Genomic DNA, 56,827 nt, shown 5'->3' with positions numbered 1-56,827 from the left:
AACCTCTTCGGCCACGCCAATCCTTCGATCAATGCCGCGCTCAAGGCGCAACTCGATACGCTCGAGCACGTGATGCTTGCGGGCTGCACGCACGAGCCGGCCGTTGAGTTGGCCGAGCGTCTTTCGGCGCTGACCGGCGGCGTGCTCGGCCATGCGTTCTTCGCTTCCGATGGCGCGTCGGCAGTCGAAATCGCGCTCAAGATGAGCTTTCATTCGTGGCGCAACCGTGGTGAGAGCGAGAAACGCGAGTTCGTCTGCCTGGCCAACAGCTATCACGGCGAGACCATCGGCGCGCTCGGCGTGACCGATGTCAAGCTATTCAGGGATGCTTACGATCCATTGCTGCATCACGCGCATGTGGTCGCTTCGCCCGACGCGCGCGCGGTGCTGCCCGGCGAAACCGCAGCCGACGTGGCGGCCCGCGCGCTCGCCGATGTCGAGCGTCTTTTTGTCGAACGCGAAGGGCGTATCGCCGCGCTGATCGTGGAGCCGCTCGTGCAGTGCGCGGCGGGCATGGCCATGCACGATCCCTCGTACCTCAAGGGGTTGCGCGCCCTATGCGATCGTCACCGCGTCCACCTGATCGCCGATGAAATCGCCGTGGGATGCGGGCGCACCGGCACGTTTTTCGCGTGCGAGCAGGCGGGCGTGTGGCCCGACCTCCTCACGCTTTCAAAGGGTATCAGCGGCGGCTATCTGCCGCTTTCGATCGTGCTGTCGCGCGACGCCATCTACGAATCTTTCTACGACGACGACACCACGCGCGGCTTCCTGCATTCGCATTCGTACACGGGCAATCCGCTCGCGTGCCGCGCGGCGCTCGCCACGCTCGACCTCTTCGAGCGTGACGACGTGCTCGCTTCGAACGCGCGCAAATCGGCGCAACTGCGCGCGCTGTTCGAGCCGTTCGCCGCGCATCCGCTCGTGCGCAACCTGCGCCAGAGCGGCACGATACTCGCGTTCGACGTGGCGCTTGCCGACCCGCAGCGCGCGGCCACGTTCTCGCGCCGCTTCTTCGAGCACGCGTTGCAGCGCGAACTGCTGCTGCGCCCGATCGGCACGACGGTCTATGTCATGCCGCCCTATGTTCTGGACAACGAAATGCAGGCGTTGCTCGCAGCCCGCACGCGCGAGACCTTCGACGCCACCGTCGCGGAGGACCTCTGACATGGCGCATCAACACACGCTGCTCGATACCCTCGAACAGGGCTTGCGCGACATCGACGCGCGCGGCTTGCGCCGCCGCCGCCGCACTGCCGACACGCCTTGCAGCGCGCATATGCAGGTGGATGGCCGCGCAACCGTTGGCTTTGCGAGCAACGACTACCTCGGCCTTGCCGCGCATCCCAAGCTGATCGCGGCAGTGGCCGAAGGCGCGCAGCGCTACGGCGCGGGCAGCGGCGGCTCGCATCTGCTGGGCGGCCATTCGCGCGCGCATGCGCAACTCGAAGACGATCTCGCGGCGTTCGCAGGCGGTTTCGTCGATGCGCCGCGCGCGCTGTACTTCAGCACCGGCTACATGGCGAATCTCGCCGTGCTCACGGCGCTTGCGGGCCGCGGCACGACGATTTTCTCCGATGCGCTCAACCACGCGTCGCTGATCGACGGCGCGCGGCTATCGCGCGCCGAAATCCAGGTCTATCCGCATGCCGACATGACGGCGCTCGCCGCGATGCTCGAAGCCTCCGACGCGAGCGCAAAGGTGATCGTGAGCGACACCGTGTTCAGCATGGACGGCGATGTCGCACCGCTCGCGCGTCTCGTCGAACTCGCGCAAATGCACGGCGCGTGGCTCGTGGTCGACGATGCGCACGGCTTGGGCGTGCTCGGTCCGCAAGGGCGCGGCGCGCTGGCGGATGCCGCGCTGCGCTCTGAGCATCTCGTGATGGTCGGCACGCTCGGCAAGGCGGCGGGCGTGGCGGGCGCGTTCGTCTGCGCGCACGGCACCGTGATCGAATGGCTCGTGCAGCGAGCGCGTCCGTACATCTTCACGACGGCTTCGTCGCCGGCGGTCGCGCATGCGGTGTCCGCGAGCCTGCGTCTGATCGAGGGTGAGGAGGGCGATGCCCGGCGCGCGCATCTCAAGCATCTGATCGCTCGCACGCGTTCGCTGCTTGCGCAAACCTGCTGGCAGCCCGTCGATTCGCACACCGCCGTGCAGCCGCTCGTCATCGGCGGGAACGAGGCTACGCTGGCGCTCCAGGCCGCACTGGAACGCGACGGCCTGTGGGTGCCGGCCATCCGCCCGCCCACCGTGCCCGAGGGCACCTCGCGGCTGCGTATTTCCCTCTCTGCCGCGCATTCCGATGCGGACCTCGACCGCCTGAACGCGTCGCTGCAGCGCGCGAGCCTCGAGGCGCGCACAAACGCGCAGGAGTTCGCGCAATGACGGTTTCGCTTTTCGTCACCGGCACCGATACCGAGATCGGCAAGACCTTCGTGAGCGCCGCGCTACTGCGCGGGTTCGCGCGCGCGGGGCTGCGTGCCACGGCGCTCAAGCCGATCGCCGCGGGCGCCTCGGCGCGCGACGGCGTCTGGCACAACGAGGACGCCGATCAGCTCGACGCCGCCGCGAGCGTGCTGCTGCCGCCTGAAATCCGCACGCCGTTCCTGCTCAAGGAGCCCGCCGCGCCGCACATTGCCGCCGCCCTGGAAGGCGTGACGCTCGATATGGCGCGCATCATCGAGTGCTACAAGGCGGCGTGCGAGCGTGCCGATGCCGTCGTCGTGGAAGGGGTGGGCGGGTTTCGCGTGCCGCTCACGGCGACCGAGGACACCGCGGATCTGGCCGTCGCGCTCGGCCTGCCGGTCGTGCTCGTGGTGGGGATGCGTCTCGGCTGCATCAGCCATGCGCTGCTCAGCGCCGAAGCCATTGCCGCGCGCGGCCTGACGCTCGCGGGCTGGGTCGCGAACCGCATCGACCCGGCCATGGCGTTTCCCGAAGAGAACATCGCCGCCCTGCGCGAACGGCTCGCCGCACAGTACCGCGCGCCGCTCATCGGCGTCGTGCCGCACATGCGCGGCGCGAGCGCCGACCAGGCTGCAGAACACCTGAATATCGACGCCCTGCTCGCGCACCTCGTCGCGCCGCGCTGAGTTGGCGTCTCCTCATATACCGTCACCGTCACGAAGGACCACGACACCATGACTCAAACCCAAACCGTCAGCGTTCCCGTCACGAAGGCCGCAGCCGCCGCTCAGGCGCAAAGCGATGCCGCTTCGCGCTGGCGCGTCGCCGACGTCGCCGCGCTCTACGAGCTGCCGTTCAACGATCTGATCTTCCGCGCGCAGCAGGTGCATCGCGAGCATTTCGACGCGAACGCCGTGCAGCTTTCGACGCTCCTCTCGATCAAGACCGGCGGCTGCGAGGAGGACTGCGCCTATTGCCCCCAGTCGTCGCATCACGATACTGGCCTCGACGCGAGCAAGCTGATGGAAGTCGACGCCGTGCTGGCCGCCGCGCGCAACGCGAAGGCGAACGGCGCGACGCGCTTTTGCATGGGCGCGGCATGGCGCAATCCGAAGGACCGCCATCTCGAGCCGATCAAGGACATGATCCGCGGCGTGAAGGCCATGGGCCTCGAAACCTGCGTGACGCTCGGCATGCTCGAAGATCATCAGGCGAAGGCGCTCGCCGAAGCAGGCCTCGACTACTACAACCACAACCTCGACACCTCGCCCGAGTTCTACGGCCAGATCATCTCGACGCGCACCTACGAGGACCGCCTCGAGACGCTCGAACGCGTGCGCGATGCGGGCATCAACGTGTGCTGCGGCGGCATCGTCGGCATGGGTGAGTCGCGCCGCGAGCGCGCCGGCCTGATCGCCCAGCTCGCGAACATGGAGCCGTACCCGGAGTCGGTGCCCATCAACAATCTCGTGCAGGTGAGCGGCACGCCGCTCGAAGGCACCGATCCGCTCGATCCGTTCGAGTTCGTGCGCACGATCGCGGTGGCGCGCATCACGATGCCGAAGGCCATGGTGCGTCTCTCGGCGGGCCGCGAGCAGATGGACGACGCGCTCCAGGCGCTGTGCTTCATGGCGGGCGCCAACTCGATCTTCTATGGCGACCAGCTGCTGACCACGGGCAACCCGCAGGCGGAAGCCGACCGCAAGCTGCTGCAGCGTCTGGGCATCACGGCTCAGGCCGCGCAGCAGCTGAGCGCCGATGACCAGGCGCAGCATGCGCATCACGGACACCGAGGCGGCTGCGGCCACTGCGAATAACGCCTGGCACTCCGCCAATAAAAACGCCACGATCGCTCGTGGCGTTTTTTTATCGCTCGATCGAACGTCGAAGCGTTAGGCGTAAGCCGCGCGCCGGCGCCCAGCGAGCACGAGATAGCACAGCGCGCCGATGGCGAGCGCGGGCAGCGTCGCACCGAGATTCGGCAGCCACTGGTTGAGCGCGTGATACGCGCCGATGCCGAGCGCCCACGCGACGAACGCACCCACGTGCCAGCCGCCCGAATAGCCATACGCACCGTTGAGATCGGCGAGCGCCTCGGCGTCGATACGGCGGCGGCGCACGATGAAGTGATCGGCGAGCACCACGCCAAAGAGCGGCGCGAACACCGAGCCGATCAAGAGCAGGAAGTTCTCGTATTTCGCCATCGGCACGACGAGGCCGATCAGGGTGCACAGCGCGCCGAACGCCGCCGAGAGCCAGGGCACGCTGGCGCGCGTCCAGAACGTGCCGGTCGAGACCGCGGCCGAGTGGATATCGGCGAAGGCGTTGTCGATTTCGTCAATGAGCACGAGCAGCAGCGCGAAGCCGCCACCCGCCTGGGCGAGCGCCGTGGTGAGGAGCGCGTCGCCGCCGCCCGCCGCGAGGCCATAGATCGCGCCCAGCGCGTAGAACCAGAGGTTCGCGATGCCATAGCCCACCAGCGTGCCGCGGAAGGTCTCGCCCGCCTTGCGCCCGAAGCGCGTGTAGTCGGCGATGAGCGGCAGCCACGAAAGCGGCATCGCCACCACGAGGTCAATGGCGCTGCCAAACGGCATGTCGCCCGTGCCGGGGCGGCGCATCAGCGCGCCGAGGTCGTGCCTCACGAGCAGGCTCCACGTGAGCCAGCCCGCGCCCGCGAGCAGGAGCCAGATGCCCCACGTACGCAGGAAGCGGCGCACGAACGAGAGCGGGCCGCTCACGGCGAGCAGCGTCGCCAGCGTGCCGAAGATCACGGTCCAGATGAGCGGCATCGAAAGGCCGAAGGCTTGCTTCGCGAGCGCATCGGCGGAATCGCGCATCACGATGATCTCGAAAGCGCCCCAGCCGACGAGCTGCACCATGTTGATCACGGCCGGAATCGAGACGCCACGGATGCCGAGCGTCGGGCGCAGCGACGACATCGCGGCGAGGCCCGTGTCCGTGCCGATCACGCCCGCGAGCGCGAGCAGCACGACGCCGATCACGCTGCCGATGACGATGGCCGTGAGCGCATGCGGCAGCGAGAGGCCGGGCACGAGCAGCGCGCCCGCCTGCGCCACCAGCAGGCCGATGCCGAGCGAAAACCACAACGCGAAGGCGTCGCCGGTGCGGAACTGGCGGCGCGTGTCGGGCACGGGCACGTTCGGTGCGTAAGTGGAGCCGGCCTCGCCGGCGTGCGAATCTTGAGTCATGGGGAACGCTTTCCTCTATATCGTGTGTTTTGCCGGTTTTGTCTGTTTTGTCCGGTTCCGTCAGCCCGAGCGCGGGAGCCCGCGTCTCGCGCTGCGGCTCCCGCTGTCATAATGCACGACTGCATCCGGGGCGGCGGGGAGCTCCGTCCCCGAATCCGGCGCCACGCGCGCCGCCCGCCGGCAAGCCGTCATTATCGCGAAAACGTCATGTTTGAAGAAACCCGTGCCAACGTCCCGCTCGCCGAGCGGCTGCGCCCGCGCTCCATCGACGAGGTCATTGGCCAAAAGCATCTGCTCGGGCCCAACAAGCCGCTGCGCGTCGCTTTCGAGTCCGGCGAAGCGCATTCGATGATTCTCTGGGGGCCGCCGGGCGTCGGCAAGACCACGCTCGCGCGCCTCATGGCCGATGCGTTCCACGCCGAATTCATCGCACTTTCCGCGGTGCTCTCGGGCGTGAAGGACATCCGCGAGGCGGTGGAGCAGGCGCAACTGCATCGCGCGCACGGGCACCAGACGCTCGTGTTCGTCGACGAAGTCCACCGCTTCAACAAGAGCCAGCAGGACGCCTTCCTGCCGCACGTAGAGTCGGGACTCTTCGTGTTCATCGGCGCGACGACGGAGAATCCGTCGTTCGAGGTGAACAGCGCGTTGCTCTCTCGCGCGGCCGTCTACGTGCTCAAGAGCCTCGACGAGGAAGAGCAGGGCGAATTGCTCGCCCGCGCGAGCGAGGAGCTGGGCGGCCTCACGTTCACGGACGAAGCGAAAAAGGCGCTGATCGGCTCCGCCGACGGCGACGGCCGCAAGCTTCTGAACAACCTCGAAATCGTCGCACGCGCGGCCGCGCAGCAGAAGAAGACCGAGATCGACGGCGAACTGCTCGGCAGCGCGCTCGCCGAGAACCTGCGCCGCTTCGACAAGGGCGGCGACGCCTTCTACGACCAGATCAGCGCGCTGCACAAGTCGGTGCGCGGCAGCAACCCGGACGGCGCGCTCTACTGGTTCTGCCGCATGCTCGACGGCGGTGCCGATCCGCGTTATCTCGCGCGCCGTATCGTGCGCATGGCGTGGGAGGACATCGGCCTCGCCGATCCGCGCGCCGGGCGTATCACGCTCGACGCCGCCGAGACCTACGAGCGCCTTGGCTCCCCCGAAGGGGAACTCGCGCTGGCGCAGGCCGTGATCTATCTCGCCGTCGCCCCGAAGTCGAACGCGGGCTACAACGCCTACAACGAGGCGCGGCGCTTCGTGAGCAAGGACCAGTCGCGCGCGGTGCCGATCCACCTGCGCAACGCGCCCACGAGGCTCATGAAAGAGCTGGGCTACGGCCACGAATACCGCTACGCGCACGACGAACCCGAAGCCTACGCGGCCGGCGAGACCTATCTGCCCGACGGCATGCGCGAGCCGCACTGGTACCAGCCCACGCCGCGCGGGCTCGAAGGCAAGATCGGCGAAAAGCTCGCGCGCCTCGCCGACCTCGACGCGCAATGGCGCGAAGCCCATCGTGGCAAACCCGGTGGCAAACCCGGCGACGAAACCCGCGAGAGGAAGCGCAAGGGCTGAGTCGCCATTCCCTGGTAACGGTGATGCCCGTCCCGCCGGGATGCGCCGGCCGGTGCGCTAAAATCGTCCCTTCATACAACGAAACTGCGTCTCACAATCCCATGCTCGACATCCAGCTGCTGCGCAAAGACCTCGACGGCGTCGCGAAGCGCCTCGCCGACCGCGGCTACACCCTCGACGTCGCGGCCTTTTCCGCGCTCGAAGCGGAACGCCGCGCCATCCAGACCCGCACCGAAGAACTGCAGGCGCGCCGCAACAGCCTCTCGAAGCAGATCGGCGCGATGAAAGGCCGCGGCGAGGACACTTCGGCGGTCATGGCCGAAGTAGGCGGCATCGGCGACGAGATGAAGGCTTCGGCCGCGAAGCTCGAAGAGATCCAGTCGAAGCTCTCGGACCTGTTGCTCGGCGTGCCGAACCTGCCGCACGAGAGCGTGCCCGTGGGCAAGGACGAGGCCGACAACGTGGAAGTGCGCCGCTGGGGCACGCCGCGCGCGTTCGACTTCGTGGTGAAGGATCACGTGGATGTGGGCACGCCGCTCGGCCTCGACTTCGAAACGGGCGCGAAGCTCTCGGGGGCGCGTTTCACGATGCTGCGCGGCCAGATCGCACGCCTGCACCGCGCGCTCGCGCAGTTCATGATCGACACGCATACGCTGCAGCACGGCTACACCGAAACGTACACGCCCTACATCGTCAATCCGGAAATCCTTTACGGCACGGGCCAGCTGCCCAAGTTCGCCGAGGACATGTTCCGCGTGGAGAAGGGCGGCGGCGAAAACACGGTCACGCAGTACCTCATCTCGACTTCGGAAATCTCGCTCACGAATACCGTGCGCGAGAGCATCGTGGAAGGCAGCGCGCTGCCGATCAAGCTCACGGCGCATTCGCCGTGCTTCCGCTCGGAGGCGGGTTCGTACGGCCGCGACACGCGCGGCATGATCCGTCAGCACCAGTTCGACAAGGTCGAGATGGTGCAGATCGTTGCGCCCGAAACGTCGTATGACGCGCTCGAACAGATGGTCGTGCACGCGGAAACCATTCTCCAGAAGCTCTGCCTGCCGTACCGCGTCATCACGCTGTGCACGGGCGATATGGGCTTCTCGGCCGCGAAGACCTACGACCTCGAAGTGTGGCTACCCGCGCAGAACACCTATCGCGAAATCTCGAGCTGCTCGAACACGGAAGCGTTCCAGGCTCGGCGGATGCAGGCGCGCTACCGCAATGCGCAGGGCAAGCCTGAGCTCGTGCATACGCTCAACGGCTCGGGCCTCGCTGTCGGCCGTACGCTCGTTGCCGTGCTGGAGAACTACCAGGAAGCGGATGGCTCGGTCACGGTGCCCGAGGTGCTGCGCCAGTACATGGGCGGCGTGGCGCGTCTGGAAGCGGTCGCCTGACACGCGCTGCGCGGCGCCGTTTGTGATTGGCTTGCCCCTCGGAAATTTTTCAAAAGAGGGCTTGCCAAAGGCAAAAAATGTTCTATAATCCTCGCTTCTCTGGTCGCCGACCAAGGCCGGAGAAGCGGTAAAACAGCAGTACACCGGAGAGGTGGCAGAGTGGTCGAATGTACCTGACTCGAAATCAGGCGTACGGTTTCCCCGTACCGTGGGTTCGAATCCCACCCTCTCCGCCAGATTCAGAAAACCCCTGCATGCTCAACAGCTGCAGGGGTTTTTGTTTTTCTGGGCCGCCAATCAGCCCATCAATCGAGCAGAAACCCGCGCTCTTCTCGGGGCCACCAGCGGGCGCGTTCTGGCCGTGATGTCCAACATTTCGGCGATGACTTGACAGGCCTGTATGCCGAACTGCCGGGGTTGACCCGCACCTTCTCTGCGCTCAAACAATCGCTCCGCGAAAACTTCGACGACGTGCGCATGCGATCCCGGGCACAAATCCGCCAGCTGTGGCGGGACGAGACGGCAATGAGGCAGGAGTTCGCCTCCACTCCGCCTAAAAACTGATTAGCTTTGAAATTGCACAATGCGAAAGATTGAGCGATGGCTGGTGCGTTAATCGGGGCGGCCGCTTCCGTCGGGGGAGTAGTTCCGCAACCTGCCAGGCGATCGCGCGGCCTTAAAAGGGAAGAGTACAGAGTCCACCGAATAGCGCTGTATCCGAGGGAGACGACCAGAAGCCCTCTCAAACCTGGCCGATCCAAGCTCGTGTTCAATTGAACAGCATTCAACATTGCGGCTTGACAGCTATTGAACCATTTTCAGACTTTTCCATATTTAGGCGCCCCGTATTGCAGGTTATAAGCGGTGAAGGGCTGAAATAGCTCCGTATTGTGTGGCCAGCCTTGCCTTTGCAGTCTTGGTGCATCTGGCCGCGGCTCCGATAACCCAGCAAAGAGGCCAGCCTATGGTGGACCTGCAAGTCGCGCATCGCGCGATATCCAGGTGTCAGCAGTATTTCTCCGGCAAAACGCCATACCAACACTCAATGGCGATGTCCTGTCGTACTGCTGCACTCGCCGCTGGCGCAATGATCGCGCTCTCGGCCTGCGGCCATGCCTTGCCCGACGATCCCTTTGATGGCGAGGGCGCGGCGCTGTCAATGGTGCCGATCAATCACACGGATCGTTACGCCGTCAATATCTTCGTCGACAAGTATTGGGCAGGGGATGTAAGCAGTCATGGGGGCGGGGGCAAGATTACCTGTTGCTATCCAGGCATCAAGGACTGGGGCGAGCCCGTTACGGTCAGGTGGACGTGGGGCTGGGAGGAAGACCCCAAGACAAAGGCAATGACGAAGCCGGATGAATCCCACACCGTTGTCCTTCATTTCCCATCCAAGGGGCCACATAACGACCCCGACCCGTACAAGGCTGACGCCTACGCCTGCGTAATTTTCCGCGATCTAAGTACCGTCGAACTGGCGTTTTCGCCTTCGGCTTCCGGTTGCGCCGACAAATGACAACAAGGGAACCGCTACATCATGACTGTACGCCAGGCTGGCGCGCCCATCACGGACGACGGGCTTCAGAGCACTGCAATGTTTGGTGACATGAAAAACATGCGGGAGTTATCGTCGCCCGCCAACAAGGCGGGACCAATTTCGCTTCGCGATACCAAGTGCCGCCTCTATCCAAAACTCTCGTTTTTTTTCGACGGTACAGGCAACAACCTCGACATCGACGCCCCGTTAGGGCGACTGTCAAACGTTGCCAAGCTCTATCGGGCGGCTTTCGATGATCGTGTCGGTAAAGGGGCTTCCTCGATTTACATTCCGGGTGTCGGCACCCCGTTCATGGTCCCCAAGCTTGTCGGTTATACCGACAAGCTTTCCGACGACCGGGGCGGCGCTCTGGGGCTGGGCCTTGGCAAGGGCGGCGACATGCGCATCCAGTATGCGCTGGCCGAATTCTCGCGAATCCTCGAAATTGAATGGAGTTCCGCCGCCTGGAAATGCATGCAGTTCATCAGTGTCGCCGTCTTCGGCTTCTCGCGCGGCGCGACGGAAGCTAGGGCTTTCGTGCGCCAGTTGATAGAAAAGAAATGCGAGCGGACGGAAAACGGACTGATCTGGCGAGCGCGCAACGGCGAATGTACGCCTGTAAGGATCAAGTTCATGGGCTTGTTCGATACCGTGGCGTCGGTTGGCGGGCCGACTCTGCACCTCGACTGGGCCAGTGAACTGGCGATTCCGCCCGAGGTCGAGCGATGCGTACATTACGTGTCGGCGCATGAGGTCCGTGGGGCTTTCCCGCTTGATTCGGTCCGGGTGGGACGGGCCTATCCGGCGAACTGCGAGGAAGTGGTGTATCCGGGCGTACATTCGGACGTGGGCGGCGGATACGGGCCGCACGAACAGGGGCGCAGCAACCTGCTGTCGCGTATTCCCTTGCGTCATATGCTGGCGGACGCGATACGCGCGGGGGTTCTGCTGAAGCTGCCAGAGAATCTCGATCCGAAATTGCGCGAGGATTACATCCTGGCCGACAACGACCCGGTGGCGAACCTGTACCAGGGCTACATGTCGGTACTTCCTGCCGCCGATGGCGACGACGTTGAATTACTCATGCAAGCCCACCGCCGCCTGAATTTTCAGTGGCGCGGCGGGATCGACCGCCAGCCCAGCGACGCCCGCGTGCTTGGGCGCCTGCATGGAAAAGTCAGTGCCTCTGTCTGCGCGAGCGTGCCGGCCGCCTCCGATGCCAGCCATCCCGCTTGCGCCCCGACTGCCTGGACCTATGACATTCCGCCTCGCCCGCTTGAACAGGCAAAGCAGTTGATTGCGGAACAGCGCCGGCTGGCGAACCGGGTTGCATTTCTGCGCAACCCGATCGAGCGCCTTGCGGGTGATCGCGACTGGCCGCCGCCGCAGCCCCGCCAGCGAACGGCATACGAGGACCTGATTCTCGGCGCATGGGACAACCGCGCGCCTGTCCCGGCTCCCGTGGATAGTCTTCTGGCAGAGTATGTCCACGATTCCGTGGCGCACTTCACTTCGTGGCCGTGCGCGCTGTATGACCCGCGAGGGTTGTACTGCGACGGGGAAAAGTATTACGCCGATGCCGCCAAGGACCGCCCCACCGAAACGGCGTGATGCCGGTCCAATGGGCGATGGATACCATTCAGGCAGTACAAACGCCGCTCATTTTTTCATCCTCGGGCGGCATTTTCGAGCAAATCCGTGTGGTCTCAGGCAGCTTCGACCTTGTTCGAGACTGTATGCCCCCGCTCGGCTAAGTCGCCCCTATCCGCCAAATTCAGAAAACCCGTGCTTGCCCGCTGCAGGGTTTTTGCTTTTCAGATGCAGCGGCGCGTCGCACTGGTTGCGTGCCGTTTGTCTATGCGTCCTGCCATTCGCACGGGGCGAGCCCAACGTCGCGATCGCGATCTACTTTTCCCGGAGGCGTGCGATCGCACCGCCGATTCGCGATGTAAGATGTTTTACATCCGTGACAGTGGCTTGCGCTCGAACAGCTGGAGATAGCAGAATCCGGTGCCCGGCCCGCCACGGGTTGCGGCGCCGTCAGCGCTGCAGCGCCGGTACAATCGTTCCTTTGAATTTGCGGCGAAGCGTCTTCTTGCGCTGCCGCGCCCCATTTCAGCCCACTGATGCCTATCACCTACAAGTCTGCCGACGATCTCGCCCGCCTGCGCATTTCGGGCCGGCTCGCCGCCGACGTGCTCGCGATGATCGGCGAACACGTGAAGCCCGGCGTTTCGACCGACGACCTCGATGCCATCTGCAACGACTACATCGTCAACAGGCTCAAGGCCGTGCCCGCCAACGTCGGCTACCTCGGCTTTCCGAAGACGATCTGCACGTCCGTCAATTCCGTGGTTTGCCACGGGATTCCGAGCCGCAACGAGGTGCTCAAGGACGGCGACATCATCAACATCGACGTGGCCGTCATCAAGGACGGCTATTTCGGCGACACGAGCCGCATGTACTGCGTCGGCACGCCGAGTACGGTCGGCCGCCAGCTGATCGACACGACCTACGAGGCGATGCTTGCGGGCATCCGTCAGGTGCAGCCGGGCGCGACGCTCGGCGATGTCGGCAACGCTATCCAGAAGCGCGCCCAGGCAGACGGCTTCTCGATCGTGCGCGAGTATTGCGGCCACGGCATCGGCAAGGTCTACCACGAGGAACCGCAGGTGCTGCACTACGGCCAGCCGGGGCAGGGCGTGCGCCTCAAACCTGGCATGGTGTTCACGATCGAGCCGATGGTCAATGCGGGCCGCGCCGGCACGACGGTGCAGCGCGACGGCTGGACGGTCGTCACCAAGGATCGTTCGCTCTCGGCGCAGTGGGAGCACATGGTCGCCGTCACCGACGACGGCTACGAGCTGCTCACGCCCTGGCCGGACGGCACGGGCGGCTACGAGGCCCCGTGAGCGCGGCTGTGCGGCCTCTGGGGCCGTCTGTCAAGGCTCGCGCGCCGGGCGTCGTGTGCCGGCACTTCTCCAATAAGGATTTGACTCTCAAGCCAGTTCGGTTAAAGCTACGCGTTAGCGTTTTATTGGGGTTTACGACTGCATGAGTCCGTCACTGACCGTTCGCCGTACCGCCGCCGATCAGGGTGCCGTGCTCCGCGAGCTTCGAACGGCTTCGCTGCGCGACGCGCCTTATGCATTCGGCGACACGCTCGAAGACGCGCTATCCGCCGATGCGGCCGTTTTCGACGCCGCGGCGGCCCGGCATGCGGACTCGCACACGAGCACGTCGTTCATTCTCTACACCGAGGGCCATCCGGCCGGTTTGATCGGCGCGAGCTTCGAGAGCGCGCCGGCGCGCCGCGCGTTCGTATCGGCGCTTTGGGTCGCGCCCGCGGTACGTCATCTGCGCGGTGGCGAACTGCTCGTCAACAGCGCCATCGATTGGCTCGTGAGCGAAGGCGCTACCGAGGTCTACGCCTGGGTGACCGACACCAACACCACGGCTATGCGCTTTTACGAGCGTCTCGGCTTCGTCGCCACCGGCGATCATGCGCGTAGCGAGCAACAGCCAGAGCAGTGGGAAACGCTGCTGATGCGCGCCGTTGGCGGGCGCACGCAGTCTGCGCCGTCGCCGTAATGGATGACGTGGGCGCTGCTGTGTGCAGCCGCGCGCGCGTCTCACCTCCCTGCGAATAGAACCCCAAGCCGATCGCGTGCGCATGCGTGCGCTCGCGCCTCGCGCGTTTTCTTGCGCCCATAGTTGCGTGCCCGTCTGTGCCGGCGAATTCGGCGGCGAATCTGGCCGAATACACCATGAAAAATAATGGCCGTGTGCGCCCGCGCCTGTAAAATACGCAAAATTTTTAGCCGAACGCCATGTCGCCCAGGAAATCGCCATATTTTGAACTGAAGAGCGGTTCAGTCGATACGCTTCTGTTCGTGGTCAAGACGACCGAGCTCGATGCCATGCGCGCCGAGCTCACGCGGCGCTTCGAGGCGACGCCCGAATTTTTCGCCAACGATACCGTCGCGATCGACGTGCGGCGTCTCGCCGACGGCGAGGAGGTGGCGCTTGGCGACATCGCGCGTCTGCTCGAGAGCGTGCGCATGCGCCCGGTGGGCGTGGTCGCGCAACCCGGGCAGCACGACTGGGCCGCGAAAGCGGGGCTGCCGTTCCTCGAAGCGCGCGACCGGCGCGGCGCGGGTGGGAAGCCGGGCGGCGAAGAGCCGGCGAGCGCGGGCGAGGCATCGGCCCCGGCGTCTGCCGCAGATGCGGCCGTATCGCAAGCGAGCCCTGCGCAGCCCGAACTCTTTTCCGCCGAAGCCGATCCCGCCGCCGCCGATATCGCCGCGGCGGCGACGCTCGACGCCGGTGCATCGGGCGCGCGCGCGGAACCCACGCTCGTGATCGACCGGCCGCTGCGCTCGGGCCAGCGCATCTACGCGAAGGGCGACGTGGTCGTGCTCGGCCTCGTGTCCAACGGCGCGGAAGTGATCGCCGAAGGCAACATCCACATTTACGCGCCGTTGCGCGGCCGCGCGCTTGCGGGCGTGCACGGCAACCACGACGCACGCATTTTCTGCACGAGCCTCGAGGCGGAACTGATTTCGATTGCAGGCATCTACCGTACCACTGAAGTGCCGCTCGCCGACGATGTGCGAGGCAAGCCGGCTCAAGTCCGGCTGTCGGAAGAAAAGCTGTTGATCGAACCGTTGAGGCTCACCTGATCCCTGTTCGGGCGCATGCACGCAAACCGCGCAATGCGCGCGTGTTTGAGCAGGGCACGATGAGACCAAACTGAGAAACTGACGAACGCAAGGTAAGGGAATGGCAAAAATCATTGTGGTGACTTCGGGCAAGGGTGGTGTCGGCAAGACGACCACGAGCGCGAGTTTCGCATCGGGCCTCGCGTTGCGCGGCCACAAGACCGCGGTCATCGACTTCGACGTGGGCCTGCGCAATCTCGACCTCATCATGGGTTGCGAGCGCCGCGTCGTGTACGACCTGATCAACGTGATCCAGGGTGAGGCGAACCTCAATCAGGCGCTCATCAAGGACAAGAAGTGCGAAAACCTCTTCATCCTGCCGGCCTCGCAGACGCGCGATAAAGACGCGCTCACGAAGGAAGGCGTGGAAAAGGTGATCGAGGACCTGCGCAAGATGGATTTCGAGTACATCGTGTGCGATTCGCCCGCGGGCATCGAGTCGGGCGCGCTGCTTGCGATGCACTTCGCCGATGAAGCGCTCGTGGTGACGAACCCGGAAGTGTCGTCCGTGCGCGACTCGGACCGTATCCTCGGCATGCTGTCGTCGAAGACGAAGCGGGCGATCGAAGGCAAGGACCCGATCAAGGAGCACCTGCTCATCACGCGCTACAACCCGAAGCGCGTGAGCGAGGGCGAGATGCTGTCGCTCAGCGACATTCAGGAGATCCTGCGCATCGAGCTGATCGGCGTGATTCCCGAATCGGAAGCGGTGCTGCACGCATCGAATCAGGGTTTGCCTGCCGTGCATATGGACGGCACCGATGTCGCCGAGTCGTACAAGGACGTCGTGTCGCGCTTTCTCGGCGAGGACAAGTCGCTTCGTTTCACCGATTACCAGAAGCCGGGCCTGCTCCAGCGCCTCTTCGGTAGCAAGTAAAGGAGGCGCACGTCATGTCGTTTCTTTCGTTTTTTCTCGGCGAGAAGAAGAAGTCCGCCTCGGTAGCGAAGGAACGCCTGCAGCTCATCATTGCTCACGAGCGCGCAGGCGGCCATCCGCCCGCCGATTATTTGCCGGCCCTGCAACGCGAACTGGTCGCGGTGATCTCGAAGTACGTGAAGATCTCCGACGAAGACATTCGCGTGAGCCTCGAACGTCAGGACGATCTCGAAGTGCTCGAGGTCAAGATCGAGATTCCGCAGGCCTGAGATTCAACGCGCGCAGCTGCTGCGCTGCGCGCGCCGTTTGTCGTATCGCTTCCGCCTTTGCGCGCGCCTTTGCCGAAATATCCGGTTTCACTTCACCCTGTGCCGTAACACCGCCGATGTCAGCGCCGCGCCGTGCTCGCGCATTGATCGGGTGACGCCAATCACGGCGTCCAAATCAAGGGTGATCAACATGAACAACTCCATTCGCCTCTTCATCGCGAAGGCTGCGATCCTCGCCGCCGGCACGTGCGCCGTGGCGGCTCCCGCATTCGCCGAAATCGTCGTTGTCGAGCCGAGCGCGCCGCCGCCCGTCGAGCGCGTGGAAGTGGTGCCGGCGCCGCGCGTGGGCTACGTATGGGACAAAGGCCACTGGCGTTGGGACCACGGCCGGTACGTGTGGGTGAGGGGCCATTGGCAGGCCGGGCGCGTGGGGTATCACTGGGTGGCGGGACACTGGATCGCGCATGGCCCGAACTGGCACTGGGTCGAAGGTCACTGGGCCGCCTGACGAGCCGGGAGGGGGCGCATCATGAGTAAAAAGCTGCTCGCGGCGGCCATGCTCGCGCTAACGCTGGCGGGCTGCATCGTCGTGCCGGCGCGGCCGATGTACATGAGACCCGCGCCGGTCGTGATCTACTAGCGTGATCCGTTGACCGCTTTTGTCGATCCCTCGCGGATCGTCCATGCCGGGCTCGACGCGCAGTGGCGTGTGGGGCCCGGTATGTTTGCGGCGCGTTGTCGACGTTTCGCCGGGTCTTGAAAAAAGGGCCGATATCGCTCGTTCTCACCAACGTTTCCTCAGGCTGCCGCAAGGTTAGTCGGCTAAAATCTCAGGAAATTACTGGCAGACTGGAGCATCGGACCTGCGGTCCGCAGCACAATGAAACGAGTTTTGATTGTCAAAGTGACTTCGCTCGGCGATATCGTCGAAGCGCTTCCGGTCGTTGCGGACGTGCAGCGCGCATTTCCAGGCGTGAAGGTCGACTGGGCCGCGGACGAAGCCTTCGCCGATATCGTGCGCTGGAACGCGGGCGTCGACCGCGTGCTCTGCGCGCCGCTGCGCCGTTTCAAGAAAGCGCGCCGCTGGGGCGACCTCAAGGCGATCTGGGCGTCGATCTCGGAACTGCGCGCCCAGCGCTACGACGCCATCATCGATATTCACGGCGTGTACAAGAGCGCGATCATCGCGTTTATCGCGCGCGGGCGCCGCCGCTTCGGCTATCTCTCGCAGGATCTCGGCGAGCGTGGCGCGGCCTTCGCATACAACGGGCGCTTCGGTCCGCGTCCGCAATGCAATGCGTGGCATGGGTTGCGCATCAGCGCCGGCGAGGCGCTCGGCTACACGGTCGACACGCCGCCCGACTTCCAGATGCGCATTCCGCGCGACGGCACCGCGCTGCCCGCGCCCGACGCGCCCACGGCACTGTTCTTTCACGCGACATCGAAGGACGAGAAGAAGTGGCCGGTCGCCCATTGGGGCGAACTGGGCAATGCGTTGGTTGCGCGCGGCCTGCGCATCGAATTGCCGTGGGGCTCCGACGCCGAGCACGCCACAGCGCGTGAGATCGCGGCGCTCATACCGGGCTCGACGGTGCTGCCGCGCCTGACGGTTTCGCAGGTCGCGCAGCGCATCGAGGATTGCGCGCTCGTGGTCGGCACCGATACAGGCTTCGTGCATCTGAGCCACGCGCTGCTCAAGCCGACCGTGATGGTCTTCGTGTCGACCGACGCCGGGCACAGCGGCGTGCATGCGCCCAATCGCTCGATCTCGATCGGCGACGGCCATCATGTGCCGCCCGTGCAGGTGGCGATCGATGCCGTCGATCGCATCTATCCTGCGCGTGACGGCGGCACATCCACGCAACCTTCGCGCGCTCGCGCTGCCTGAATCTTCGCGTCGCGCCGCGCGTTTTCGCGGCGTCGTCTTACGCGCTTTCTGCATTACGAGCTTGTTAAAAGTGTCGCGTCTGTATTGCAGGCGCGCGTCTGGCCCGCCTGCCGCTGCGGTTTGACGCTCAGGCTGTTACATGGGCCATACCGCTGCTTACAAATTGCAACGCCTCACGCCTTCGCCGTCGTGTTCAATCTGAACCGTCCCGCCCGATATCGCATGGCCGGACATCGACACTGACTCGAAGGGGAACACTGTGAAACGATTGACGCTTACCCTCATCGCTGGCGCATTGCTAGCCGCTTCGCTGGGCGGCTGCATCGTGGTGCCGGCCGGCGGCTATTACGGCGGCGGCTACCATCACGGCTACTACTATCGCTGAGGTCCGCCAGACCGGGTGGCGCCAGCGGCGTGACTGTCCGCGGTGGACCTCAAGCGAGCAGCATTTCGATTGCGACGACCGCGGCAATTGCCGCGGCGTTCGCCGCCAACGCTTCGAGCAACACGGCGCGCCAACTTGCGGTGCGCAGGCGGAACGCCAGCAGGAGTGAGATGCCCAGGGCGAGGGCGATGATCAGAACAATGTCCGCGTTGGTCAGATGCAGGTTCATCGTCGGCGCCTCCCCGAGATTCGTTCCCGCCTGTCGATTCGAGTATAGACACGCCTCGCGCGCGCCCAAAGCGACCAAAAAGCGCGATGAAGGAGCACAAAAAAAGCGGAGTCCGCAAGGCGGACTCCGCTTTTTCGCTGAGGCGTGATGTGTTATGTCAGCGACGTGTGGCGCGTCTCACGCATGCACAGGACACCGACGAGGCTCACGCACGCTGCGATCGACACATAGGCGCCAACCCACGAGAGACCGCCGCGCGCGGCCAGCACCTGCGCGATATACGGCGCGACCGACGCGCCGAGAATCCCGCCCAGGTTGTACGCCACGCCCGCGCCCGTGTAGCGCACGCTCGTTGGAAACAGCTCGGGCAGTAGCGCGCCCATCGGTGCGAAGGTCGCGCCCATCAGGAACAGCTGGATCACGAGAAAGAGCAGCACGAGGGGCGTTGCACCGCTGCCGAGCAGCGGCTCCATCGTGAAGCCCGAGAGAATCGCCAGCATGCAGCCGACGATCAGCACCGGCCTGCGGCCGAAGTGGTCGGAGAGCCGGGCCGAGATCGGCGTGGCGATGCCCATGAACACCACCGCAATGCACAGCATGCCGAGGAAGGTCGGACGGGGAATGTGCAGCGCCGTCACGCCGTGCGAGAGCGAAAACACCGTGGCGTTGTAGAACAGCGTGTAGCACACGACCATCGCGAGCGCGCCGAGCAGCGTCGGCACCCAGTGCTTCGAGAGCAACGTCGCGACCGGCACCTTGACGCGCTCCTCGCGCTCGACGGCGGCCTTGAAGGCAGGCGTTTCGGCGATCTTGAGACGCACGTAGAGACCGAGTGCGACGAGCACCGCCGACACGATGAACGGCACGCGCCAGCCCCAGTCGCGGAACTGCTGGTCGGAGAGCGTCGAAGCGAGCCCGAAGAAGAGGCCGTTCGAGGCGAGAAAGCCGACCGACGGCCCGAGCTGCGGGAACATGCCGAACCAGCCGCGCCTGCCTTGCGGTGCGTACTCGGTCGCGAGAAGCGCCGCGCCGCCCCATTCGCCGCCGAGACCGATGCCCTGGCCGAAGCGCAGGATGCACAGCAGGACCGGTGCAAGGCTGCCGATCGCGTCGAAGCCGGGCAGGAAGCCGATCAGCGTGGTGGAGACCCCCATGACGAGCAGCGAGGCCACCAGCGTCGATTTACGGCCGATACGGTCGCCGAAGTGGCCGAAGATGAACGAGCCGATCGGCCGCGCGACGAATGCAATGCCGAACGTCACGAACGCCGAGAGTGCCTGCGCCGTGGCCGAGCCGTGGGGGAAGAACACGGGGCCGATCACGAGTGCGGCGGCCGTTGCGTACACATAGAAGTCGTAGAACTCGATCGCGGTGCCGATGAAGCTCGCGAATATCACGCGCGCCGTGCTTTGCTGCTTCGCCGTGCTCGCCTGATCGGCGCGCGCGGGCGAAATGGGGGAGGTGGACATTCAAGGGTCTCCAGTCGTTGTGACGCGCGCTGGCGCCTGGGACTTGCCAGGGCGCGCGGGAGTCTTTGTTCGGGCTCGAAAGCGTGGCGGCCGCATGCGTGGCGCCCGCTGCTCCGGCGGAGGTTGTCAGCCGACGACGCTTTGCCGGTATGCAACGCACAGCGCCCACGCAGCGTGCGGTTTCCTGACCGGCCATGGCGCGCGCCGATAGGCGCAGGCGGACGGAAGCGCGGTCGAAGCCTCGCGCGGCGGCGTGGATGACGCGTGGCGGGAGGCGTGGCCGGCGGGTGCCGGCGGGGATAGCGAAAAATTATAACGACCGTGCGCGCCGGGCAGCAAGGCAGGCGCAAGACGAGCGAAAGCGACAGCCGGTGCTCAGGCGCCGGCGCAGGCCGCGTTCGTCACTGGAAGTTCTGCGCCTGCGGAGAGGCGAGCGTGCGTAGCTGGAACTTGCCGTTGTCGTTGAAGAGCCAGTCCTCGAACATCTCGAGCTGGCCCGCCGGGTTGAGCAGGCGGCCCGGTGGCGGGGGGAGCGGTGCGGCATGGCGCAGCGTCGCCAGGGCGGTGATTTCGGCGTCGTTGTCGCCGTTGGTGCGGAACACCGATGACTTGACGATCTGACCGTTGCGATCGACCGTAAAGGAGACGACCACCAGCGAGCGCAGCATGGCCTGAGGCGTGCCGTGCAGGACATACGACGGGTTGCGCTCGACAATGTGTTTCGCGACTTCGGCGCGGTAGTCGTCAAGTGTTGCGCTGTTGATTGCCGCGGGGGGAATGGCGACGAGCGGCTTGGGCGGCGGCGTGATCGTGCAGGCGCCGAAGCACCCGAGGACGCCGAGCAGCAAAACCAGACCTCGGCGCCGTGCGAGGGTGGCGCGAGGTGATGGCGAACCGCAAGAACCGTGTACGCAGATGAGCATCTCGAACAAGCTCGGTGGCGGAACCTGAATTGAGCTTAGTCGATACGCAGCGGGAAGCAATCAGCAGTGTCCCGCGTCGCACACGGCACGCGCGCAGGGACGAGATGCAAGGCGGGGCTTACCGCTTATTCGACGGGGAACTGCGCGCAGGGGTCGGCGACGGTCGTCGCACAGGCATATGAATATTCGCCGCTCTTGAGGAACAATTCCTTGCCGACCTGGAAGTTCTCGCGAAGATCGGGCGAGCTTTCCCATGCGATGTAGCTCGAGCACATCACGGCAAATAGGACGACGAGCGAAAACGCGAATTTTTCGAGCAGTTGGTATTGGTGCGGCATGGTGATTTTTCCCATCGATCGGTAGGATTTTACCTCATGATTAGGGTTTTCACCTAGTGGATTCGATGGGCGATTGCACGTTGGGCAGCGCGAGTAATCGCTTCGACCCTTTATTCTCGGGCCCCCTGGTGGTGCGATCGACCGGACGATGCGATGAGAAACGGGATTCGCATCGCGCTGCGGTCCTGCCAGACTAGATGGATGGCAGTCCTGACTATCGTTCCCGCCACAGTCGCCGCGTCGTCTCGGGCGGAACCGCATTCAGAGGATCGGCGGCAGCTACAAGAGGCGGGGCGAAACAGAAGAGAGGCGGGGCGAAACAGAAGGGCCTTTTCCGAACGCTGGCACGGCATCGTGTGACAAGGCCAGGTGTCTGGGACTGGCGGAGGCGGTGAGATTCGAACTCACGGAAGGGTTACCCCTTCGCCGGTTTTCAAGACCGGTGCATTCAACCACTCTGCCACACCTCCGGAGCCGCGCATTGTAACCCGAAACGTGGGCGCGGCGGCAGTCGCCCAAGCGATCAACGCGTCGACCTCAGTGCGAATCCTTCAGGAACAGCGCCTGAAGATCGTTCAGAAAGCGCTGCCCTAACTCGGTCGGCGCGATTTTTTCGTAATCGCGTGTGATGAGCCCGCGCCGTTCGGCTTCCTGCAGCGCCGGTTCGATCGTCGTGATGGGCAGGCCCGTGCGCTCGATGAAGCGATGCACCGGAAAACCCTCCACGAGTCGCAGCGCGTTGAGCATGAATTCGAACGGCAAGTCGCGCGCGTTCACTTCGTGCTCCTCCTGGATCGGCGTGCCCGCGCGCGCCTGCTCGATGAAGGTCGCCGGATGCTTGTAGCGCGCCTGGCGCACGATGCGGTTCGGAAACGAGAGCTTCGTGTGCGCGCCCGCGCCGATTCCCAGATAGTCGCCGAATCGCCAGTAATTGAGATTGTGCCGGCACTGGCGGTTCGGCTGTGCGTAAGCCGAAACCTCGTAGCGTCCGTATCCCGCGCCGGACGTGCGCTCGTGAATCCAGTCCTGCATGTCGGCGGACTGGTCGTCGTCGGGCAGCGCGGGCGGGAATTTAGCGAAGAGCGTGTTCGGTTCGAGCGTCAGGTGATAGAGCGACAGATGCGGTGGCGCGAACGAGAGCGCCGTCTCGATGTCGGCCTGGCACTCTGCGAGCGTCTGCTGCGGCAACGCGAACATCAGATCGAGGTTGAAATTGTCGAAGGTGTTGGCCGCGACTTCGACTGCATGGCGCGCCTGCGCCGCGTCGTGGATGCGGCCGAGCGCCTTCAGATGCCCTTCGTTGAAACTCTGGATGCCCACCGAGAGACGGTTCACGCCGCTCGCGCGAAACTGCGCGAACTTCGCGGCCTCGAACGTGCCGGGATTCGCTTCGAGCGTGACTTCTGCATCGGCGTCGAGCGGCAGGAGCGCGCGCACATCCGAAAGCAGGCGATCGAGCCCTCCCGCGGAAAGCAGGCTCGGCGTGCCCCCGCCGATGAACACCGTATGCACCTGGCGGCCCCACACGAGCGGCAGCGCCTGTTCGAGATCGGCGCGCAGCGCACTGAGATAATCGTCTTCGGGAAAGCGCTCGCCTTTCCACTCGTGCGAGTTGAAGTCGCAATAGGGGCACTTGCGCACACACCACGGGAAATGGACGTAGAGCGCGAGCGGTGGCAGCGAGCTCAGGCGAATGCTGCCAGGCATCGTGAACGACCGGACCACGTCGATGCCCGTTTGATGCTGCTGACTCACGCTTCCTCCTGGAGGCGCGCGAGCAGTTGACGCAAGGCGATCGCGCGGTGGCTCGACGCGTTCTTGAGCGCCGGATCGAGTTCGGCGGCCGTTGCTTCGAGCGCGGGAACGTAGAAGTAAGGGTCGTAGCCGAAGCCGTTGTCGCCGCGCGGCGCATCGAGCACGACGCCGTGCCAGCGGCCCTCGGCGATGAGCGGCTCGGGGTCGTCGGCATGGCGCACGAGTGCGAGCACGCAGTAGTAATAGGCACGGCGATCCGCGTGGTCCTTCAGGTTCGCGACGAGTAGCGCGTTGTTCGCCGCGTCGCTCTTCTCGCCGCCCGCGAGCTGCGCATAGCGCGCCGAATACACGCCGGGCGCGCCGCGCAACGCGCGCACGCACAGGCCCGAGTCGTCGGCGAGCGCGGGCAGCCCCGTGAGCTTTGCCGCATGACGAGCCTTGGCGAGCGCGTTCTCGACGAAGGTGGGATGCGGTTCGTCGGCTTCGGGCACGTTGAGCGCGCCTTGCGGCACCAGCTCGATCCCCGCCGCGCCGAGCAGCGCCGCGAACTCACGCAGCTTGCCCGCGTTGTTCGAGGCGAGCACGACGCGCGAGAGCGCTTGCTCCGCCGTTTTAGCTTGCGAATCAGCCATGCGCGATCTCCAGCGCCGCCTTTTGCTTGTCGATCAGCGAGCGGACGCCGCTTTGCGCCAGGTCGAGCAGCGCGTTCAGTTCCGTGCGCGTGAAGGGCGCGCCTTCGGCCGTGCCCTGAACTTCGACCATGCCGCCCGAGCCCGTCATGACGACGTTCATGTCGGTGTCGCACTGCGAGTCTTCGTCGTAGTCGAGATCGAGCACCGGCATGCCTTCGTACACGCCCACCGAAATCGCCGCCACGTAGTCGGTGATCGGCGAGCGTTCGATGCGGCCCGTGGCGAGCAGTTTCGAAACGGCGTCGTGCGCGGCAACGAACGCACCCGTGATGCTCGCCGTGCGCGTGCCGCCGTCGGCCTGCAGCACGTCGCAGTCGAGGTTGATGGTGCGCGCGCCGAGTGCCTCGAGATCGAACACCGCACGCATCGCGCGGCCGATCAGGCGCTGGATTTCCTGCGTGCGGCCCGTTTGCTTGCCGCGCGCGGCTTCGCGGTCGCTGCGCGTGTGGGTGGCGCGCGGCAGCATGCCGTATTCGGCGGTGAGCCAGCCCTGGCCCTTGTCGCGCAGGAAGGGCGGGACGCTTTCGGACACGCTCGCGGTGCACAGCACCTTCGTGTCGCCGAACTCCACGAGCACCGAACCCTCGGCGTACTTCGTGTAGTGGCGGGTGATGCGGACTTCGCGAAGCTGGTCGGCGGCGCGGCCGGAGGGGCGCTGGCTGGATTGGATCATTGTGGGGCGTGCGCGAGGCAAACGAGGGAAGGGAAAACTGTAATTTTACCGCCTTCGCGCGGGTCACGAACGCGCGGCTGGAAGCCAGCGGGAAGCCGGCAAGGAGCGCGTTGCGGCCGGGCGGGCCATGCGGCCTGCGCGAGAGGGAGTGCGACGTCAAAAATGGGATAATGCGGTTTCTCCGCCCTGCGTAATTGTCCGTTCGCGACTACACGCCGGGCGCCTCGATTCCTCCGCCGTGACCCGCGCGAGCGCCGCACGTCGTCACGGCTCCTTCGCGAGACGAACCATGATTTACAGCATGACTGGCTATGCAAGCGCCACGCGCGAGCTCGCTGCGGCATCGGGCACGGGCGGCGCCAGTGTCTCCGTGGAATTGCGCACGGTGAATTCGCGCTTTCTCGACCTGAACTTCCGCATGCCCGAAGACGTGCGCGTGTGCGAGCCCACGTTGCGCGAGATGCTGATGACGAAGCTCTCGCGCGGCAAGGTCGACATCCGCATCAACATCCAGCGCAGCGAGCAGGGCGCCAATGCCGGCGCGCTCAACCGCGAAGCGCTCGACCAGCTCGCCGTGCTCGAGCGTGCCGTGCTCGAGGCGTTCCCCGAATCGGGCCACCTGCGCACCGGCGAGATCCTGCGCTGGCCCGGCGTGCTGGCGGAGAGCGGTGTCGCCCCCGAGGTGCTGCGCGACGCGGTGCTCGGCTGCGGCAAGCAGGCGATCGCCGACCTGATCGAAGTGCGCGCCCGCGAAGGCGCGCAGCTCGCCAACATGCTGCTCGCGAACGTCACCGAAATGGAAGCGATCGTCGCGCGCATCACGCCGCTCGTGCCGGAACTGATCGCGAAGCATCAGCAGAAGATCGTGGAGCGTCTGCAGGAGGCGCTCGGCATCGTCGCGCCGGACAGCAACGGTAACGGCGGCAGCATCGGCAACATTTCCCGTGAAGAAATTGCCGAGCGCATCCGCCAGGAAGTGACGATCTATGGCATTCGCATCGACATCGCCGAAGAGCTTTCGCGTCTCACGGCGCATCTGAACGAAACGCGCCATGTGATCGAGAAGGGCGGCCGTGTCGGCAAGCGCCTCGACTTCATGATGCAGGAGCTCAACCGCGAAGCGAACACGCTAGGCTCGAAGGCGGCGGCCAAGGAACTGGCGGACGCCTCGATGACGCTCAAGCTGCTCATCGAGCAGATGCGCGAGCAGGTACAGAATCTCGAATGAAGGAAGCAACGAACATGACCGACAAGCCGCAGGACAAGAAGCGCAACCCGTACGCAGGGATGTATCCCGGCAACCTCTTCATGGTGGTGGCGCCCTCGGGTGCGGGGAAGTCGACGCTCGTGAACGCGCTGCTCGCCGAAGACAGTGCGATTCGCCTGTCGATTTCCTACACGACGCGTGCGCCGCGCTCGAAGGAGCGCGATGGCGAGCACTACCACTTCACGACCGTCGACGACTTCCTTACGCGCCATGCTGCCGGGGAGTTTCTCGAGAGCGCCGAAGTGCATGGCAACTATTACGCCACCTCGCGCGTGTGGATCGAAGATCAGATGAAGATCGGCCATGACGTCCTGCTCGAAATCGACTGGCAAGGTGCGCAGCAAGTGAAGAAGCAGTTCCGCAATGCCGTGGAAATCTTCATCCTGCCGCCGTCGCTCGAAGCGCTCGCCGACCGTCTGCAAAAGCGCGGCGAAGACGAGCCGAACGTCATCACGCGACGCCTGCTGGCAGCGGGCAGCGAGATTGCGCACGCAAGCGAATCGGAGTACGTAGTAATCAACGAGAACTTCGATCGCGCGCTGCAGGAGCTGCGCAATATCGTGAGCGCAACGCGCTTGCGCTTCGCTTCGCAATATGCGCGGCATACCGAGCTCTTCGTGCAGCTCGGTATCCACCACCCGCAGCCCGGCGCATCGGGCACATAAGGTAGAATAAGAATCTGCTGAGAATGAGAAGGAACCCGACATGGCCCGCATCACCGTCGAAGACTGTCTGAAACAGATTCCGAACCGCTTCGAACTGGCGCTCGCCGCGACTTATCGCGCTCGCCAGCTCGCACAAGGTCACACGCCCAAGATCGAAAGCCGCGACAAGCCTACCGTCGTCGCGCTGCGCGAGATCGCGGCTGGCCAGGTCGGCCTCGAGATGCTGAAGAAGGTGCCCGTCTAAGGGCGCCTTCGCACGCATCTGCGCTAATCATGTAGTTCGTGCCGCGCAACTGCAACAACCGGCTTGAATCGTCAACGCGAAACCTGATACGGAGGGGAACATGAGCACCACGCCCTCGCCGGCCACGGAAGTGGACCAGGAAGCCGAGACTGCGAGCCCCGCGCGCAATTACATCGACGCGGTCCTCGAACAGTCGTTTCGACATCTGTTCGGACCGACTGCGACGCCGGAGCAGCCCCGCAAGCACGGGGTCGTCTCCATCGCCAATCTGACCGCAGCGCTCTCCGGTTACCTCACCCCCGAGGAAATCAAGGAGGTCAAGGCGGCGTTCCACTTCAGCGATGAAGCCCACCTCGGGCAATATCGCCAGAGCGGCGAACCCTATATCACCCATCCCGTCGCCGTTGCCGAAATCTGTGCCGGCTGGAAGCTCGACGCGCAGTCGATCATGGCCGCGCTCCTGCACGACGTGATGGAAGACCAGGGCGTGACCAAGACCGAACTCGCCGAGCGCTTCGGTCCCAAGGTCGCGGAACTGGTGGATGGCCTGTCGAAACTCGACAAGATGGAGTTTCGCAATCGCGAGGAAGCGCAGGCGGAAAACTTCCGCAAGATGCTTCTCGCGATGGCGCGCGACGTGCGCGTGATTCTCGTGAAGCTCGCCGACCGGCTGCACAACATGCGCACGCTCGGCGCGGTGCCGCCCGAGAAGCGCCGCCGCGTGGCGCGCGAGACCATCGACATCTACGCGCCGATCGCGCACCGCCTCGGCCTGAACAACACCTATCGCGAACTGCAGGATCTGAGCTTCGCGAACTTCAATCCGAATCGCTACGCCACGCTCGAAAAGGCGGTGAAAGCCGCGCGCGGCAATCGCCGCGAGGTGGTGAGCAAGATTCTCGAAGCGGTGCAGCGCGCGATCGCCGACGCGAAGATCGATGCCGAAGTCACGGGCCGCGAGAAAACCATCTTCAGCATCTACAAGAAGATGCGCGACAAGCAGCTGTCGTTCTCGCAGGTGCTCGACGTGTACGGTTTTCGCGTCGTGGTCGAATCGGCGCTGGAGTGCTACACGTGCATCGGCGCGCTCCATGCGCTTTACAAGCCGGTGCCGGGCAAGTTCAAGGACTACATCGCCATTCCCAAGGTGAACGGCTATCAGTCCCTGCACACCACGCTGGTGGGCCCGTTCGGCGCGCCCATCGAGTTCCAGGTGCGCACGCGCAAGATGCACGAGATCGCCGAAGCGGGGGTCGCCGCGCACTGGCTCTACAAGAACGGCGGCGCCGACCTCAACGACGTGCAGAAGCGCGCCCACCAGTGGCTCAAGTCGCTGCTCGACATCCAGAGCGAGGTCGGCGATTCGAGCGAATTCCTCGAACACGTCAAGATCGACCTGTTCCCCGATGCCGTCTACGTCTTCACGCCCAAGTCGAAGATCATGGCGCTGCCGCGCGGCGCCACGGCGCTCGACTTCGCATATTCGATCCATAGCGACCTCGGCAATCAATGCGTGGCCGTGAAGATCAACAACGAACTGCTGCCGCTGCGCACGGAACTGAAGAGCGGCGACATCGTCGAGGTGATCACCGCGCCGTACTCCAAGCCGAACCCCGCGTGGCTAGGCTTCGTGCGCACCGGCAAGGCGCGCTCCGCGATCCGGCACTATCTGAAGACGATGCGTCTCACGGAGTCGGTGCAACTGGGCGAGCGGCTAGTGGATCAAGCGCTCAAGGGCTACGGCTATCAGCTTTCGGAAGTCACGCCGGAAGTCTGGGAGAAGCTGGTTCTGTGGACCGGCAACAAGGACCGCCAGGAAATTTTCGCGGACATCGGCCTCGGCCGGCGCGTGGCGGCCGTCATGGCCAAGCGCATCGAAGTGCTGATGAGCGGCCAGGACGCCGATGACCCCGAGCACCATCATCCGCCGCGCGATCCGAACGCGCCTGCGGCACCGCCGGTCGTCATCACGGGCACGGAAGGCATGTCCGTGCAGCTTTCGGCGTGCTGCCGTCCGATTCCGGGCGACAGCATCATGGGTTATATCGGCATCGGGCTTGGCATGGCGATCCACACGACGGACTGCCGCGTCGCGCAGCGCATCCATCGCCGCGATCCGGGCCGCTGGATCGACGTGGCGTGGGCGCCGCAGCCGGGGCGCCTGTTCGACGTCGCGGTGAAGGTGCTCGTCAAGAACACCAAGGGCGTGTTCGCGCGGGTGGCTGCCGATATCACGTCGGCGGACGCCAATATCGTGCACATCGCCATGGACGACGATCTCGCCCAGGAGTCGAACCTGCTGCGCTTCGTGATTCAGGTGAGCGATCGCGTGCACCTCGCGAATGTCATGCGCCGCGTGCGCACGAATCCGGACGTGATGCGCATAGCGCGCGAGCGTCCGAGCGACGAAGGTCACCATCGCCATGATGGCGGTATGCGCATCGACCGCGAGCGCGCCGATTATTGATCGATGCGTAGCTCTGGGCGCATGCGCCGTGCGGCCGTGGTGCGTGACGCGGACCGCTGTCATGAGGCGCCCGGCGCGGTAATCTAGCGTTATCGCATCGGCCGTATATTTGCGGCAGCCTTCGGGCATACCGGTCATGGCGCGATCTTCCGGTGACCCGCAACGAGGGACACGAAATGAATGTAGCTGAACTGACCGGCCTCGCGCTCGACTACTGGGTCGCGCGCAGCTTGCCGGATTTCGTGCGCGAGATCTATTTCACGGACAGCGGCGAGACGGTTGCCGTGCGCGGCAACGATCGCGGGCGCCCCTGGGACGGCCGCTTCATGCCCACCGACTCGTGGGAAGCGGCGGGCGTGGTGCTCGATCGCTCCAGACGCGTCGAACTGCGCGAAGGCGACCCCGCATCATGTGTGGCCGAGTTCGAGGGCGAGCCTCGCGTGGTCGAGGCCCGCGGAGAGACGACGCGCGAGGCATTGCTGCGGGCGTTCGTGGCGAGCCGCTTTGGCGAGACTGTCGGGGAGATGCTGCGCCAGCCTCAAACGCTGATCGGTTCGGGCATGGAGCCCGTGGCGGAGCCTAGTGCCATTGGCGATGTGGAGGATTTGCCGCGTCCTGACGCACAGATCGGCGACATTGGGGCTGCGCCGCGTTAGGTCGCCTTAGATCACCTTAAGTCGCCTTCGATCGGTAAGACGGGGGCAGGGGACTCGGCTATCGGCGCTAAAAAGACAAAGGGCCTTTCCTTTCGGAAAGGCCCTTCGATTGGTGGCGCGGCTGGCAGGATTCGAACCCACGACCCCTTGGTTCGTAGCCAAGTACTCTATCCAACTGAGCTACAGCCGCACGCAAAAGCAGTACAACACGCGGTACAACACGATACTGCCTGAAACCCTTCCCGAACAGCAACTGGGAAACGCTTCGAATAAGTGGCGCGGCTGGCAGGATTCGAACCCACGACCCCTTGGTTCGTAGCCAAGTACTCTATCCAACTGAGCTACAGCCGCACGCAGAAGTGAGATTATAGCAAAGGTTCAAAAAAAGGGAAGACCCTTATCGCGATTTGTCCTGGGCCGAGGTTCGTGTACGCTGGCGGTATCCGGTCAGTCAGGTCGGCTGCGAGGCAGCAAATCAGCGAGCCAGCGCATGCACAGAAACACGCACAGCAACATGCACAGCAGTGATCCATCATGAACAAGGCTTTTGTCAAAGAATCGACCGATAGCGACGACGACGATCTCGAAACCGGTTACCCCGAGATTCCCGCCGGCACGAAGAACTACATCACGCCCGCCGGCTATGAGCGCATGCGCAGCGAACTGCTCCATCTGATCGACGAGGAGCGGCCCGAAGTGGTCAAGCTGGTCTCGTGGGCGGCCTCGAATGGCGACCGCTCCGAAAACGGGGACTACATCTACGGCAAGCGTCGCCTGCGCGAAATCGACCGCCGCATCCGCTTCCTCACGAAGCGGCTGGATCTCGCTGAAGTCGTGGACAGCAGCCGGCAGGAGAGTGTCGATCAGGTGTTTTTCGGCGCCACCGTCGAGTACGGTACGCAGGACGGCGAGGCGCATACCATCACGATCGTCGGCATCGACGAAGTCGATCTCGACCGAGGTCACGTAAGCTGGATCTCGCCCGTCGCGCGCGCGCTCCTGAAAGCGAAGATCGGCGATCAGGTCACGCTGCATACCCCTGCGGGGCCGGAGCCCATCGACGTGCTCGACGTGCGCTACCCGCCGCCCGGCGCGTGAGCAGCAAGCCGCGGTAGAAATGAAAAAAGGCACCCGAGGGTGCCTTTTCAGCTGCAGTGTGCCGGCCGAAACGGCCAGCCGTGTGCTGCTTAGAAGCGGTGACGCATACCAACCGTCACAGCAACCTGGTCTTGACGGGTCGATGCCGAGCCGAGACCGTTCAGGTACGCACCGATGTTCTGCGGGTTCGACGAAACGTGCTGCCAGTCGCCTTGCAGGTAGACGTCGGTGCGCTTCGAGAGTGCGTAGTCCGACTGCAGTGCGACCGTGTTGTAGTTCGGGTTCTCGCCGCCGCCGAAGTTGCCACGGGTGTACGTGTACGCGCCAGCCAGGCTGAGAGCCGGGGTCAGAGCGTAACGGATATTGCCTTCGAAGTTCTGGAAGCGCGCGCTGGTGGCGTTGAAGGCAAGGCCGTTGGACCTGCCCGACTGCGCCGCCGAGATGCCGACTGCGTTGCTCAGGTTCGTTTGCGTGTACACGAAGCCAGCCGTCGCCGGGCCGAACGTGTAGTTCACGCCGCCGCCGAACGTGCGCTGACGGCCTGCTGCGAACGTGAAGTCACCGGCCTGCGCGCCCGAGAACGAGCTCGAGTTCATTTGCAGGTTGTTGATGTCGTTGTTCGTTTGCAGGTAGCCTGCAGCAACGTTCAGGCCGCCCCAGCTGTACTTGGCGCCGAAGCTGTATGCACGGTTGTTCGCGAAGCTGGTGCTGTTCGAGAACGAGTACGTGCCGCCGAACTTGAAGCCAGCGTAGTCGATGCTCGAGTACTTGACCGTGTTGTTGAAACGGACCGAGTTGTTCAGGTTGTCGTTATCGAACGGGTGAGCGGCAATCGTGCCACCGTATTGCGTGCCGGTGTTCGACAGCGGTGCGAGGTAGTCGACCACGGAGTCATACTGACGACCGAGGGTGACCGCACCGAACTGGTTGCTAGCCAGACCCACGAAAGCCTGACGGCCGAACATGCGGCTCGACTGGCCCAGCGTGCCGTTCTGGATGTTGAAGCCATTTTCCAACGTGAAGATGGCCTTCAGACCGCCACCGAGGTCTTCAGAGCCGCGCAGGCCCCAACGGCTGCCGTTGACCGTGCCGCTCGTCGCCTTCCAGAGGCTGTGACCACCGGCGTTGTTTGCGTAGGTGATGCCTGCGTCGACCAGGCCGTACAGCGTAACGCTGCTTTGCGCGTGTGCAGCCGTTGCAAAAACGCCCGACAGGGCAGCGACCATGAGAGTCTTTTTCATCTTTGTAAACTCCGAGAACAGAGATGGGTTTCGTTGAACCCCGTTTGGGAAACCGTCCACGCGAAGCGCAGCGAGAGGCAAGTTCGCATGGGACGAATTAATCCGTCAGAGACAATCTGTCCGAGACAGTCCGTCCGAGACAGTCCGTCCGAGCCAATCCGTCCGAGTCGGTTTCCAGACAGGCAGAGTGTAGAGAGGGTGCTCGAAGACCGGGGATTCCGATTTACGCAATAATGTATTGCGATATTGGAAATGATTATCTGGCGCGCCTCAAGCCCCGCTGGATAAGGGGTTTCGGCGGATTTCGGGTTGGGCGTGTGCGACTGTCAACCGCATGAGCGTTGTGCTACCGCGACAACAATCGACCGCGAAAAACAAGCGAACGTCCCGTTTTCTCGATTATTGCGTTCGAGGTAACACATGGTTGTGCCCCGCGCGCTTAATCGTCGGACGTGTGTCCAGCTATACTGCAAGTGCTGCTTTCCGAAGCAGACTTTTTCGTTGACGAAAAAGATCTCCAAACCTTTGTCGGCGCGGCCTTTCAAGCCGCGCTTTTTTTTGCCTCCATCAACCGCGCACGCGCCACGCACCCTTATCTAGCCTTCACTTCGGGCGGCTCTGGCTGCATGCTCCAGTCTTCCATCACGTAGTGCCTCGCGTCCATAGGGGAACACAGCAGGTTGTGCCAATGGTCCCCGTGCCATGCGCCATAGGTCTCGGCTTCCTCCGCCGTCGGCGTAATCCCCTCGGTTTGTACGAGCCAATGAATCCATTGCCGCAGAGTCGTCAGCATGATGAGTCTCCGATGCCGATCATAATGAGCATCATGAATTGAATGTATTACTCGAACAACCGGGAGAAACACTTACGTTTGACACGAATGGTTACATTTCGGCAAATTTTTCCGGTGCCAATGACTTGGTCGAGATAATAGGGTGATAATGACCTGCGTCATGTTCATTTGGATCGCATACGTTTTCCTCGAGACGCTTTGATCCGAACCGCTTTATCTTTGAAACGGGAATCCTGTTATAAAAAATTCGCTTGACTGGCGAAAGGCGTTCCCCGTATAACGGCAAGGCTGATTTTCGTTCCCCTTCAATTGCAGGTCGTGGATTTGCTCGACGCAGAGGATTGCGGAAGTTGGCTAGTGTATTACGGCGCGAGGTTAATGCCCGCGTCATTAAATCTCGAGGGAAACTGAAACATGGAAACCGGTATTGTCAAATGGTTCAACGATGCAAAGGGCTTTGGCTTCATCACGTCTGACGCCGGCGGCGACGATCTGTTCGCGCACTTCTCGGAAATCCGTGCCGACGGCTTCAAGTCGTTGAAGGAGAACCAGCGTGTGTCGTTCGACGTCAAGGTCGGTCCGAAGGGAAAGCAGGCCGCGAACATCCAGCCGCTCTAACGAAAGTGCGGGCGCTCGTCGTGTGCGCGCCGCTGAAGCATCGAGCCCCGGGAAAATACCTGGGGTTTTTTGTTTTTGACATATTGATATTTTGATGAAAGTGAGTTTCTGTTATTTACAGCGGCGCATTTAATCGGGAAAACCCTGGGGCCGTCCGTATTCCCTGCTTCTGGTTACCGCGAAAACGTGAAGGGTTGAGCCGGCCGTGCCGCGAGTCGTAGCCGCACCGCGTCCAAACGGTGCATACTTTGCTCCTTATTCATTTTGTGCTGCCGTTTCACCATGTTTGAATGTTCCTTGAGCGCCGCACCCGCTGCTGGCGAACTGCCTCTCGTTTTCGTGGATCTGGAAACGACAGGCGGCTCGGTAGGCGAGCATCGAATTACCGAGGTTGGCGTCGTCGAGGTGGCGCAGGGGCAGGTGACACGATGGAGCACGCTCGTCGATCCCGGTCAGCCTATCCCGCCCTTCATTCAACAACTCACCGGCATTACGGATCAGATGGTGCGCGGTGCACCGGTCTTCGCCGACATTGCCGCGAAACTTCACGAGCGCCTCTCGGGCAAGCTCTTCGTCGCGCACAACGCGGCCTTCGACCGAGGATTTCTGCGCGCCGAGTTCGAGCGCGCCGGCTATTCCTTCAACCCCGACGTGCTCTGCACCGTACGCCTCTCCCGGGCGCTGTTCCCGGGCGAGAAACGCCATGGTCTCGATGCGCTGGTCGAGCGCCATGCGCTCGTGCCCTCGGACCGTCATCGCGCACTGGCTGATGCCGACCTTCTCTGGCAGTTCTGGCAGCGCCTGCCAGGGCTGGTCGGCGCCGAGGTGCTGGCGGCGCAGATCGAGCGCACGACGCGCCGTCATGTGCTGGCCGGCGATATCACCGACGACCTCATCGATACGGCGCCTGCAGGCCACGGGGTTTATGCGTTCTATGGCGAAAACGATGTGCCGCTGTACGTAGGGCGCAGCGTACGGGTGCGTCAGCGTGTGCGTGCACATCTCAGCGGCGAGCGGCGCTCCTCGCGCGAACAGCGGATGGCGCAGCAGGTGCGCAGGGTGGAATGGCGTCCGACCGGCGGCGAGCTCGGCGCGTTGCTCGTCGAGGCGCAATGGATCGCATCGCTCAAGCCCGCTTTCAACCGCGTGCCGCGCGTGTCGAGGCGCGATCCGGCCGACCTCGGCGCAGCGCCCTGGCCGTTTGTCGGCGCCGTGCTCGTGCAGGAACAGGACACGACTAACGGCGCGGATGTTTACCACCTGATCGACCGGTGGTGCTATGTAGGCGCGTTTCCGACTGCGGCCGCGGCAAAGTCGCAGGTGGAACAGGGCGTCGAGCCGGAGTTCGAGCTTTCGACGTGGCGCATTCTGCAGAGCCGCTTCGAGCGCGGCCTGCGCGTGCAGGTGCTGCAGCTTTCGGAAGCGGATGGCCTCGCAAGCCAGGTTTAGCGCCGGCGGTTTTCAGCTAGCGTATCGCGATCACGCCATACCGCCTACGCCGCCCGATTCGCAGACATGGCCTAGCGCCTGATTCATTGCTTTCGCGTGCGCGGAATCGTATCGCGTGAGTTCCTTCCAGCTCTCGACCGAACGCGCGACGCGTGCCGGGCAATCCGGCGCGCCGCGCAGCGGCTGCACGCGCGCGAGCGCACCGATCAGCCTCCCGGTGAGCTGATCGAGTTGCGGTCGCGTGACCGTGGCGAGATCCGGGGCTGGGTTGGCCGGCGCCTGAGACGCTCGCCAGGTATCGAACAGTGACTTCTGCACTAGCGTACTGGCGTCGATCTGATCGCGGAAGAACACGCGAGCAAACGCCGGATCGACGCCGGCAACCGCCGCGCGCTTTTGCACGTCGGCGAGCAAGGCGTCTTCACGCGGTGTATCGGTGATCGGCTTCTGATGCTGCCACTTCCACTGCGCGACCGGCGCGGCCAGTGCGAGACGCTGCGAAACGAGTGCGACGAGGTTGGTGAGGGCCGTGTCGTCGCTGTCAGCTCGCGCGGAGGCGATCGGCAGGGCGAACAGCAACGCAGCAGCGCAATGCGCGCTTGCGCGGGTGAGGGAGATCATCGAGTGAAAGAAAGACGCCGGCAATGAAAAGCGAAGCATAGCCGGTTATGGCCTGCTTGCGCTCAACTATGCTTGCTGTGCGCGAGGCGACGAGAACTCAGCGGCGCCTACGCGAGCGAGCACGCCAACTGGATCGACCGGATAGCGCTGCCGCGCCTGGTCGCGCACGGCTCGACACGCGTCCCCTGTCACGCGTATCGACTTGCACATCAACGCCGGCTGCGCGTGATCACGCGTTGCGCGAACGTGGGCATTTCCCGTCACTTCTGTTCGTGTGCCTTACGCTGCTCGTCAAGAAACGCCCGCACATGAGCGGGCAATTCGTCGCCGAGAAACTCGACAGCCACCGGTTCCGGATCCGGGCTAAAGACTTGGTCCGGGGTCGGAATTCTTGGCGGTTTGGCGTCCATGATCTTTCTCCTGTGTAAGCCGATTATCCGACTCAGCGCTTCTCCTGCGCTAGCCCCGCTTACCGTAACAGTGCCTTTCCCGCGCGCGTGTTGCTTAATACGCACATCGATGCAATCGATTAACGGTGCAGGAATATAATGTTCAGATGTCCTTTGCACTGCAGCATGCGACCTGGATGTCTGGCCGCCGCTCTGCCGCGCAGCCAACAACACGGTTCGGTCGCACGCTGGGCGGATTGACAACCGGCCCGCGACGCCATGCCGCGCTCGCCGCGCGGCGCCGCAGCTCGTGCAAGCCCGCGGCGGAAGCGCCCGCCATGCATTTACAACGACAACGATTTATTATGCCTGGCCGTTGACATCCAAACGTTAATAAGCCCGAAACTATGTAAGCGCCTGTTTCTATCCCATTCGTTCGTTATTAATTGTTTGCGCAATGTCAATTCGCCGGTGTTTAACGATCGAGCGTTCGTAAAGCGGTCTCAGTACCCCGTCTTCATGCACTTCCATAATTCGTCAGGTCGGTTCCGCCGTCGGCGCGGGAACGCGTTGCGCGTGGGCGTGATTCGCGGGCGCCGCGCGCACGTTCACCTGACCATGAATGCGCGACTGGTGCCCGTCCGCGAACATGTAGTAGGGAAACGGGTGCGCGGGCTCCGAGGCGACATCGAGGCGCGCGAGCAGTTCGGGGGCAAGCGTGAAGTCGAGTGCTCCGAGCGATTCCGCGAGCTGCGCGGCCTTGGTCGCGCCGACGATGATGCTCGCCACGCCGCGTTTCTGATATAGCCAGTTCAGCGCAACCTGCGCCATGGGACGGTTGACCTCATGCGAAACCTGCTCGAGTTCGCCGACGATGGCGAAGTTGCGCGGCGAAAGCTTGTCGAAGCCGGGCGGCGGCTTCGGCCCCACCGTCTGCAGGCGCCCCGTGCCGCTGACCCCGCCTGGACCCTGGGTGCCTTGCGCTCCCGCCTGCGACGGCCGATATTTTCCAGATAGCACGCCCATGCCGAGTGGACTCCACGGCACCAACCCCATGCCGAGCTGTGTAGCCAGATCCGCAAATTCGTGTTCCGCGTTGCGTTCGATCAGCGAATATTCAACCTGCATCGCCGCGACGGGTTCGAAGCCGCGCCAGTCGGCGAGCGTCTGTGCGCGGCCAGCGTACCAGGCGGGCACATCGGAAAGACCCACGTAGCGAATCTTGCCTGCACGCACGGCGTCGTCCATGGCGCGCATCACTTCGTCCGCTGGCGTCATGCGATCCCAGGTGTGCAGGTAATAGAGATCGATGTAGTCCGTGCCGAGACGCTTGAGCGAACCATCGAGCGCACGCAGAAGGTTCTTGCGGTGATTTCCCCCGGCGTTCGGGTTCCCCGGCTGGGCGTTGTACGTGTACTTGGTCGCGATGACGAGCCGTTCGCGCAGGCCGCGCGCCGCCGTGAAGCGGCCGACCCAGGTTTCGCTCGTACCTTCGGTATAGAGATCGGCGGTATCGATGAAATTGCCGCCCTCATCGACATAGAGGTCGAAGAGCCGCTGTGCGGCGGCTTCGTCGGCGCCCCAGCCCCATTCGGTGCCGAACGTCATGGTGCCGAGGGCGATCGGGCTGACGCGCAGGCCGGAGCGGCCGAGGAGCGTATAGCTATCGAGTTTCATGGCGGTTGCCTCAAGAGGTGAGTGGAACGCGAAGTCATCATGCGCCTTTCCTTTTTGTGGAAAAATCGGCTGCACGTGAAAGGACTGTGAAGCCAGACTTCACAATCGAGGTGCCATGAACCCACTTTCTGCCCATCTGCCAGCCATGCCGGCCGTGCCAGCTGCGTCGGGCCTGGCCGGCCGTCTTCCAGCGGTGCTTGCCGTCGCGGCCGTTGCGCGGCATGGGAGCTTCACGCGCGCCGCCTCTGCCGCGGGCCTCTCCACGTCGGCGTTATCGCAAACCGTGCGCGCGCTCGAATCGCAACTCGGTGTGAGGCTCTTCAATCGCACGACACGCCGCGTCGCGCTGACCGAGGCAGGCGTGCAGTTCCTCGCGAACATCCAGCCCGCACTCGCGCAGATCGAGGCGGCGTTCGACGCGCTCGACGCCTCGCGCGACGAACCCGCGGGTACGTTGCGCATCAACCTGCCGCGCGTGGCTAGCGAGTTGCTCGTCATGCCGCATCTCGCCGAGTTCATGGCGCGCTACCCGCAAATCAAACTCGAACTCGCCCTTGACGACGGCTTTGCCGATCTGGTCGGCGAGGGCTTCGATGCGGGCATTCGCCTTGGCGAATCGGTTGCGCCGGGCATGGTGGGAGTGCCGATCGGAGGCCCGATCCGCATTGTCGTGGTCGCTTCGCCCGACTATTTCCAACGCCACGCGCCGCCCGTCACGCCTGATGATCTGGCTGCGCACGATTGTCTTTGCTATCGCTTCGCTACAGGCGGTGTCTATCGGTGGGAGTTCGCGCGGCCGGGCGACCCCCGGCGCGTGTTCGACGTGCTCACCGAAGGCCGCTTCGTGACGAACGATCTGCGCACGATGGTGAGCGCCGCGGAGCAGGGTGCAGGTCTCCTGCATGTGATCGAGGACTACGTGCGCGCGCCGCTGGATGAAGGCCGGCTCGTGCGGGTGCTCGAGCCGTGGTGCCCATCGTTTCCCGGCTTCTATCTCTATATGGCTGGGCGTGCCCAGCTGCCGCCCAAACTGCGCGTGTTCATCGACTTCCTCCGTGAGAAGCGTGAACGCGGCTAGATTCTTGTCGGTATGCAAAGCAAAAAGCCCAGTCCGAAGACTGGGCTTTTTGCTTGAATCCTGGTGCCGGAAAGAGGAATCGAACCCCCGACCTTCGCATTACGAATGCGCTGCTCTACCGTCTGAGCTATTCCGGCGCGCATCAGAGAAGAAAGATTATAGGAAAGTGCAGCGAACTATGCAAGCCCTTTCCTCATCTTTTTATTTCTTCGCGTCCTGGTGATAGCGAGTGACGCGCTCGACCTCGTTCTTCGAGCCGAGGAACACGGCAACGCGCTCGTGCAGGCTTTGCGGCTGAATGTCGAGAATGCGCTGTGCGCCGTTGGTCGCCGCGCCGCCCGCCTGTTCGACGATGAACGACATCGGGTTTGCTTCGTACATCAGGCGCAGCTTGCCCGGCTTCGACGGATCGCGCTTGTCGGCTGGGTACATGAAGATGCCGCCGCGGTTCAGGATGCGGTGCACGTCGGCGACCATCGAGGCGATCCAGCGCATGTTGAAGTTCTCGCCGCGCGGGCCGTCCTTGCCCGCGTTCAGCTCGCCGATGTACTGCTGCACCGGCTCATACCAGTGGCGCGCATTCGAGGCGTTGATCGCGTACTCGCGCGTGTCTTCCGGAATGCGCATGTCGCTTTGCGTGAGCACCCACGAGCCCAGCTCGCGGTCGAGCGTGAAGCAGTTCACGCCGTGGCCGGTCGTGAGCACGAGTACCGTCTGCGGGCCGTAGACCGCGTAGCCGGCGGCGACCTGCTTCGTGCCGGGCTGCAGGAACGATTCCTCCGTCGCCTGCTGGCCGTCCGGGCAGCGCAGCACCGAGAAAATCGTGCCGATCGACACGTTAACGTCGATGTTCGAGGAGCCGTCGAGCGGATCGAACACGAGGAGGTATTCGCCCTTCGGATAGTTGGCCGGAATCGGGAAGAACGTTTCCATTTCCTCCGAGGCCATCGCGGCGAGGTTGCCGCCCCATTCGTTGGCGTCGAGCAGGATCTCGTTCGAGAGGATGTCGAGGTTCTTCTGGACTTCGCCCTGGACGTTCTCGCTGCCGGCCGTGCCGAGGGCGTCGCCGAGCGCGCCCTTGCTGACGTTGAAGCTGATCGCCTTGCAGGCGCGCGCGACGACTTCGATCAGCAGACGCAGGTCGGCGGGCAGATTGCGGTGCTGGCGCTGCTGCTCGATCAGGTACTTGGTGAGGGTGGTGCGACGTTGCAAAGCCATTGCGGTACTCCGGATGCGCTTGGGAATAGCGCAATTCTACCCGCTCGCCTGTGACCGCCCGCCGCACAGATCAGCAAATCTCGCGCGCGGACGTGGCGCGGCTTACCGGTGCAGGCTTTCGCCCGGTGACGGCGCGCCTCGCGCCGCCAGAAAATAATCGAAAAAATGCGCAAAAAAAACCGGCGCGAAGGCCGGTTGAGTGGTCGGTCGACTGGCTATCGCGCGGCGCCTGGAAGCGCCGCGCATTGGGTCGCATTGCGTCTGATCAGGCCAGGGCTTTTTCGACGATCTCCCGCACGTCGCGCGATTTCGCCTCGCTCGCAACCCGCTCGAGCGCCGTGCGCATCGCATCGCGCAACGCGGGCGTGAAGCGGCGCCACAATTCGAGATTGCGGGCGAGGCGCGCGGCGACCTGGGGATTGAGCGCGTCGAGCGCGATGACCTGATCGGCCCAGAACGCGTAGCCCGAGCCGTCCGCCGCGTGGAACTGAGCGGGGTTCGCGGCGCAGAAGCTGAAGATGAGCGAGCGCGCGCGGTTGGGGTTCTTGATGTTGAACGCCGGGTGGCCCATGAGCGCGCGCACGGTCTCGATGGTCGGGCGTTGCGCGGTGCCGCGCTGCGTGGCCTGCAGCGCGAACCACTTGTCGATGACGAGCGGTTCGTTCTCGAAGCGAACGTAGAAGTCTTCGAGCGCCTTGCTCGCGACATCGTCGCCGGTGGCCGCCTGCGCGTTCAGCAGCGCCGAGAGCGCCGCCGAACGGTCGGTCATGTTGTTCGCGGCCTCGTATTGGGCGGTGGCGAGGCCTACTGCTTGCGCAGTATCGTCGAGTTCCGAGAGATACGAGAGCGCGAGGTTCTTCAGCCCGCGACGGCCAGCCGCCTCGGGCGTCGGCTCGTACTTGCCCGGCGTGACGTTGCGTTCGTAGGCCGCGAGCCATTCGCGCCTGAGCGCCGTTGCCAACTGCTTGCGCACCAACTGACGGGCGGCATGCACGGCGGCCGGATCCGACTCCGTCATCTGCTCGGCGAGATAGGTTTCCGAAGGCAGCATGATCGCCAGTTCGCGGAACGACGGCGAGAGCGATTCGTCGGTCAGCACGCGGCGGAATGCGTCGACGAGCGCGTCGGCTACCTGGAGCGGCTGATTCGCGGTGGCGCGTCCCGCGAGCGCGAGCAGCTCGCGTGTGGCGAGGCGCTGGCCCGCTTCCCAGCGGTTGAACGGATCGCTGTCGTGCGCGAGCAGGAACGCGAGTTCGTCGTTGCCGTAGTCGTAGTCGACGATGACGGGCGCCGAGAAATTGCGCAACAGCGAGGGCAGGGGTTTGACCATCACGTCGGCGAACGTGAACGTCTGCTGCACTTCGGTCAATTCCAGCACGCGCGTCGTGCCCTGCGCCGAGGCCTCGCCTTCGAGGCGCAGCGGCAGGTCGGCGCCATCCGGGCCGATCAGGCCAATGGCGAACGGAATGTGCAGCGGGCCTTTCTGCGTCTCGCGCGCGGCGGGTGAGCCATTGGCGTAACCCTGCGCGAGCGTCACGCTGTAGCAGTGCGTGCCTTCGTCATAGCTCGTCGTCACCGAGATGCGCGGCGTGCCCGCCTGGCTATACCAGCGCTCGAACTGCGCGAGGTCGCGGCCGTTGGCGTCGGCCATCGCGTGCCGGAAATCGTCGCAGGTCACGGCCTGGCCGTCGTGACGCTGGAAGTACAAATCCATGCCTTTACGGAAACCGTCGCGCCCGAGCAGCGTTTGATACATCCGCACGACTTCCGCGCCTTTTTCGTAGACGGTCATCGTGTAGAAGTTGTTGATCTCGACGTAGTTTTCGGGTCGCACCGGGTGCGCCATCGGGCCCGCGTCTTCGGCGAACTGCATCTGGCGCAGCACGCGCACGTCCTCGATGCGCTTGGTCGCGCGCGCTGCCTCGTTTTCGTCGCCGCCCGACATCGCCGCCGAGAACTCCTGATCGCGGAACACCGTGAGGCCTTCTTTCAGGCTCAGCTGGAACCAGTCGCGGCAGGTCACGCGGTTGCCGGTCCAGTTGTGGAAGTACTCGTGGCCGACCACGGCCTCGATGTTCGCGAAGTCCACGTCGGTGGCCGTTTCCGGATTCGCGAGCACGTACTTCGTATTGAAGATGTTGAGCCCCTTGTTCTCCATCGCGCCCATGTTGAAGTCGCTCACGGCGACGATCATGAAGCGGTCGAGATCGAGTTCGAGGCCGAAGCGCTGCTCGTCCCAGCGGATCGAGTGGATGAGCGAGTCCATCGCGTGGCGCGTCTTGTCGAGATCGTGCGGCTCGACCCACACCTGCAGCAGCTTTTCCTTGCCCGAGCCGCTCTTGATGCGCTCTTCCAGCGCCACGAGCTTGCCCGCCACGAGCGCGAACAGATAGCTGGGCTTGCGGAACGGGTCTTCCCATCTGGCATAGTGGCGGCCGTCGGACAGATCGCCTTGCGCGATCAGGTTGCCGTTCGAGAGCAGTACCGGGTAGGAGGTCTTGTCGGCGCGCAGCGTGACCGTGTAGGTCGCCATCACATCGGGGCGATCGAGAAACCAGGTGATGCGGCGAAAGCCCTCGGCCTCGCACTGCGTGAAGAAGTTGCCGCCCGACACGTACAGCCCCGAGAGCGTCGTGTTGGCGGCCGGGTCGCACGCACCGGTGAGCGTGAGTTCGAAGGCGTCGGGCACGTTCTCGACGGTGAGGCCGTGCTCATGCACGCGTACGTTCGCGTACGGCTTGCCGTCGATGGCCGCGCCGATGAATTCGAGCTGCTCGCCCATCAGTTCGAGATGCGCGCTGGTGTTGCCTGCGCGACTTGCATCGGGATTGCGCCGCACGCGCAACGTGCTCTTGACGATGGTGCGCTCGGGCACGAGGTCGAATTCGAGGTCGACGGTATCGATCAGAAACGCGGGCGGCGCGTAGTCTTCGCGGCGGATCACGGAGGGCGTGGCGGTATCGGACATAGTCTGGACAGGGCGGGTCGGATCGGGTGGATCGGGTGGCCGACAGCGTCGGCGCCCGGCGCGCTTCGCCTGCCCTTGCGGGACGGCGCAAACGCGGCGGTTCGCCCCATTGTACAAAGGCTCAGGCCGCTTTGTCCGTCAGCGCCTGGGAGCCGCCCGCAGGCGGACGGGCCGGCAGCCGAACTTTCGCACGGCGGCGCGAGTCAGTATGATCGGGCCCTGCTGGATGGCTCGCGGACCGCGCGATAACGCCCGACCGGCCCGGGATTGTTCGAGGAGCGGTCCCGGAATAAACACGCAAGCCATAACGTATCGGAGAGGGCGGCCCCACGACTGCACTCTTCCAACTGACGCAACACTGCTACGAGAAGACCATGATGCATGACCGATGGACCCGCCGCGCGCTCCTGATGCTGGCGGCGCTCGCTCTCACGCTGTCCGGGTGCACGACTTACGTGACGAGCCAGGTGACCGCTTTCTCCGCATGGGACGGCGGCAGCGATGCCATGCGTACCTTCGCGTTCAAACGCAGCCCCGAGCAGAATCAGAGCATCGAGCAGAGCACCTACGAGCAGTTCGTCGCCAACGGGCTGGCGATGCACGCGTTCCGCCTGGTGGCCGAGCCGCAGGCGCACTATCTGGTGGCCCTGGCCTATGGCAGCCGCACGGACACGGTCACGGTCGCGCAGCCCGTGTTCTACAACCCCTGGCCGGGCCCGTACTGGGGGCCATGGAACCCATGGGGCGCCTGGGGACCGTATCAGCCCACCTATGTGAACCAGACGTATCCGGTGTATTCGCATGCGCTCGGCATTCGCATCACCGACAGAGCGAGCGGCAAGGAGGTCTACAACGTGACGGCGCGCACCTCCGGCGACGACCCCTCGCTCGTGCGCGCGATGCCTTTTCTCGTGCAGAGCGCGCTGGGGAATTTCCCGCTGACGAACGGCACGGTGACGGAGGTCAAGATTCCGGTTGGCAAGGGCGGCGGCACGCCAAACGAGACCGGTGCGGCGCCGACGGATGCGGGCCACGGCAATTCGGCCGCCCCGCAGGCGGCCCCGGCGAAATAGGCCCATTCAGGCACGTTCGCCGCGCTTGCAGTGCGAAAAGACGCGCCGGACCTCGTGTCCGGCGCGTCTTTTTTATGGTTCGCGAAAGAGTGTCAGAGGCCCGTGCCGTCACGGCTGTGCACGCGCTGGCCCGCCGCATAGGTCTCGAACACGGCACGATCGTCGCCGAGCAGGGCGAATGCGAACAGCAGCTCTTCCAGCGATTCGGCGCGCGCGGTGCGCCGCGCGAGCAGCGGAGTGGCCCGCGGATCGAGCACGACGAAGTCCGCTTCGCTTTGCGGCGCAAGCGTGCCGATGCGGTCGGCGAGATCGAGTGCGTGCGCCGCGCCCGCCGTCGCGAGCCAGAACATGCGCGTGGCCGTGAGGTGATGACCGCCCATGCGCGCGACCTTGTGGGCCTCGTTCATCGTCTGCAGCATCGAGAACGAGGTGCCGCCGCCCACGTCGGTGGCGAGCGTCACGGGCATCGACGCTGCGCCCGCCTTGTCGAAGTCGAACAGGCCGCTGCCGAGGAACAGGTTCGAGGTCGGGCAGTGCGCGGCAACCGCGCCCGTTTGCGCCATGCGCCGGCGGTCTTCGTCGTCGAGCCAGATGCAGTGGCCGTACACGGCGCGGCGGCGCAACAGTCCGTAGTGGTCGTACACGTCGAGATAGCTGCGATGGCCGGGGAAGAGTTCCTTGACCCACTTCACTTCGTCCGGGTTCTCGGCCACGTGGCTCTGGATGAATACGTCGGCGTGCGCTTTCGCCAGCGCGCCGCACGCCTCCAGCTGCGCTTCGGTGGAAGTGGGCGCGAAGCGCGGCGTGAGCGCGTACATCTGACGCCCGCGGTTGTGCCAGCGGCCGATCAGCTCCGCGCTGTCGTCGTAGCCCGTTTGCGGCGTGTCGCGCAGGAATTCGGGGCAGTGACGGTCCATCAGCACCTTGCCCGCGACCATGCGCAGGTTCTTCGCCTCGCTCGCGGTGAAAAGCGCATCGGCCGATTGCTTGTGCACGGTGCAATACACGAGCGCCGTCGTCGTGCCGCAGGCGAGCAGTTCGTCGACGAAGAAGCGCGCCGTCTCCTTTGCCACGGCTTCGTTTCCGAAGCCGCGCTCGGTCGGGAACGTATAGGTGTTCAGCCACGGCAGCAGCCCAGGTGCCGGCGAGGCGATCATGTCCGTCTGCGGATAGTGGATGTGCGTGTCGATGAAGCCCGGCACGATCAGCTTGTCGCGCAGGTCGTGGACCGTCGCGCGTTCGTTCACGCGCGACTTCAGCGCGGACCACGAGCCCGAGGCGACCACGTGGCCGTCTTCGACGATCACGACGCCGTCCTCGTCATAGACGGCGGCGTCGGACGATTGCGCAGGGTCGCCGGTGAACGTCAACTGTTTTGCGCGGTAAGCCGATTGAGTCATGTGAACTTCGTCTCCGATATCCAATAAACAGTTAGTTATCCAGTGCTTGCTCCGGTCCCCACGCGCCGATGCGGAAAACGCAGCGCGAGACGGCCCGCGATCCGGCGCTCGCGCGCCGGGCCGGAGGGGTGTTGCAGCCCGGGCTGGGGCTTGTCGTGCGAATCGAGCTGCGTCCTAGCTGGCCGTGCGGCTCCAGTTCGCGTCGAGCTTCGCGATCAGCGCGGCGCGCTCATCTGGCGTCACGAACGACGCTTCGAAGCCGTTGCGCAGGATCGTGTACACCTCGTTGTCGTCGAGCTTGAGCGCTTCGATGATCGCGCGGTAGTTTTCGTTGACGTAGCCGCCGAAGTAGGCCGGGTCGTCGGAGTTGACGGTCACCGCCACGCCCTTGTCGAGCAGTTGCTTGAGCGTGTGCTGCGTCATGTCGTCGAACACGCAGAGCTTGGTGTTCGAGAGCGGGCATACGGTGAGCGCCACGCGCGTGTCCGCGAGACGCGTGACGAGCGCGGGGTCTTCGATGCTGCGCACGCCGTGATCGACGCGGTCGACCTTGAGCAGATCGAGCGCTTCGTAGATGTAGGAGGGCGGGCCTTCCTCGCCCGCGTGCGCGACGAGCTTCAGGCCCATCGCTCGCGCCTTCTCGAACACGCGCTCGAACTTCGAAGGCGGATGGCCGCGCTCGGAGGAGTCCAGACCCACCCCGATCAGGCGCGCGTAGCGCGAGAACAGCGGGCGCGCGGCTTCGAAGGTGGCGAGCGCATCGGCTTCGCTCAAATGGCGCAGGAAGCACAGGATGAGCTTGCTCGAGAGGCCGCGTTTTTCGGCGTCGGCGAGCGCGCGGTCGATGCCGGCCACCACCGTCTCGATCGGCACGCCGCGCTCGGTATGCGTTTGCGGATCGAAGAAGATTTCTGCGTGCACGACGTGGTCGGCCAGTGCGCGCTCGCAGTAGGCCATTGTCATGTCGTAGAAGTCCTGCTCTGCGAGCAGCACGCTCGCGCCGGCGTAGTAGATGTCGAGGAACGACTGCAGGTCGGTGAACGCATAGGCGGCGCGCAGCGCGTCGATCGAGTCGTACGCGAGCTTCACGTTGTTGCGCTGGGCGAGCGCGAAGATCAGCTCGGGTTCGAGCGAGCCTTCGATATGGATATGCAGCTCGGCCTTGGGCGCGTTGGCGGACTTTTCGATGAGCGCCTGTGTATATGCGACGGCGTTCGCAGTAGTCGTGATCGTCATGGTCGGTTCGATTGGGCTTATGGGGTCTTCACTGTTTGACTTCACGCGGAATGGGTTGCAGCGGCCTGCGTCGCGCTCGCCGGTTTCGCCGCCTCGATCGCCTGCAGCAGTTGCGCGGCGGCCGAGATCGCGATCACTTCAGGCGACTTGTCGACGATGCCGTCGACGCCGAGCGGGCAATGCATGCGCGCGATCTGCATGGGGTCGATGCCGCGCGCGGCGAGCCGGTGCTCGAACTGCTTGCGCTTCGTGTGCGAGCCGATCATGCCGAAGAACAGGAAATCGCCGCGGCGCAAGATGCGCTCGGCCAGATCGAGGTCGCGCGAATGATCGTGCGTCATCACGATGAAGCTCGTGCCGGGCGGTGCGGTGTCCACGGCTTCGTCGGGCGCGTCGTTGGCGTCGATCGCCACGTTGGGCGCGTTGAGCAGCGCGAACGCCTCGGGCGTCGGAAACGCGGCGTCGCGCTCGTCGACCCACAGCACGCGGCAGGGCAGCGTGCCGAGCACGCGCGCGAGTGCCGCGCCCACGTGGCCCGCGCCGAACAGCACCACGGGAAAGTCGTTCGGCGCGATGGTCTCGGTGAGCAGCATCGTGCTGCCCGTTTCCCAAAGCAGGCAGTCGGGCGCTTCCACGCCCGCTTCAGGCTCGGAAAGCATCGGCGGATCGGCTGCGGTGCCCTCGGCCTCCGGGGTCCCGTTGCGCGAGGAGCGAAATGATACGCTACGCACGGTCGATGTGCCTGCCGCGAGGCGCCGCGCGAGCGTGGCGAGCCAACCGAGATCGGCCACGTCGAGCCGCTCGAACGCAAGCACCACGGCGCCGCCGCAGCACTGTCCGAGGCTCGGCCCCAACGCGAGGCGCTCGAGACGCCGCGCGTGCGCCGTGCGCATGCCGTCGCGCAGCACCTGGCGTGCGATCTCGATGGCCTTCCATTCGAGGTGGCCGCCGCCTATCGTGTGGCGGGCCGCTTCGCGCGTGACGATCATCTTCGTGCCGGCCTCGCGCGGCGCCGATCCTTCGGTGCGCGCGACGGTGACCAGCACGGCGGCGTCGCCGTGCGCGAGCAGTTGCTGCAGATCGGAAAGCCAGGCTTGCATCTGGCGGTTCTCCCTTCGGGGCGGCACGTCGTTGCCTGTGCCGCCGGTTGATCTTCGTGGCCTCGCGCGGGTGGCGCTTCGCGGTTGGAGTGAGCGAAGCGCCGCCAGGTTCGCGCGCTTAGTTCATGTTTCGGCTGCTCTCCCGGAGCGTGTCGATCGCATCGAGGATCGCTTCGGGCGTCGCGGGCGCGCGCAGCGGCGCGGCCTCGCGCGCTTCGGGCACCGCCGCGCCCACGGCGTCGCGAATCGCGAGGAACACCGAGAACGGCAACAGCAGCGGCGGTTCGCCTACGGCTTTCGAGCGAAACACGGTCGGCTCCGCGTTGTCGTTGCCGCCGTTGCGATAGAGCCGCACGTTGAACGCCTCCGGCGTGTCGCTCACCGCCGGAATCTTGTACGTGGACGGCGCGTGCGTCATGAGCCGCCCGTCGCCATTCCACCAGAGCTCTTCGGTCGTGAGCCAGCCCATCCCCTGAATGAATGCGCCTTCCACCTGGCCGAGATCGATGGCCGGATTGATCGACTGGCCGGCATCGTGCAGCACGTCGGCGCGCACGAGCTTCCATTCTCCCGTGAGCGTGTCGACGACGACTTCGGACACCGCCGCGCCATACGCGAAGTAGTAGAACGGATGGCCGGTGAGCGTGCGCGCGTCCCAGTGCACCTTGGGCGTGGCGTAGAAGCCGTCGGACCACAGTTGCACGCGCTTCATGTAAGCGACTTCGACGAATTCGCCAAAGGCGATGGCGCTGCCGTTCGCCCGCACGACGCCGTTCTCGAAAGTCACCGCCTCGGCTGCGCCGCCGTATTGGACGGCAGCGAGGGCAGCGAGGCGCGCGCGGATGGCAAGGGCGGCGTCTTCGGCCGCCTTGCCGTTGAGGTCGCTGCCGGTGGAGGCAGCCGTTGCCGACGTGTTGGCCACTTTCGACGTATCGGCTGCGCTCACGCGCACGCGCGCGAGCGGCAAACCGAACGTGCCCGCCACGACTTGAGCGACCTTGGTGTTGAGCCCCTGGCCCATTTCGGTGCCGCCGTGGTTCACGAGCACCGAGCCGTCGCGGTACACGTGGACGAGCGCGCCGGCCTGATTCAGATGCGGCACGTTGAACGAGATGCCGAACTTGACCGGCGTGAGCGCGATGCCGCGCTTGAGCACGGGGCTCGCGCGGTTGTACTCGGCGATCGTTGCGCGCCGCTCGCGATAGCGGCTCGACGCGAGCAACTCGTCGGTGAGCGGCGCGAGCACGTTGTCCTCGACGCACTGGCCATACGGCGTGACGTCGCGCTCGCCGATGCCGTAGTAATTCGCGCGCCGCACGTCGAGCGGATCACGGCCGAGCGTCTTCGCGATCTCGTCGAGCATCACCTCCATCACGAGTGCGCCTTGCGGGCCGCCGAAGCCGCGAAAAGCGGTATTCGACTGCGTATTCGTCTTGCAGCAGAGCGCGATGATTTCGACGTCCGAAACATAGTAGGCGTTGTCGAAGTGGCAGAGCGCGCGCGTGGCGACCGCGCCCGAAAGATCGGCGGAATAGCCCGCGCGCAGCGCGATCTCGACGCGCGCGCCGAGCAGCCGTCCTTCGTCGTCGTAGCCGGCTTCGTACGCGTAGAGCGCGTCGTGACGCTTGCCGGTGATCATGAAGTCGTCGTCGCGATCCGCGCGCAGCTTCACCGGGCGCTGCAGCTTGTGCGCCGCGAGCGCGGCGACACAGGCGAACAGCGCCGACTGGGATTCCTTGCCGCCGAAACCGCCGCCCATGCGCCGGCATTCGCAGCTCACGCGGTGCGCGGGCCAGCCGAGCAGATGCGCGACTACCTGCTGCATCTCGCTCGGGTGCTGCGTCGAGCTGTAGACGAGCATGCCCGTCTGCTCCTGCGGCAGCGCATAGGCCACCTGGCCTTCGAGATAGAACTGCTCCTGGCCGCCCACGGTGAAACTGCCCGCAAGGCGATGCGGCGCCGCGGCGATGCGCTCGACGGGCGATCCACGCACGAGACGCAGTGGCGGCAGCACGTAATGCTGGCGCCTTCGCGCTTCGTCGATGGTGAGCACCGGCCCCAGCGGCTCGTAGCGCACGACGTCCTCGCTCGCCGCGAGTGCCGCGGCGCGGCGTGCGAGTTCGTGGCTCGTGGCGATCACGGCGAACACGGGCTGGCCGAGGTACTGCACCAGCTCGCCGGCCAGCACCGGGTCGTCGTGCACGACCGGCCCGCAGTCGTTGGTGCCGGGGATGTCGGCCGCAGTGAGGACCGCGAGCACGCCCGGCGACGAACGCACGCGCTCGAGATCCAGCGCGACGATGCGCGCATGGGCGTGGCGCGAGAGGCCGAGCGCCGCATGCACGGTGCCGTGCAGTTCGGGGATGTCGTCGGTGTAGCGCGCTTCGCCGCTGACGTGCGCTTCGGCAGATTCGTGCGGCAGCGGCGCGCCGAGCGCGCGTTCGGGGGCGGGCTCCTGGATGTGCGCATTGCCGTGCTGCGGGGGCATGACGAGCGGTTCGGCCTGGTCGTTCATGGCTTGGCTCCCGCGGCTACCGTTTCGCCGTCGTCGGCGAAGGCGAACGCGAATGCGTCGACGTCGCGTAGCGCGAGCGGCGCATCGTCGCGCGTTTCGAGCCAGCAGCGCCACAGCAGATTGCGCGCGACCTTCAGGCGATACGCGCTGCTCGCGCGCATATCCGTGAGCGGCCGATAGTCGGAGGCGAGCGCTTCCATCGCGCGCTGCGCGCCGTGTTCGTCCCAGCGTGCGCCGGTGAGGAGCGCCTCGGCGTGCGCGGCGCGCTGCGGGATCGCGGCCATGCCGCCGTAGGCGATGCGCGCGTTCGCGATCGTGCCGTCGTCGCGCACGTCGAGCGCAAACGCCGCGCATACGGCCGAAATGTCCTGGTCGTAGCGCTTCGCGATCTTGTAGGTGCGAAAGCGCAGCGTCGGCGAGGGGCGCGGCACGCGGATCGACTCGACGAACTCGCCGGCTTCGAGCGCGTTCTTTTGATAGCCCGTGTAGAAAGCCGCAAGCGGCAGCGCGCGCACGCGCGCCGCGCGGCGCAACACGAGCGTGGCGTCGAGCGCGAGCAATGCGGGCATCGAATCGCCGATTGGCGAACCGTTCGCGACGTTGCCGCCCAGCGTGCCCGCGTTGCGGATGGGCAGCGAGGCGAAGCGCGCCCACAGTTCCGCCAGTTCGGGGTAATCGATGGCGAGCGCCGCCCAGGCTTCTTCGAGCGGGACCGCCGCGCCTATCGTGAGCGTCTGCGCGTCGCGAGCGATCGCCCTCAGCTCCGCGACGTTGCCGGTGTAGATGAGTTCGCCCAGATCGCGGAACTGCTTGGTGACCCACAGGCCGACGTCGGTGCCGCCAGCGAGCACGCGCGCCTCGGGGTGCGAGGCGCGCAGGGTCGCGAAGGCTTCGAGCGTGCGCGGTGCGTAGAACGTGCTTTCGCCGTGCGCGGCGCCTCGCACATCCGGGCCGCGATACTCGAACGTGCCAGAGCGCTGCAACGCGCGCAGTTGCGCTTCGACGCTCCCGCGATCGAGCGCCACGCGCGGATAGCAGGTTTCATCGAACATGCGCAGGGCGGCTTCGATGATCGGGCGGTAGCCGGTGCAGCGGCACAGATTGCCGGAGACCGCCTGGTCGATTTCGTCGCGGCCCGGCAGGGCCGCCCCGGCGGGCTGGTTCTCATAGAGCGCCCACAAGGACATCACGAAGCCCGGCGTGCAGAAGCCGCACTGCGAACCGTGGCAATCGACCATCGCCTGCTGGACGGGGTGTAGCGCGCCGTCCGGCTGGCGCAGGTCTTCCACGGTATAGAGCGCCTGGCCATCGAGCGTAGGCAGGAACTGGATGCAGGCGTTGACGGCCTTGAGCGCGAGACGGCCTTCGCCATCGAGTTCGCCGACGACGACGGTGCAGGCGCCGCAGTCGCCTTCCGCGCAGCCTTCCTTGGTGCCGCACGCACGCAGGTCCTCGCGCAGGTGCTGGAGCACCGTGCGGGTGGGAGGCAGATCGTGCACTTCGTGCACGGTGCCTCGGTGGAGGAAGCGGATGGTTTGCGTTGTCATGGTGAACCCGGGGACATTGCGGATCAGGCGCGCGTTACGGGAGGGGCGCGCCAAAGCCGGCCTCGCGCACGTAGATCGCCATCCAGTTCCGAAGATAGCACTGCTCGTGTCGCGAAAGTATTTCCGCCGCGAGATGGGGGTTATGCGGCCTGGGTCATGACGATGCGCCGCTGCGCCTCGCTCAGCGTGCCGCATGGCGCGGCATTCGTGCGTGGACGGTCCTGGCCGTGCCGATGACGTGCGCAAACCGGGGCAGCTGCGCAGGGTGGCGCGCAAGTCGCCCCGAACGGGACACGCCGTCCGCAGGACGGGCGGCGGATGAGGCGGGGAGGGGCGCTAAGCTGGGGCGAAGGCGCGGGCGGCAGAGACAAGCGGCAGCCCGCGCCGCGAGTCGTTCAGCGGCGGATGCCGGGCCACGACACCTGGCGGCGGCGGTTACGCCAGAGGCTGTGAATCACCGCGAGGAACGCGATCGCGAACGCGATCAGCGACCACACGGGCACGGTCAGGCCCAGCGTCGGCGGGTAAGTCGTTTCGCAGAGGCCCTGCACCTTGAATACGCCCGGCAGCCAGTGCGCGAACGGCAGCCCGTCGACGATGGGCTGCAGGGTATCGAAGCCGCAGCTAAAGCTCGGGAACGCCTGCACCCAGACGAGCCGCGCGGCCGCGAGCACGCCGCCGAACGCTGAGAGCGCCACGAGCGCTTCGAGCACGCGCACGCCGCGCCAGCTCGTCATGCGCGCGCCGAAGAACGCGAACACCGCGATCAGAATCAGGAAGTAGCGTCCCAGGATACACAGCGGGCAGGGGTCCTGGTGCTCGACATACTGGAAGTACAAGGCGCCGCCCAGCAGCGCGAGGCAGATCACGCCAAGGAGGACCAGGAGGCGGCGCTCGCGGCGCAACAGCGCATTATCGTCGTTCATGTGACTCGTTCGTTCGGTTGTTTGGCGCAGTGCCAGGGCGGCTGCGACGGCGTGACGGGATTCTAGCGCGAAGGTCGCGCGCGGCGTGGGACGCGTCCTTGCGCGCGCACAGGGGTTGGCTGTGCCGCTCTTGCGCACATCAGCGCAGCGGCGCGAGCACCGCCTCGACGCCACGGCCGATCGCGAGCAGCGCATCGTCGGCCCCGGGCGCGGCGGCGAGCATCAGCCCGACGGGCGCCGCGCCGTAGTGGTGGCAAGGCAGCGAGAGCGCGCAGGCATCGAGGAAGTTGAACGCGCTCGGGTTGCGCAGCACGAGGGCGTTGGTGCGCGCGAAGACGTCGTCGTCGGCGACGAGCGGGGCGACGGGCGGCGGCGCGATCGGCACGGTCGGCGCGATCACGGCGTCGAAGCGCGACCACAGCGTGGCCTGAGCCTCTTCCATCACGGCCGCGCGCGCGGCGATGAGGTCCAGGTAATCGGCGGCGGTGGCCGCCTCGCCCTTCAGGATGCGCACGAGCACGCGCGGGTCGTACCGGTCGCGATGCTTCGCAATCAGCTCGCGGTGCCACGCATAGGCTTCCATCGGCGAAAAGCCGATCCGGTTGATGTCGGCGAGGCGCTCGAAGGCGGCGAAGCGGACCTCGCTCACGATCGCGCCCGCGGCGTCGAGGTGCTTGAGCGCCGTATCGATGGTCTCGGCGACCTCGGGGTCGATGCCGTCCGTCACGTAGTTGGTCAGCACGCCGAGGCGCACGCCTTCGAGGTGGCGCGCGGCCGGCACGTGAGACTCGAGCCCGGCGAGCACGCGGTCCACGAGCGCGCAGCACGCCACGGTGTTGCCGATCGGGCCGAACGAGTCGAGCGTGGGCGAGAGCGGCACGGCGCCTCGTTTCGGGATGCGTGCGGCAGTGGGCTTGAAGCCCGTGAGGCCGCAGAACGCGGCCGGAATGCGGATGGAGCCGCCCGTGTCGGTGCCTAGCGCGATGGCGGCCATGCCGTCCGCGACCGAGGCCGCGGCGCCCGAGGACGAGCCGCCCGCCACGCGCGCGTCGCCCGGCACGCCTCGGTGGTAGGGCGAGAGCGGTGTGCCGTAGTGCGGATTCAAACCGAGCCCCGAGAACGCGAACTCGCTCATGTTGGTGCGCCCGACGAGCACCGCGCCCGCGCGGCGCAGGCGCGCGACGGCGGCGGCGTCCGCCGCGGCGGGCGCCGCGTTCGCGAGCGCGGTGGAACCGGCGCGCGTGACTTCCCCAGCCACGTCGAACAGATCCTTCACCGAGACGGGAATGCCCGCGAGCGGCGAGAGCACCGTGCCGGCCGCGCGCAGGCGATCGTGCGCGTCGGCGGCGGCGCGCACGCGCTCCGGGTCGACGTGCGTGAAGACGGTCGCGCCCTGGCCCGCCGGATCGGCGATGCGCTGGAGCGCGACTTCTGCGAGCGCGCGGCTCGTCGTGCGGCCCGCCGCCAGATCGGCGGCGAGCTGGGCGAGGGGCGGAAACGGGGCGAACGTGGGAGTGACGGCGGCGGAAGCAGTAGTCATGGCGGCGGAACAATCCATTAATGCGCAGTCGATGTGCGCGGCGGCGCGGGCGGTGGCCTTATCAGCCAAATGCTTGCGCAGGCGGCAGGCGCGGGAACGGCGCCGGCAAGGGTCGCATCATTGTAGGTCGGCTTTTTTCCTGGCGTGCAATCTGGATCGGGCTGCGCATCGGGTAACATGCAAGGCATTGATAGCAATTCGTAAGGAAAGTCTTCATGCACCATGGAATCGGCTTCATTCAGGATCTGGCAGTCGTGATGGCGCTCGCGGGCGTCGTCACGGTGCTGTTTCATCGCCTGAAGCAGCCGGTCGTGCTCGGGTATATCGCGGCGGGCGTGATCATCGGGCCATACACGCCGCCCTTCCAGCTCATCCACGACGAAGCGACCATCCAGACGATGGGCGAGCTCGGCGTGGTGTTCCTCATGTTCTCGCTCGGCCTCGAATTCAGCCTGCGCAAGCTCTTTCAGGTGGGTGCAACGGCCATCGTCGCCGCGCTCTCGGAAATCGTGCTGATGCTGTGGGTGGGCTACGAGATCGGCCGCGCGTTCGGCTGGGCCACGATGGATTCGCTGTTCCTCGGCGCGATCCTCGCCATTTCGTCGACGACCATCATCGTCAAGGCGCTCTCCGACCTGGGCGTGAAGCGCGAGCCGTTCGCGCAGCTCGTGTTCGGCGTCCTGATCGTCGAGGACATTCTCGGCATCGCGATGCTCGTGCTGCTGGGCGGCATAGCGCAGACGGGCGAACTGTCGCCGGGCATCGCGCTGATCACGCTCGGCAAACTGCTGCTCTTCATGGTCGTTTCGCTGCTCGCGGGTATCCTCGTCGTGCCGCGCGCGCTCGGCTACGTCGCGCGCGTAGGTAGCGACGAGATGCTGCTGGTCTCGGTGCTGGGCTTTTGCTTCGGTTTTTGCCTGCTCGTCGTGAAGCTCGATTATTCGATCGCGCTCGGTGCGTTCCTGATCGGCGCGGTCATGGCCGAGTCGCGCCATCTGCACCGCATCGAGCATCTCGTCGCGCCGCTGCGCGATGCCTTTTCGGCCATTTTCTTCGTGACGATCGGGCTCATGCTCAACCCGCTCGTGCTGGTCGACTACGCCTGGCCGATCGCCGTGATCTCGCTTGCCGTCGTGCTCGGCAAGCTCGTGTCGTGCGGCCTCGGCACCTTTCTCGCGGGCCGCGACGGACGCACCGCGATGCGCGTGGGCATGACCGTCTCGCAGATCGGCGAATTCTCGTTCATCATCGCCTCGCTCGGCCTCACGCTGAAGGTGACGAGCGGCTTTCTCTATCCCATCGCGGTGACCGTCTCCGCGATCACGACGCTCACTACGCCTTACCTCATCCGCATCGCCGATCCGCTCTCGCAGCGCCTCGCCCGCGCCATGCCGCCCGCCGTCTCCAACGTGTTCGGGATGTACAGCCAGTGGCTGCGCTGCCTCGTGCCGCGCTCGGACGGGCCCACGATCTTTTCGCTCACGAAGCGTATCGTCCTCCAGATTGCCGTGAATCTCGCGCTTGTCTCGGCGATCTTCATCGGCGTCTCTTATGGCGCGCGCTACGCGGCGCCCTGGCTCGCGCACTGGATCGTCGACGAGCGCGTCCAGCGTGTCGTGCTCTGGAGCGCGGCGCTCATGCTCGCGATGCCGTTTCTCGTTGCGGTGTGGCGCAAGACGCAGTCGCTCGCGCGACTGCTCGCCGAGGTGAGCGTGCACCCGGAGAAGGCTGGGCGCTTCACGCGCGCCATCCGTCATGTGATAGCGGAACTGGTGCCCGTGGTCTCGATGTTCGGCGTGTTTCTCCTCGTGGCCGCGCTTTCCGGGACGATCCTGCCGCCCACGGGTTTTCTCATCGGGGTGCTGGTGTGCGCGGCGGCGCTCACCATGCTGCTGTGGCGCTGGTGCGTGAAGATTCACGCGTCGATGCAGATAGCGTTGCGCGAGACCTTCGACGAACGGCCGGATGCCTGAGCTGGCCGCATCGGCAGGCGGCACGGCTTGCGCTCGCTCGCGCAGCCGTGGTCCCGGGAAGCCTTTCACATACGATGGAATGTGAGCAATTGTGCGCAGGGGTGGCGGCGGCGTGCGGTGCGACGGATAATCAAGCCCTGTTCATTCGTTCGCGCGCCGCGCGCCTGACCCCACGTCATGAGCGAAAACAAATCAGACCACCCCGGCGTCCCTGACGGTGCAAGCCGCCCTGCGGGCACCCCGTCCTCCTCGATTCCCGCTCCCACAGGCGCAACGGGTCCATCGCCGGGCACTTCCGCTGGCGTCCCTTCCAGTTCTCCCGCTCCATCGTCGCCCACCGCTTCGCCTTCCGGGGAAGCTGCGCAACGCGCGTCGACCGACTCGCCGGACAGCGCGTCGACCGTCACGCCAGGTGCCGTGCCGTCTGCCGCACAGCCGTCCGCCGCTTCGACGCCGGGCGAACTGCCGGAGCGGGCGCCCGCCGGCGCGTCGCCGCGCATCCCGATCGGCGAAACCAGTGCCGCAGGCGCGTTTGCACCCGCACCCGCTGCGCACACGGAGCCGGTGAGCACTGGCGAGGGGTCCGCCGCGCAGGCGCGTCCTGGGGCGGCGCCCCCCGGGTTTGGCCAGGCGCCCGACTTCACGGCCCATCATCCGCCGCCGCCCGGCGCCATTCCGCCCGAGCCGCCGCGCTATCTGCGTCCGAGCGATTCGGCGTGGGCGGTGTTCGGCC

General features: G+C 65.1%; 50 protein-coding genes and 5 tRNA genes (2 of these 55 only partly in view). 29 read left to right on the top strand and 26 right to left on the bottom strand.

Annotated elements, in window-relative coordinates; all coding sequences use genetic code 11:
* The 4 genes in view from bioA to bioB are tightly spaced (at most 48 nt apart) and all read left to right on the top strand, a layout consistent with a single transcriptional unit that may run on beyond the window.
* Window positions 1-1,167, top strand: the 3' portion of a protein-coding gene (gene bioA / locus VSR34_RS10030; RefSeq protein WP_028211591.1) for an adenosylmethionine--8-amino-7-oxononanoate transaminase. It extends 204 nt beyond the left edge of the window; only the last 1,167 of its 1,371 coding nucleotides appear in the window; its start codon lies beyond the left edge, outside the window; it ends in the stop codon at window positions 1,165-1,167.
* Between the two features lies 1 nt (window position 1,168).
* Window positions 1,169-2,389: an 8-amino-7-oxononanoate synthase gene (bioF, locus tag VSR34_RS10025; RefSeq protein WP_342962412.1), complete on the top strand. Its 1,221-nt coding sequence runs from the start codon at window positions 1,169-1,171 to the stop codon at window positions 2,387-2,389.
* A complete protein-coding gene (bioD, locus tag VSR34_RS10020; protein WP_342962411.1) occupies window positions 2,386-3,096 on the top strand; it encodes a dethiobiotin synthase in 711 nt (236 codons plus the stop codon). Before bioF ends, bioD begins: the two co-directional genes overlap by 4 nt.
* A gap of 48 nt (window positions 3,097-3,144) precedes the next feature.
* Window positions 3,145-4,227, top strand: a complete 1,083-nt coding sequence (gene bioB, locus VSR34_RS10015) for a biotin synthase BioB (protein ID WP_042289151.1) — start codon at window positions 3,145-3,147, stop codon at window positions 4,225-4,227.
* A 75-nt stretch (window positions 4,228-4,302) separates the two neighbouring features.
* On the opposite strand, the gene cytX is transcribed toward bioB, so the two are convergent.
* Complete coding sequence (gene cytX, locus VSR34_RS10010) at window positions 4,303-5,619, bottom strand: putative hydroxymethylpyrimidine transporter CytX (RefSeq protein ID WP_028211594.1); 1,317 nt, start codon at window positions 5,617-5,619, stop codon at window positions 4,303-4,305.
* A 207-nt stretch (window positions 5,620-5,826) separates the two neighbouring features.
* Between cytX and VSR34_RS10005 the strand changes: the two genes are divergently transcribed.
* The 13 genes from VSR34_RS10005 to VSR34_RS09945 all read left to right on the top strand — a co-directional run bounded on the left by VSR34_RS10005 (window position 5,827) and on the right by VSR34_RS09945 (window position 18,256).
* Window positions 5,827-7,182: a replication-associated recombination protein A gene (locus VSR34_RS10005; RefSeq protein WP_342962410.1), complete on the top strand. Its 1,356-nt coding sequence runs from the start codon at window positions 5,827-5,829 to the stop codon at window positions 7,180-7,182.
* Window positions 7,183-7,283: 101 nt separating this feature from the next.
* The gene (serS, locus tag VSR34_RS10000; protein WP_342962409.1) at window positions 7,284-8,576 is read left to right on the top strand and encodes a serine--tRNA ligase; all 1,293 of its coding nucleotides are present in this window, start codon (window positions 7,284-7,286) and stop codon (window positions 8,574-8,576) included.
* 145 nt (window positions 8,577-8,721) lie between these two features.
* Window positions 8,722-8,812, top strand: a tRNA-Ser gene (locus tag VSR34_RS09995).
* Window positions 8,813-9,540: 728 nt separating this feature from the next.
* Window positions 9,541-10,095, top strand: coding sequence for a DUF3304 domain-containing protein (locus VSR34_RS09990; RefSeq protein ID WP_238327770.1), 555 nt, complete (start codon window positions 9,541-9,543; stop codon window positions 10,093-10,095).
* Between the two features lie 21 nt (window positions 10,096-10,116).
* Window positions 10,117-11,727, top strand: a complete 1,611-nt coding sequence (locus VSR34_RS09985; protein WP_028211636.1) for a DUF2235 domain-containing protein — start codon at window positions 10,117-10,119, stop codon at window positions 11,725-11,727.
* A 515-nt stretch (window positions 11,728-12,242) separates the two neighbouring features.
* Window positions 12,243-13,028 (top strand): type I methionyl aminopeptidase, encoded by a 786-nt coding sequence (gene map / locus VSR34_RS09980; protein WP_028211637.1) that lies wholly within the window; start codon window positions 12,243-12,245, stop codon window positions 13,026-13,028.
* A gap of 142 nt (window positions 13,029-13,170) precedes the next feature.
* On the top strand, window positions 13,171-13,707 hold the full coding sequence (locus tag VSR34_RS09975) for a GNAT family N-acetyltransferase (protein WP_028211638.1): 537 nt from the start codon (window positions 13,171-13,173) through the stop codon (window positions 13,705-13,707).
* Between the two features lie 239 nt (window positions 13,708-13,946).
* Window positions 13,947-14,798, top strand: a complete 852-nt coding sequence (gene minC / locus VSR34_RS09970) for a septum site-determining protein MinC (protein WP_028211639.1) — start codon at window positions 13,947-13,949, stop codon at window positions 14,796-14,798.
* Between the two features lie 100 nt (window positions 14,799-14,898).
* Window positions 14,899-15,714, top strand: a complete 816-nt coding sequence (minD, locus tag VSR34_RS09965; protein WP_028211640.1) for a septum site-determining protein MinD — start codon at window positions 14,899-14,901, stop codon at window positions 15,712-15,714.
* A 14-nt stretch (window positions 15,715-15,728) separates the two neighbouring features.
* Window positions 15,729-15,983, top strand: coding sequence for a cell division topological specificity factor MinE (gene minE, locus VSR34_RS09960; protein ID WP_027795398.1), 255 nt, complete (start codon window positions 15,729-15,731; stop codon window positions 15,981-15,983).
* Between the two features lie 190 nt (window positions 15,984-16,173).
* Complete coding sequence (locus tag VSR34_RS09955; protein ID WP_028211641.1) at window positions 16,174-16,491, top strand: YXWGXW repeat-containing protein; 318 nt, start codon at window positions 16,174-16,176, stop codon at window positions 16,489-16,491.
* A 372-nt stretch (window positions 16,492-16,863) separates the two neighbouring features.
* Complete coding sequence (gene waaC / locus VSR34_RS09950) at window positions 16,864-17,871, top strand: lipopolysaccharide heptosyltransferase I (RefSeq protein WP_342962408.1); 1,008 nt, start codon at window positions 16,864-16,866, stop codon at window positions 17,869-17,871.
* 259 nt (window positions 17,872-18,130) lie between these two features.
* On the top strand, window positions 18,131-18,256 hold the full coding sequence (locus VSR34_RS09945; RefSeq protein ID WP_255217796.1) for a hypothetical protein: 126 nt from the start codon (window positions 18,131-18,133) through the stop codon (window positions 18,254-18,256).
* 49 nt (window positions 18,257-18,305) lie between these two features.
* Here VSR34_RS09945 and VSR34_RS09940 read toward each other — a convergent pair whose 3' ends face one another.
* The 8 genes from VSR34_RS09940 to rph all read right to left on the bottom strand — a co-directional run bounded on the left by VSR34_RS09940 (window position 18,306) and on the right by rph (window position 24,335).
* Window positions 18,306-18,485: a hypothetical protein gene (locus VSR34_RS09940; RefSeq protein WP_028211644.1), complete on the bottom strand. Its 180-nt coding sequence runs from the start codon at window positions 18,483-18,485 to the stop codon at window positions 18,306-18,308.
* Between the two features lie 152 nt (window positions 18,486-18,637).
* Entirely contained in the window at window positions 18,638-19,954 is a 1,317-nt protein-coding gene (locus VSR34_RS09935; protein ID WP_028211645.1) for an MFS transporter, read from the bottom strand.
* A 401-nt stretch (window positions 19,955-20,355) separates the two neighbouring features.
* Window positions 20,356-20,877, bottom strand: coding sequence for a TonB family protein (locus VSR34_RS09930; RefSeq protein WP_342962429.1), 522 nt, complete (start codon window positions 20,875-20,877; stop codon window positions 20,356-20,358).
* A 125-nt stretch (window positions 20,878-21,002) separates the two neighbouring features.
* The gene (locus VSR34_RS09925; protein WP_028211647.1) at window positions 21,003-21,215 is read right to left on the bottom strand and encodes a hypothetical protein; all 213 of its coding nucleotides are present in this window, start codon (window positions 21,213-21,215) and stop codon (window positions 21,003-21,005) included.
* 380 nt (window positions 21,216-21,595) lie between these two features.
* Window positions 21,596-21,685, bottom strand: a tRNA-Ser gene (locus tag VSR34_RS09920).
* Between the two features lie 67 nt (window positions 21,686-21,752).
* Complete coding sequence (gene hemW / locus VSR34_RS09915) at window positions 21,753-22,970, bottom strand: radical SAM family heme chaperone HemW (protein ID WP_342962407.1); 1,218 nt, start codon at window positions 22,968-22,970, stop codon at window positions 21,753-21,755.
* Complete coding sequence (rdgB, locus tag VSR34_RS09910; protein ID WP_342962406.1) at window positions 22,967-23,602, bottom strand: RdgB/HAM1 family non-canonical purine NTP pyrophosphatase; 636 nt, start codon at window positions 23,600-23,602, stop codon at window positions 22,967-22,969. Before rdgB ends, hemW begins: the two co-directional genes overlap by 4 nt.
* The gene (rph, locus tag VSR34_RS09905) at window positions 23,595-24,335 is read right to left on the bottom strand and encodes a ribonuclease PH (protein ID WP_028211650.1); all 741 of its coding nucleotides are present in this window, start codon (window positions 24,333-24,335) and stop codon (window positions 23,595-23,597) included. The genes rdgB and rph overlap by 8 nt, the downstream gene beginning before the upstream one ends.
* A gap of 289 nt (window positions 24,336-24,624) precedes the next feature.
* On the opposite strand from rph, the gene VSR34_RS09900 reads away from it, so the two are divergent.
* The 5 genes from VSR34_RS09900 (at window position 24,625) to VSR34_RS09880 (ending at window position 29,634) form a co-directional block, all read left to right on the top strand.
* Window positions 24,625-25,563: a DUF1732 domain-containing protein gene (locus VSR34_RS09900; protein WP_028211651.1), complete on the top strand. Its 939-nt coding sequence runs from the start codon at window positions 24,625-24,627 to the stop codon at window positions 25,561-25,563.
* A 14-nt stretch (window positions 25,564-25,577) separates the two neighbouring features.
* Window positions 25,578-26,267 carry a guanylate kinase gene (gene gmk / locus VSR34_RS09895; RefSeq protein WP_028211652.1) on the top strand — a complete coding sequence of 230 codons (690 nt, stop codon included), beginning with the start codon at window positions 25,578-25,580 and terminating at the stop codon, window positions 26,265-26,267.
* A gap of 40 nt (window positions 26,268-26,307) precedes the next feature.
* Window positions 26,308-26,511: a DNA-directed RNA polymerase subunit omega gene (gene rpoZ / locus VSR34_RS09890; RefSeq protein WP_006400783.1), complete on the top strand. Its 204-nt coding sequence runs from the start codon at window positions 26,308-26,310 to the stop codon at window positions 26,509-26,511.
* 100 nt (window positions 26,512-26,611) lie between these two features.
* Entirely contained in the window at window positions 26,612-28,978 is a 2,367-nt protein-coding gene (locus VSR34_RS09885; protein ID WP_028211653.1) for a bifunctional (p)ppGpp synthetase/guanosine-3',5'-bis(diphosphate) 3'-pyrophosphohydrolase, read from the top strand.
* Window positions 28,979-29,154: 176 nt separating this feature from the next.
* On the top strand, window positions 29,155-29,634 hold the full coding sequence (locus VSR34_RS09880) for a phage protein NinX family protein (RefSeq protein ID WP_028211654.1): 480 nt from the start codon (window positions 29,155-29,157) through the stop codon (window positions 29,632-29,634).
* A 113-nt stretch (window positions 29,635-29,747) separates the two neighbouring features.
* On the opposite strand, the gene VSR34_RS09875 is transcribed toward VSR34_RS09880, so the two are convergent.
* Window positions 29,748-29,824 (bottom strand) — tRNA-Arg (locus tag VSR34_RS09875).
* 84 nt (window positions 29,825-29,908) lie between these two features.
* Window positions 29,909-29,985 (bottom strand) — tRNA-Arg (locus VSR34_RS09870).
* Window positions 29,986-30,168: 183 nt separating this feature from the next.
* On the opposite strand from VSR34_RS09870, the gene greB reads away from it, so the two are divergent.
* Window positions 30,169-30,732, top strand: coding sequence for a transcription elongation factor GreB (gene greB / locus VSR34_RS09865; protein ID WP_028211655.1), 564 nt, complete (start codon window positions 30,169-30,171; stop codon window positions 30,730-30,732).
* 89 nt (window positions 30,733-30,821) lie between these two features.
* Here greB and VSR34_RS09860 read toward each other — a convergent pair whose 3' ends face one another.
* Window positions 30,822-31,973 carry a porin gene (locus tag VSR34_RS09860; RefSeq protein ID WP_028211656.1) on the bottom strand — a complete coding sequence of 384 codons (1,152 nt, stop codon included), beginning with the start codon at window positions 31,971-31,973 and terminating at the stop codon, window positions 30,822-30,824.
* A gap of 592 nt (window positions 31,974-32,565) precedes the next feature.
* On the bottom strand, window positions 32,566-32,766 hold the full coding sequence (locus VSR34_RS09855) for a hypothetical protein (protein WP_042289142.1): 201 nt from the start codon (window positions 32,764-32,766) through the stop codon (window positions 32,566-32,568).
* A gap of 414 nt (window positions 32,767-33,180) precedes the next feature.
* On the opposite strand from VSR34_RS09855, the gene VSR34_RS09850 reads away from it, so the two are divergent.
* Both VSR34_RS09850 and VSR34_RS09845 read left to right on the top strand, forming a co-directional pair.
* The gene (locus tag VSR34_RS09850) at window positions 33,181-33,384 is read left to right on the top strand and encodes a cold-shock protein (protein WP_028205165.1); all 204 of its coding nucleotides are present in this window, start codon (window positions 33,181-33,183) and stop codon (window positions 33,382-33,384) included.
* Window positions 33,385-33,666: 282 nt separating this feature from the next.
* A complete protein-coding gene (locus VSR34_RS09845; RefSeq protein ID WP_342962405.1) occupies window positions 33,667-34,833 on the top strand; it encodes an exonuclease domain-containing protein in 1,167 nt (388 codons plus the stop codon).
* 30 nt (window positions 34,834-34,863) lie between these two features.
* Here VSR34_RS09845 and VSR34_RS09840 read toward each other — a convergent pair whose 3' ends face one another.
* The 3 genes from VSR34_RS09840 to VSR34_RS09830 all read right to left on the bottom strand — a co-directional run bounded on the left by VSR34_RS09840 (window position 34,864) and on the right by VSR34_RS09830 (window position 37,520).
* Window positions 34,864-35,454 (bottom strand): chorismate mutase, encoded by a 591-nt coding sequence (locus tag VSR34_RS09840; protein WP_342962404.1) that lies wholly within the window; start codon window positions 35,452-35,454, stop codon window positions 34,864-34,866.
* Window positions 35,455-35,714: 260 nt separating this feature from the next.
* Window positions 35,715-35,864: a hypothetical protein gene (locus tag VSR34_RS09835; protein WP_027795377.1), complete on the bottom strand. Its 150-nt coding sequence runs from the start codon at window positions 35,862-35,864 to the stop codon at window positions 35,715-35,717.
* 516 nt (window positions 35,865-36,380) lie between these two features.
* Window positions 36,381-37,520, bottom strand: a complete 1,140-nt coding sequence (locus tag VSR34_RS09830; protein ID WP_028211659.1) for an aldo/keto reductase — start codon at window positions 37,518-37,520, stop codon at window positions 36,381-36,383.
* A gap of 115 nt (window positions 37,521-37,635) precedes the next feature.
* Here VSR34_RS09830 and VSR34_RS09825 point away from each other — a divergent pair, with 115 nt between their 5' ends.
* Window positions 37,636-38,598: a LysR family transcriptional regulator gene (locus VSR34_RS09825; RefSeq protein ID WP_238327772.1), complete on the top strand. Its 963-nt coding sequence runs from the start codon at window positions 37,636-37,638 to the stop codon at window positions 38,596-38,598.
* Between the two features lie 61 nt (window positions 38,599-38,659).
* On the opposite strand, the gene VSR34_RS09820 is transcribed toward VSR34_RS09825, so the two are convergent.
* From VSR34_RS09820 to pepN, 3 genes are all read right to left on the bottom strand, one after another.
* Window positions 38,660-38,735: transfer RNA gene (locus tag VSR34_RS09820), tRNA-Thr, on the bottom strand.
* A 64-nt stretch (window positions 38,736-38,799) separates the two neighbouring features.
* On the bottom strand, window positions 38,800-39,816 hold the full coding sequence (locus tag VSR34_RS09815; protein WP_028211661.1) for a class 1 fructose-bisphosphatase: 1,017 nt from the start codon (window positions 39,814-39,816) through the stop codon (window positions 38,800-38,802).
* A gap of 265 nt (window positions 39,817-40,081) precedes the next feature.
* Window positions 40,082-42,784: an aminopeptidase N gene (pepN, locus tag VSR34_RS09810; RefSeq protein ID WP_342962403.1), complete on the bottom strand. Its 2,703-nt coding sequence runs from the start codon at window positions 42,782-42,784 to the stop codon at window positions 40,082-40,084.
* Between the two features lie 374 nt (window positions 42,785-43,158).
* Here pepN and VSR34_RS09805 point away from each other — a divergent pair, with 374 nt between their 5' ends.
* The gene (locus tag VSR34_RS09805; RefSeq protein ID WP_028211663.1) at window positions 43,159-43,857 is read left to right on the top strand and encodes a DUF4136 domain-containing protein; all 699 of its coding nucleotides are present in this window, start codon (window positions 43,159-43,161) and stop codon (window positions 43,855-43,857) included.
* A 92-nt stretch (window positions 43,858-43,949) separates the two neighbouring features.
* Here VSR34_RS09805 and guaD read toward each other — a convergent pair whose 3' ends face one another.
* The 7 genes from guaD to VSR34_RS09770 form a co-directional block, all read right to left on the bottom strand.
* A complete protein-coding gene (gene guaD / locus VSR34_RS09800) occupies window positions 43,950-45,257 on the bottom strand; it encodes a guanine deaminase (RefSeq protein ID WP_028211664.1) in 1,308 nt (435 codons plus the stop codon).
* Window positions 45,258-45,431: 174 nt separating this feature from the next.
* Complete coding sequence (locus VSR34_RS09795) at window positions 45,432-46,493, bottom strand: adenosine deaminase (RefSeq protein ID WP_342962402.1); 1,062 nt, start codon at window positions 46,491-46,493, stop codon at window positions 45,432-45,434.
* Between the two features lie 41 nt (window positions 46,494-46,534).
* Window positions 46,535-47,593 (bottom strand): xanthine dehydrogenase accessory protein XdhC, encoded by a 1,059-nt coding sequence (gene xdhC / locus VSR34_RS09790; protein WP_028211666.1) that lies wholly within the window; start codon window positions 47,591-47,593, stop codon window positions 46,535-46,537.
* Between the two features lie 118 nt (window positions 47,594-47,711).
* Window positions 47,712-50,081 (bottom strand): xanthine dehydrogenase molybdopterin binding subunit, encoded by a 2,370-nt coding sequence (gene xdhB / locus VSR34_RS09785; protein WP_342962428.1) that lies wholly within the window; start codon window positions 50,079-50,081, stop codon window positions 47,712-47,714.
* 23 nt (window positions 50,082-50,104) lie between these two features.
* Window positions 50,105-51,655, bottom strand: coding sequence for a xanthine dehydrogenase small subunit (gene xdhA / locus VSR34_RS09780; protein WP_028211667.1), 1,551 nt, complete (start codon window positions 51,653-51,655; stop codon window positions 50,105-50,107).
* A 395-nt stretch (window positions 51,656-52,050) separates the two neighbouring features.
* On the bottom strand, window positions 52,051-52,581 hold the full coding sequence (locus tag VSR34_RS09775) for a disulfide bond formation protein B (RefSeq protein WP_028211668.1): 531 nt from the start codon (window positions 52,579-52,581) through the stop codon (window positions 52,051-52,053).
* A gap of 139 nt (window positions 52,582-52,720) precedes the next feature.
* Window positions 52,721-54,121, bottom strand: coding sequence for an amidase (locus VSR34_RS09770; RefSeq protein ID WP_342962401.1), 1,401 nt, complete (start codon window positions 54,119-54,121; stop codon window positions 52,721-52,723).
* 215 nt (window positions 54,122-54,336) lie between these two features.
* Here VSR34_RS09770 and VSR34_RS09765 point away from each other — a divergent pair, with 215 nt between their 5' ends.
* Both VSR34_RS09765 and VSR34_RS09760 read left to right on the top strand, forming a co-directional pair.
* On the top strand, window positions 54,337-56,094 hold the full coding sequence (locus VSR34_RS09765; RefSeq protein WP_342962400.1) for a cation:proton antiporter: 1,758 nt from the start codon (window positions 54,337-54,339) through the stop codon (window positions 56,092-56,094).
* Between the two features lie 177 nt (window positions 56,095-56,271).
* Window positions 56,272-56,827 carry the start of a type 1 glutamine amidotransferase gene (locus VSR34_RS09760; RefSeq protein ID WP_028211671.1) on the top strand. It continues 833 nt past the right edge of the window, so only the first 556 of its 1,389 coding nucleotides appear in the window; the start codon lies at window positions 56,272-56,274; its stop codon lies beyond the right edge, outside the window.

It is taken from the genome of Paraburkholderia sp. JHI2823 (genome assembly GCF_038900695.1).
GTDB lineage: Bacteria > Pseudomonadota > Gammaproteobacteria > Burkholderiales > Burkholderiaceae > Paraburkholderia > Paraburkholderia mimosarum.
Note: the sequence above shows the minus strand (reverse complement) of the source record. Positions and strands in the feature narration are given on the sequence as shown.

Coding starts and splice junctions, on each gene's coding strand:
- VSR34_RS09765 (WP_342962400.1), top strand. CDS start 54,337: ATGCACCATGGAATCGGCTTCATTCAGGATCTGGCAGTCGTGATGGCG.
- VSR34_RS09940 (WP_028211644.1), bottom strand. CDS start 18,485: ATGAACCTGCATCTGACCAACGCGGACATTGTTCTGATCATCGCCCTC.
- xdhB (WP_342962428.1), bottom strand. CDS start 50,081: ATGCCCCCGCAGCACGGCAATGCGCACATCCAGGAGCCCGCCCCCGAA.
- VSR34_RS09930 (WP_342962429.1), bottom strand. CDS start 20,877: ATGCTCATCTGCGTACACGGTTCTTGCGGTTCGCCATCACCTCGCGCC.
- pepN (WP_342962403.1), bottom strand. CDS start 42,784: ATGTCCGATACCGCCACGCCCTCCGTGATCCGCCGCGAAGACTACGCG.
- VSR34_RS09835 (WP_027795377.1), bottom strand. CDS start 35,864: ATGGACGCCAAACCGCCAAGAATTCCGACCCCGGACCAAGTCTTTAGC.
- VSR34_RS09925 (WP_028211647.1), bottom strand. CDS start 21,215: ATGCCGCACCAATACCAACTGCTCGAAAAATTCGCGTTTTCGCTCGTC.
- minD (WP_028211640.1), top strand. CDS start 14,899: ATGGCAAAAATCATTGTGGTGACTTCGGGCAAGGGTGGTGTCGGCAAG.
- gmk (WP_028211652.1), top strand. CDS start 25,578: ATGACCGACAAGCCGCAGGACAAGAAGCGCAACCCGTACGCAGGGATG.
- VSR34_RS09855 (WP_042289142.1), bottom strand. CDS start 32,766: ATGCTGACGACTCTGCGGCAATGGATTCATTGGCTCGTACAAACCGAG.
- bioF (WP_342962412.1), top strand. CDS start 1,169: ATGGCGCATCAACACACGCTGCTCGATACCCTCGAACAGGGCTTGCGC.
- VSR34_RS09770 (WP_342962401.1), bottom strand. CDS start 54,121: ATGACTACTGCTTCCGCCGCCGTCACTCCCACGTTCGCCCCGTTTCCG.
- VSR34_RS09975 (WP_028211638.1), top strand. CDS start 13,171: ATGAGTCCGTCACTGACCGTTCGCCGTACCGCCGCCGATCAGGGTGCC.
- VSR34_RS09805 (WP_028211663.1), top strand. CDS start 43,159: ATGATGCATGACCGATGGACCCGCCGCGCGCTCCTGATGCTGGCGGCG.
- VSR34_RS09825 (WP_238327772.1), top strand. CDS start 37,636: ATGAACCCACTTTCTGCCCATCTGCCAGCCATGCCGGCCGTGCCAGCT.
- VSR34_RS09860 (WP_028211656.1), bottom strand. CDS start 31,973: ATGAAAAAGACTCTCATGGTCGCTGCCCTGTCGGGCGTTTTTGCAACG.
- VSR34_RS09845 (WP_342962405.1), top strand. CDS start 33,667: ATGTTTGAATGTTCCTTGAGCGCCGCACCCGCTGCTGGCGAACTGCCT.
- VSR34_RS09885 (WP_028211653.1), top strand. CDS start 26,612: ATGAGCACCACGCCCTCGCCGGCCACGGAAGTGGACCAGGAAGCCGAG.
- VSR34_RS09795 (WP_342962402.1), bottom strand. CDS start 46,493: ATGACGATCACGACTACTGCGAACGCCGTCGCATATACACAGGCGCTC.
- VSR34_RS09850 (WP_028205165.1), top strand. CDS start 33,181: ATGGAAACCGGTATTGTCAAATGGTTCAACGATGCAAAGGGCTTTGGC.
- VSR34_RS09815 (WP_028211661.1), bottom strand. CDS start 39,816: ATGGCTTTGCAACGTCGCACCACCCTCACCAAGTACCTGATCGAGCAG.
- bioD (WP_342962411.1), top strand. CDS start 2,386: ATGACGGTTTCGCTTTTCGTCACCGGCACCGATACCGAGATCGGCAAG.
- VSR34_RS09900 (WP_028211651.1), top strand. CDS start 24,625: ATGATTTACAGCATGACTGGCTATGCAAGCGCCACGCGCGAGCTCGCT.
- serS (WP_342962409.1), top strand. CDS start 7,284: ATGCTCGACATCCAGCTGCTGCGCAAAGACCTCGACGGCGTCGCGAAG.
- VSR34_RS09955 (WP_028211641.1), top strand. CDS start 16,174: ATGAACAACTCCATTCGCCTCTTCATCGCGAAGGCTGCGATCCTCGCC.
- waaC (WP_342962408.1), top strand. CDS start 16,864: ATGAAACGAGTTTTGATTGTCAAAGTGACTTCGCTCGGCGATATCGTC.
- rdgB (WP_342962406.1), bottom strand. CDS start 23,602: ATGGCTGATTCGCAAGCTAAAACGGCGGAGCAAGCGCTCTCGCGCGTC.
- VSR34_RS09935 (WP_028211645.1), bottom strand. CDS start 19,954: ATGTCCACCTCCCCCATTTCGCCCGCGCGCGCCGATCAGGCGAGCACG.
- VSR34_RS09775 (WP_028211668.1), bottom strand. CDS start 52,581: ATGAACGACGATAATGCGCTGTTGCGCCGCGAGCGCCGCCTCCTGGTC.
- rph (WP_028211650.1), bottom strand. CDS start 24,335: ATGATCCAATCCAGCCAGCGCCCCTCCGGCCGCGCCGCCGACCAGCTT.
- VSR34_RS09985 (WP_028211636.1), top strand. CDS start 10,117: ATGACTGTACGCCAGGCTGGCGCGCCCATCACGGACGACGGGCTTCAG.
- VSR34_RS09990 (WP_238327770.1), top strand. CDS start 9,541: ATGGTGGACCTGCAAGTCGCGCATCGCGCGATATCCAGGTGTCAGCAG.
- xdhA (WP_028211667.1), bottom strand. CDS start 51,655: ATGACAACGCAAACCATCCGCTTCCTCCACCGAGGCACCGTGCACGAA.
- greB (WP_028211655.1), top strand. CDS start 30,169: ATGAACAAGGCTTTTGTCAAAGAATCGACCGATAGCGACGACGACGAT.
- rpoZ (WP_006400783.1), top strand. CDS start 26,308: ATGGCCCGCATCACCGTCGAAGACTGTCTGAAACAGATTCCGAACCGC.
- map (WP_028211637.1), top strand. CDS start 12,243: ATGCCTATCACCTACAAGTCTGCCGACGATCTCGCCCGCCTGCGCATT.
- VSR34_RS09830 (WP_028211659.1), bottom strand. CDS start 37,520: ATGAAACTCGATAGCTATACGCTCCTCGGCCGCTCCGGCCTGCGCGTC.
- VSR34_RS09840 (WP_342962404.1), bottom strand. CDS start 35,454: ATGATCTCCCTCACCCGCGCAAGCGCGCATTGCGCTGCTGCGTTGCTG.
- bioB (WP_042289151.1), top strand. CDS start 3,145: ATGACTCAAACCCAAACCGTCAGCGTTCCCGTCACGAAGGCCGCAGCC.
- VSR34_RS10005 (WP_342962410.1), top strand. CDS start 5,827: ATGTTTGAAGAAACCCGTGCCAACGTCCCGCTCGCCGAGCGGCTGCGC.
- guaD (WP_028211664.1), bottom strand. CDS start 45,257: ATGACTCAATCGGCTTACCGCGCAAAACAGTTGACGTTCACCGGCGAC.
- minC (WP_028211639.1), top strand. CDS start 13,947: ATGTCGCCCAGGAAATCGCCATATTTTGAACTGAAGAGCGGTTCAGTC.
- minE (WP_027795398.1), top strand. CDS start 15,729: ATGTCGTTTCTTTCGTTTTTTCTCGGCGAGAAGAAGAAGTCCGCCTCG.
- xdhC (WP_028211666.1), bottom strand. CDS start 47,593: ATGCAAGCCTGGCTTTCCGATCTGCAGCAACTGCTCGCGCACGGCGAC.
- cytX (WP_028211594.1), bottom strand. CDS start 5,619: ATGACTCAAGATTCGCACGCCGGCGAGGCCGGCTCCACTTACGCACCG.
- VSR34_RS09880 (WP_028211654.1), top strand. CDS start 29,155: ATGAATGTAGCTGAACTGACCGGCCTCGCGCTCGACTACTGGGTCGCG.